Here is a 55177-nt window from a genome sequence, read left to right as displayed (position 1 = left end):
CCGGCCGCACCGAGCGCGCGCGCGATGCCCTTGCCTGCGCCGCGCGACGCGCCCGTCACGACGGCGACCGGCGCCTCGTGGTTCTGTGTCATGTTCGATGTCTCCTGGGGGAATGTTCTCGACCGGCGCGGGGAGCGCGCGTCGTTTCGTTATGCGGCAGGCGGCTGCGCGCCGGCGAACAGCACGCCCGGCGCATCGCCGTCGTAGCGGGCCGACAGCGTCGACGTGACGACGCAGCGCGTGGCCGCGATCTTCCATTCGCCGTCGACCTTCCGGTATTCGTCGTCGTAGGTCGCGCCGAGCTGCGTGAGCGTGCGCGCATCGGTGTCGAGCATCTGGTAATGCAGCCCCCAGGTGCCTCGCGCATGCGTGTCGTCAAGCACGGTGATGTCGGGATTCACGCCGTGGTGCATCTCGACGATGTGCGGGTGGCAGCCGAGCCGCTCGAATACGTCGACGAGGGCGTCGCGATGCTCGAACGTGCCGATCCGGCCATAGTCGATGTGCACGGTGCCGGGCGCGAAGCAGTCGCGCATCCCTTGCGGATCCTTCCGGTCGCAGCACGTGAAGTAGCGGGCCTTCAGCTGGCGGATTGCGTCGGCGTCCTCGAGCCTGCGCACGCGCACTTCCATTCGTTCGATCGGGGTCATGCCGTCTCCTTGGTCTCGTGTGCGCGGATCGAAGCCGCGTCGACGCCACGTTACAGCCGCACGAACGGCCGGCCATCACCTGTTTGGATGAAACCGAGGGTTCGTATCGACGGCGGTGAATGCGGCGGTCGCGGCCGTCGCGGCGTTCGTCCGAACAGACGATGTGACGCAGGCGGCTTCGTTCCTACCATCGGACGACACCACCACGGAGACACGGCGATGGACGAGACGACCCGCACGCTCTACGAATACGAGCAGATCCGCCAGCTGAAGTACCGGTATTTCCGCGCGATCGACACGCACGACTGGGCGTTGCTCGAACAATGCGTGACCGAGGATTGCGAGGTGCTGCTGCAAGGCGGCCGCTATGCGTACGACGGCCGCGACGCATTCGTGTCGAGCCTGCGTGCGCTGATCGGCAAGCCGACCTTCCTGACGATGCATCACGGCCATCACCCCGAGCTCACGCTGGTGTCCGCCGATCACGCGTGCGGCGTGTGGTTTCTCGAGGATCACGCGATCAATCTCGAGGAAAACTACCTGATGCACGGCGCCGCGTTCTACGACGACCAGTACGTGAAGCGCGACGGCGCGTGGCGCATTCACGCGACACGCCACGAGCGCCTGTTCGAAACCGTCACGTCGCCGATTCCGCCGTCGTTCACGCTGACCGCGAACCGCTTCGCGCCGCACGCGCACGACGCAACGCGCCCGGCCGATTCGGCCGCCAGCGCTTCCTGAAACCCGGCGGCAGCGCCGCCGATCCCGTCATTCCCCCCCTGGAGCCGGAGCAATGGAGAAAGTCATTTACGTGTTGTGGCGCGACGCGCAGGCCACGCCCGAGCCGTGGAGCCGCAGCGTGCGCGCGCAGCTCGCCGACAAGCTGCTGTCGCTCGGCGCGCACGGCGTGCAGGTGAACGTCGCCGACGCCGACGTCGCGCCGGCCGCCGGCCTCAAGCAGACCAACACGCACCCGGGCATCGACGGCATCGTCGCGGTATGGATCGACAGTGCGAACCCGATGTTCCGCCAGCCGTTCGACGACGCGGTGCGCGCGGCCGTCCCGCACATGGCCGCGTATCTCGTCACCGAATCGCAGCCGATTCCGAACACGCGCTTTCCCGCGCGGCCCGGCGAGCGCACGAGCGGCTTCTCGCAGCTCGCCTTCCTGAAGCGCCCGCCGCGCCTCACGCACGAAGCGTGGCTCGATGTGTGGCACGGCCATCATACGCGCGTCGCGATCGATACTCAGGACACCTTCCTGTATGTGCAGAACGTGGTCGTGCGCGCGCTCACGCATGCGGCGCCCGGCTACGACGCGATCGTCGAGGAGTGCTTCCCGGCCGCGGCGATGACCGATCCGTACGCGTTCTTCGATGCGGTCGGCGACGAGGAGAAATTCCAGCGCAACGTGGCGGAGATGATGGACAGCTGCGGACGCTTCATCGATTTCGACAAGATCGACGTGGTGCCGACGAGCCAGTACGTCGTGAAGGCGGTGCGCGGATAAAACGCGGATAAAAAAAACGCCAACCCGTCATGAACGGGTTGGCGTCGTGCCACGGGTATGACGATTACGAGAACTGGTTCATCGTGTTGTCCTTGCCCGCCGCCTTCAGCGCTGCTTCGCCGCTGAAGTATTCCTTGTGGTCGTCGCCGATATCCGAGCCGGACATGTTCTGGTGCTTGACGCACGCGATGCCCTGGCGGATTTCCTTGCGCTGCACGCCGGCCACGTAACCGAGCATGCCCTGGTCGCCGAAGTATTCCTTCGCGAGGTTGTCGGTCGACAGCGCGGCCGTGTGGTACGTCGGCAGCGTGATCAGGTGATGGAAGATGCCGGCTTCGCGCGATGCATCGGCCTGGAACGTGCGGATCTTCTCGTCGGCGAGCTTGGCCAGTTCGGTCTCGTCGTACTCGACGCTCATCAGCTGCGCGCGGTCGTAGGCCGACACGTCCTTGCCCGCGGCCTTCAGCGCGTCATATGCCTGCTGACGGAAGTTCAGCGTCCAGTTGAACGACGGGCTGTTGTTGTACACCAGCTTCGCGTTCGGGATGACCTTGCGGATTTCGCTGACCATGCCGCCGATCTGCGCGATGTGCGGCTTTTCGGTTTCGATCCACAGCAGGTCGGCGCCGTTCTGCAGCGACGTGATGCAGTCGAGCACGCAGCGTGCTTCGCCCGTGCCGGCGCGGAACTGGAACAGGTTGCTCGGCAGGCGCTTCGGACGCAGCAGCTTGCCGTCGCGCTTGATGACGACGTCACCGTTGCCCAGCTGGTCGGCCGACAGTTCCTCGCAGTCGAGGAACGCGTTGTACTGGTCGCCCAGGTCGCCCGGCGCGTTGGTCACGGCGATCTGCTTGGTCAGGCCGGCGCCGAGCGAGTCGGTACGGGCGACGATGATGCCGTCGTCCACGCCCAGCTCCAGGAACGCGTAGCGGATCGCGCGGATCTTCGCGAGGAAGTCCTCGTGCGGCACCGTGACCTTGCCGTCCTGGTGGCCGCACTGCTTCTCGTCGGACACCTGGTTCTCGATCTGGATGCAGCACGCGCCCGCTTCGATGAACTGCTTGGCCAGCAGGTAGGTCGCTTCCGCGTTGCCGAAACCGGCGTCGATGTCGGCGATGATCGGCACGACGTGCGTCACGTGGTTGTCGATCTTTTCCTGGATCGCGGCCTTGGCAGCGGCGTCCTTCGCAGCATCGAGCTCGCGGAACAGGCCGCCGAGTTCACGCGCATCGGCCTGGCGCAGGAACGTGTACAGCTCGCGGATCAGCGCGCTGACCGAGGTCTTTTCGTGCATCGACTGGTCCGGCAGCGGGCCGAACTCCGAGCGCAGCGCGGCGACCATCCAGCCCGACAGGTACAGGTACCGGCGTTCGGTGCTGTTGAAGTGCTTCTTGATGGAGATCATCTTCTGCTGGCCGATGAAGCCGTGCCAGCAACCCAGCGACTGCGTGTACTTGGCCGGGTCGGCATCGTACGCGGCCATGTCGGCGCGCATGATCTTCGCGGTGTACTTCGCGATGTCGAGCCCCGTCTTGAACTTGTTCTGGGCACGCATGCGGGCCGCATACTCGGGGCTGATGGCATTCCACGCGCTGCCGTGGTTTTCCTTCAAGCCAGCCACTGCCTTGATGTCGTCTTGATATTGGGACATGTCAATCTCCTGGGAACGAAGCGCATTTGAGTAAAGGGTTCAGCGTGCCCGCTCCGTGTGACGAAGCGAACTGCATGGACTCAATGGTAACGCCGCGCGACGCACTGTCGAGCAACTCTTATATAAGACATAAGATATAAATTCTGCTTGTTTTTCAATGAGATAAGCAACGCGTTTTGCGATGCAAAACAGGTTTTCAAGCGGCGGGAAGATGACGCGGCCGGAATTCGGCGCACATTCCGCGATATGAAACGGCCTTTCGGCAGTTGGTGGGAGGACAGGCACGGCGATTCATGTTTCGCGCTTTTGCCACCGACATGACAAAACGTCTATACTTGGACAATCCATCGACGGCGACCCGACAGGCGCCGTCCCCGCGTACCGCGATGCGCGCCCTCCTGCCCGGAACCTCATGAGCGACTACCCCGTCTTCGACGCGCTGTGCGAACTGCTGAACACCTCGGGCGCGCGGTTCCGCGTGCTCGATCACCCGGCCGAAGGCAAATCCGACGTGATCGCCGCGCTTCGCGGCACGCGTCCCGAACAGGGCGCGAAGGCGATGCTCTGCACGTTCAAGGACGGCGGCGACGCCACCGCGCTCGCGGTAATCCCCGGCCACCTGAAAATCGACTTCCGCAAGGTCGCCGACGCGGTCGGCCGCCGCAAGGCGACGCTCGCTCCGCCCGAACTCGCCGCCGCGGTCACGCGCTGCGTGATGGGCGCCGTGCCGCCGTTCGTGTTCGACGCGAACGTGGCGCTCGTCGTCGACCCTGCCCTGATCGAACTCAACGACGAAATCGCGTTCAACGCGGGCCGCCTCGACCGCTCGGTCGTGCTCGACGCGTCCGACTACGTGCGGATCGCCCGCCCGCTGCTGGCCGACATCACGCGGCCGGAAACGACCGGCGCGCCCGCGCTCGAGGCCGGCGCATGACCACGCCCCGCCCCAGGCCGCAGTCGGAACAGGCATCGCTGATCGAGCAGGTGCTGCGCATCGCCGAAGGGCTCGGCGCGATGTTCGCGCCGTTCACCGAAGTCGTCGTGCACGACCTGCGCACGCCGGAGCACGCGATCCTCGCGATCCACAACAACCTGTCGGGCCGCGCGATCGGCGATCCGGCGACCGAACTCGGGCTCGCCCGCATCGCGGACGATGACTTCCCGCAGGTGCTCGCGAACTACGCGAACCGCTTCGCCGACGGCCGCACCGCGAAAAGCACGTCGATCGGCATCAAGGATTCGGGCGGCCGCTATGTGGCCGCGCTGTGCCTGAACGCGGACGTCACGCTGTTCCGCGGCTTCCAGGGGATGCTGAACCAGTTCTGCAGCACCGAAGGCGCGCCCGTCGCCGAAACGCTCGACCCGGCCGGCGCGGACGCGATCCGGCAGCGCATCGATGCGTTCGCGACGCGCCTCGCGACCACGCCGCGCGAGCTGAAGACCGACCAGCGCCGCGAGCTGATGCAGGCGCTGAAGGCGGACGGCTTCCTCGAGGTTCGCCGCGCGATGGAAATCGTCGCGCAGCACCTCGGCGTGTCGCGCGCCACTGTATACAACGATGCGAAATGACGCGTGCCCGCGGCGCGCCCCGCTTACCTGTTGACTGACTCTTCCGACGAGCGACTCATGAACACTCCGACCCTCCCCACCTACGACGATGTCGCGGCCGCCGCGGCACGGCTCGATGGCCACGCGCACCGCACGCCCGTGATGACGTCGCGCACGATCGACGAAGCGCTCGGCGCGCAGGTGTTCTTCAAGTGCGAGAACCTGCAGCGCATGGGCGCGTTCAAGTTCCGCGGCGCGTTCAACGCGTTGTCGCGCTTCGACGCGACGCAGCGGCGCCACGGCGTCGTCGCGTTCTCGTCCGGCAACCATGCGCAGGCGATCGCGCTGTCGGCGCGCATCCTCGGCATCCCCGCGACGATCGTGATGCCGCAGGACGCGCCGGCCGCGAAGATGGCCGCGACGCGCGGCTACGGCGGCAACGTCGTCACCTACGACCGCTATACCGAGGACCGCGAGCAGATCGGCCGCGAACTCGCGGAAAAGCACGGGCTCACGCTGGTGCCGCCCTACGACCACGCGGACGTGATCGCCGGCCAGGGCACGGCGGCGAAGGAGCTGTTCGACGAAGTCGGGCCGCTCGACGCGGTGTTCACGCCGCTCGGCGGCGGCGGCCTGCTGTCGGGCACGGCGCTCGCGACGCGCGCGCTGTCGCCGCACGCGAAGTTGTACGGCGTCGAGCCGGAAGCCGGCAACGACGGCCAGCAATCGTTCCGGTCCGGGTCGGTCGTCCATATCGACACGCCGCGCACGATCGCCGACGGCGCGCAGACGCAGCACCTCGGCAACCTGACGTTCCCGATCCTGCGGCGCGACGTCGACGACATCCTGACCGCGACCGACGCGGAGCTGGTCGACTGCATGCGCTTCTTCGCGACCCGTATGAAGATTGTCGTCGAGCCGACCGGCTGCCTGTCGTTCGCGGCCGCGCGCCGGATGAAGGACGAACTGCAAGGCAAGCGCGTCGGCATCGTGATCAGCGGCGGCAACGTCGATCTCGAAAATTTCTGCGCGCTGGTGTCCGCCTCCGCGTAATGCGTCGCGGCGCGCGGATGACCGCATGAACATCCTGTCATCCGCGCGCCGCCGCTCCTTCACGCCGCGTTAAGTTTCGCGCCCTAGACTGAATGCGTTGTCCCGCAGTCAGTCGTGAAGAAGGAGTCACCATGAACACGCACGCGATCGTCGCCGCCGCCCTCGCGGCAGCATCCCTTTCGGCGTTCGCTCAACCGGGCGTGACGTCATCCGGTTTTCCCGCCACGTTGCTGCACGCACCGCACGCCTCGGTCGCGCAGGCAGCCCACCGTTCGCCCGCCGCGCTGGCGCATGCCGGCTTCGTGCTCGCGAAGATCGATCAGAACAATACGCCGCCCGATCGCGGCGGCGACCCGAGCGGCCGCACGCACGGCGGCATGCATATGTAACGCGGGTCACGCTGCGTGAGCCGGCCGCGTCGGTCGGCCGGCCCGCGTCACGCCATCACAACGACGGCAGCGACGGATCGCGCGCGGCGAGGATGTCCGCGGTGCGCCGCTGCAGCGCGCCGTCGAGCGTCTCCGGCTGCGGAATCAGCCAGTAGCGCCCGTCGCGAATGCCGTCGAACGCGCGCGCCGCGAACACGTCGGGCGTGAGCCCGTGCGCGTTCAGCATCGCGCGCATCGTATCGACGAAGCCCTGTACTTCGGGCCGGTCGTGCGCGGCGCCGAACGGGTCGTTGAAGATGCCCGTCTGCACCGGGCCCGGCGCGAGCAGCGACACGCCGACCGGCGCGCCGAGCATCTTCAGTTCGCCGTACAGCGATTCGGTCAGCGCGACCACCGCGAATTTCGTCGCCGAGTAAGGCGACATCAGCGGGCTCGGCAGGAACCCGCCGACCGACGCGGTATTGACGACGCGCGCCGGCACGTTGCGCTCGAGCATGCGCGGCACGAAGCTGCGGATCCCGTTCATCACGCCGTGCACGTTGATCGCGACACTGCGCTCGAACCGTTCCGGCGTGATTTCCCAGCTGAAGCCGGTCGCCATCACGCCCGCGTTGTTGAACAGCAGGTCGACGCCGCCGAAGCGCCGCCAGGCGGCGTCGGCCAGCGCGTCGACGGCTTCCGGGCGGCTGACGTCGGTCGGCACGCACAGCACGTCGGTGTCGAGCGTCGCGGCGAATGCGTCGAGCTTCGCCGGGTCGAGGTCGGCCAGCACCACGCGCATCCCGAGCGCGGCCGCGTGGCGCGCGAGCCCGCTGCCGATGCCGCTGGCCGCGCCGGTGATCACGGCGGTGCCGCCGTCGAAGCGAATCGGGTTCGTCATGTCACAGTCCTGCCGGGTCGATATGGGGATGCGCGTACGCCGGAATCTCGGGCAGCGGCAACGGCGTGCGGCCGTCGAGCGAGCGCACCGCGAGCCCCTGCGACAGCGGGAAATGCAGGCTGTGCGTGACGAGGCCCGTGCGCTCGCGCGCCGGCAGGCTGCACAGCGCGAGTGCAGTTTCCGCCAGATACGCGACGTCCTCGGTCGGATAGCCTTCGGGGATATAGCGGGCCGCGCCCGGCGTGCGAATCGCGGTGCTCGGCGCGACCAGGTTCACCGCGATGCCGTCGGCTTCGAGTTCGGCCGCGAGCCCCTGCGTGAAACGCGACAGCGCGGCCTTGACCGCCGCATAGACGGTCGCGCCGCCCGCGCGCGCGAAGTCGTCGAACGGCCGCAGCGGCGCGAGCGCGGTGACCGAGCCGACGTTCACGATCCAGCCGGCGCCGCGCGCGCGCATCAGCGGAATCGCGGCCTGGCTCAGTGCGAACGGGATGCGCAGGTAGTGTTCGATCGTCGCGTCGAACATCGTCATCGGCATCGCGTCGACGCACGCATAGTCGGCCACGCCCGCGTTGTTCACGAGGATGTCGAGGCCGCCGGCCGCCTCGGCCGCGCGCGCGACGAGCGCATCGCGCTCGGCCGGCTTCGACAGGTCGGCCGCGAGTGCGATCGCGCGGCCGCCGGCCTGCTCGATCAGCGCGACCGTTTCGGCGAGCGTGCCGGCGGTCGTCGCCGAGTGCGTGAGGCTGCGCGCCGTCACGACGACGGTCGCGCCTTCGGCTGCGAGGCGCTGCGCGATCGCGCGGCCGATGCCGCGGCTCGCGCCCGTCACGAGCGCGCATTTGCCCGCGAGCGTCGCGGTTCGGTGGTCGGTCATGATGTCTCCGGTGTAGATGATGGTGTGTCGGGGTCGTTATGCGTCAGCCCGCGATATCCGCAACGTGCAGCACGAACTTGGTTTTCGCGTCGCCCGTTTGAACGAGGTCGAGCGCGCGCGCCGCCTGTTCGAGCGGAAAACTGTCGAAGCGCGGCACGCGCAGCGTGCGCGTGCCGAGCCGCTCGGCGATCGATGAAAGCGTGGCGCCGCTCGGCATCCGGCTGTAGGTCATCGCGGTGCGCAGCCCGCGCCGCGCGGCCTCCGCGCCCGTCGCGGCCAGCCGCTGCGCATCGCCGGGCGCGAGCGTCATGATGGTCACGAGCGTGCCGCCCGGCGCCAGCAGGTCGAGCGCGGCGGGCAGCGTATCGCCGCCGACCGCATCGAGCACGAGATCGACGCCGCCGGGCGCCCACGCCCGCACGGCCGTCGCGATGTCCTGCGCGCGATAGTCGATGCTCGCCGCGGCGCCGAGCGCTTCGACGCTCGCGCGGTTGCGTGCCGAGCACGTCGCCGCGACGCGTGCGCCGGCCTGGGCGGCAAGCTGGATCGCGAAGGTGCCGACCGCGCCCGCGCCGCCGTGCACCAGCACGGTCTGCCCGGCCCGCAGCCCGCCGTCGTCGAACAGGCCGGCCCATGCGGCCAGCGCGGGCGTCGGCGTGGCGGCCGCTTCCGCGAAGCCGACCGCGTCGGGCAGGCGCACGACCGAGTCGTGCCGCACCGCGACGTATTCCGCATACGCGCCCCAGCGCCCCGCGCCGACGTCGGTCTGCGCGAACACGCGCATCCCGGGCGCGACACCTTCGACGCCGTCGCCGACTGCCTCCACCACACCGGCCGCGTCGAACCCGATCACGAATGGAAACGTCATTTGCATGAACGCGCCGAGATAGCCTTCGCGGCATTTCCAGTCGGCGGGATTGACGCCCGCGTACGCGACGCGGATCAGCACGTCGCCGGGGCCCGGCTTCGGGGCGGGAACGTCGGCCAGTCGCAGCGCGTCGGAATGGCCGACGCGGTCGATCAGCAAGGCTCGCATGGTGGTGTCTCCGGTGTTGTCGTTTGCATTGCGGCGGGTCGCGTGCGCGTCGCGCGTCACGCCGCCGTGTCGGCCAGCAGGCTCGACGCGAGCGGACAGAACGCGTGCGAGATCGCCTCGACCGTCCAGTCGGGGCTTTCGGCATCGAAGCGACGGTCGACCCAGCCCCAGTGATACGGATGCAACAGGTATTCGCCGAGCAGATCGCCGACGTGCGCGAATTCCTGTTGCCAGACGTGGGTCCACATGCCCGGCGTCACGATCCGGCTCAGTCGCCAGTTGCGGATGCCGGGCATGAATGCCGGCATGCGCAGCAGTTCGCGCTCGAGATCGCGCACCTGCGCTTCCGCGGCCTGCGGCCGCACGCGCAGCATCAGCGTGCGCCATATGCCGTCGTGCAGCGCCGGTTCGCGCAGGCCGCCGCCGATCGCATGACACGCCGCGCCGTCGATCCGCACGACGCCCGGCAGGCCGGCCAGCGCGGCGAAATCCGGCGCGTGGCCGGTCGCCCGTTCGTCGCGCAGCACGTCGAGCGTGTAGTCGCCCGCGCCCCAGCAGCCGTCGAGATTGCGCGCGAGCGCCACGCGGGTCGCGCCCGGCAACGCCTGCGCGGCTTCGCGCAACGCGTGCTCGAATGCGCCGGCATCGCCGGTCGCCGAAACGAAAATCTGAGCCGTGTCATGCCGCATGGTCGACCTCCGTCAGGGCCGGCAGCGGCGCATCGGCATCCGTCATCACGTGGCGGCGGCGGGCGTCGCACAGTGCGTCGACGGCCATCCAGAACGCGACCACGTCGCCGTCGGTCAACGCGCGCATCCGGTAGTACGACGGCGCATCGGCGACCTGCCACGTCAGCCACAGCGTGCTCGGCTGCCCCGGCACCGCGACGGGCGGCGACACCCAGCGGCCGGCCGCCGTCAGTCCGCGTGCCGCGTGGCCCGGCAAATAGCGGTCGCGCAGCAGCGCCAGCACGTCGGGAATGCGCTCGGGCGCGAGGGTGATTTCGTCTACGATCTGAATCATTCGCGGGTCGTCTCGGGTGGTTCGTGGCGGGATGCGATGCCGGCCGCCTACGCCGTTCCGGCGAGGCCGGAAGCGGCCGGCGTGGATAGCATTCTTGCGTGACGACGGTCGGCGAACCCCTACCGGCACGCTCACCGGCCCCTGTCGCAACGCTCAGATCGGGAGACATATGAAACAGCGTGCATTGCCGGCACGCGGCCGCGTGCTGCCGGGCTTCGGTGCCCGTCTGCTCGACGAACTGGCGCGCAGCGGCGTGCCGCCGGCGCAACGGCCTGCGCCGACGGCCGTTGCTGCTGCGTCGACGACGACACCCGGCGGCTTCGTCGCGCTGTACCGCGACGCGATCGAGCGGCTCGAGGCGCAGGTCGCGCGCGGCGACGGCCATCCGCCGATGCGCAAGCAGGAAGTCGACCTGATGTGCCGGTGCCTCCTCAGTTGCGCGACGCTCGCCGACGCGATCCGCTGCGCCGCCGAGTTCTGCGAGATGCTGACGCCGCGCGCCGGCGCGCTGTCGCTCGCGGTGCGCGACGGACGCGCGACGTTCCGGATGGATTCGCTGCGCCGCACGCGCAGCCCCGCCGCGTGCCTCGTCGACCTGACGGGACTGTTCTGCTATCTGCAACTGTTCGGCTGGCTGATCGGGCAGCCGCTGCGGCCGGACGAAGTCTGGCTCGGCCATCCGCGCCGCGAAGACGCGATGCCGCTGCTCGGGCTGTTCAACGCGCCGGTCGACGTCGGCCGCAAGACCTACGGCTTCGCGTTCGACGCGGTGCGGCTCGATGCGCGCGTGATCCGCCAGCCGGGCGAGCTGGCCGCGTTTCTCGTCGATTTTCCGTTTCGGCTGATCGATGCCGCGCCGGCCGTCGTGTCATGGGCGCAGCAGGTGCGCGGCTTTCTCGATGCGGCGCTCGCGCGCGAACAGGCGCTGCCCGCGCTCGCGGCGCTGGCGACATGGCTCGGCGTCAGCGAAGCGACGCTGCGGCGGCGGCTAGCGGCCGAAGGCAGCAGCTATCACGCGTTGCGCGAACAGTGCCTCGCCGACGTCGCACGGCGCTGCCTGCGCGAGTCGGACTGGCCGGTCGCGCGGATCGCCGCGCATCTCGGGTTCGGCGGCGAGGAAGCGTTTCGGCGGGCGTTCGTGCGATGGACGGGCATCGCGCCGAGCCGGTTCCGGCGCGATTGCAGCGTCGCTGGCGGTGCGTTTCGTCAGACATGAAACGCGGTGCGAAGGCTCGGATTGAAATGATTTCGAAAGCATCCCGCGAGCACTGACGTTTTTTCGCATCCCTGCGCACTTCGATAATTGACGCGCCGGCGCGCTCGCCATTACGCTTGCGCGCTGATGGTTCCCGGGAACGGGATCAAAAGGGAACGCAGGAGAGGCCACGCCTCGAATCTGCGGCTGCCCCCGCAACTGTGAGCGGCGAATCCGCACCACCCCATGCCACTGGGAAACCGGGAAGGCCGGTGCGAATCGCGACCCGCGAGCCAGGAGACCTGCCATCGACCCGAGGTCCAAGCAGCCGCACCGGGCGGGGTGTCCCGATGCGCCAGCACCGCCTTTGGCGGTCGCCCCGTTGCATGGACGGCCCGACCTCAGGACCCTTCAGATGTCCGATCTTTCCGCCCTCGCTTCCACGCCGGAAGCGTCGTGCCGTTGCGCGGCCAGTCCGCACGGCGTGTCCGCACGCGTGTGCCGTGCCAAGTCGTCCGGCACGTGTCATGACGACACGCGTGAATGCCGCCCATACTGCCCGGTCTCGCGATAGACCGACGATAACCAGGCGGTACTCGCCGCCCCCCGCTTACGCTCGCCGTACCTGCAACACGATCACGCTCGCTGCCTCATGAATCTTCGCCACCTTCTCGCCACGTCCGCCGCCACGGCGCTGCTCTCCCCGATCGCCCACGCCGCCGGCGACATGCCGCCCGCGCAGCCGCCCCAACCCGCCGAAGGCGCCGACCTGCCGACGATCAGCGTGACCGACACGCGGCATCTGCCCGAGTCGTTCGACCAGCGCTATGCGACGACGCAGGTGCTCACGCGCGCCGATCTCGACCGGCTGTCGCCGAGCGACCCGAGCATCACGCAGGCGCTCGCGACGCTGCCGGGCGTGACCGTCTCGCAGAACGGCGGCCCGGGCTCGTCGGCGTCGGTCAGCATCCGCGGCTCGTCGGCCAGCCAGGTCGCGGTGTTCATCGACGGCATCCGGATCGGCTCGCCGACCACCGGCATCGCGCCGTGGGCCGACCTGCCGACCGAAGCGTTCGAGCGCGTCGAGGTGATCTCGGGGCCGGCCGCCGCGTCGTTCGGCGCGAACGCGATGGGAGGCGTCGTGCAGCTGTTCACGCGCCGCGCCGCCGGCCAGCCGAACCAGACCACCGTGTCGTTCGGCGGCGGCTCGAACAAGACCTTCGACACGCAGTTGCGCACGTCGGGCACCGTGCCGTCGACGGGGCCGCTCGCCGCGCTGGGTGGCCTCACCTACACGCTCGGCCTGCACGACTACAACACGGCGGGCATCGACGCAACGCGGCCCGTGTTGCCCTACCACGAAGACGGCCGCAATCCGTATCACGCGCAGGACCGCGATGCGCGCCTCGGCTATGCGCGCGACAACTGGTCGATCTCGACGTTCGCGCTGTACCACCGCTCCGACCTGTCCTATGACAACTCCGGCTTTGCGAACCGCGAGCTCGATCATCAGCTGACGACCGGCCTCGCGTTCCATCTCGACGTCACGCCCGACACGCAGTTCGACCAGTCGTTCGGTTATGCGAACGATCGCCAGTTCCTGTACGCGAGCGACCCGGCCATCCCGACCGATCAGATCAACTCGCAGCGCATCAGCTCGTCGACGTCGCTGACCCATCAGGCGCACGGCTTCCACCTGTTCGGCCTGCCGCTGTCGGGCGAGACGAAGGTGGCGTACGACTTCACGCGCGAACAGGCGTTCCTGCCGGTCGACGTGCCGGACGGCGTGCCGACGCGCAACGATTCCGCGTTCTCGCTGCATCAGTCGGCGACGCTCGGCAGCGTGACGATGTTCGTCGCGGGCCGCCACGAGATCATCGCCGGGAAGGCCGTGAACACCGGCAACGCCGCGCTGTCGTGGGCCATTACGCCGGTCTATACGGCGCGCGTTTCGTACGGCAATGCGTTCCGCCTGCCGTCGTTCAACGACCTGTACTACCCGGGCTACGGCAATCCGGACCTGAGCCCGGAACGCAGCGATTCGGTCGAGGCCGCGCTCGACGCGAACACCGCATACGGCACGTTCAGCGCCGCGATCTACGACACGCGCGTCAGCAACCTGATCGCGTACAACCCCGCGACGTTCTCGCCGGTCAACATCGGCCGTGCGCATATCCGCGGCATCGACCTGTCGTACAAGGGCACGATCGGCCGCTATACGCCGGTCAGCGTCGCGATCGGGATCCTGAATCCGCAGGACGAGACCAACGACAGCTGGCTCAACCGCCGGCCGCGCCAGACCGTCAGCGTGAACGTCGACCACACGTGGGACGAATTCCATCTGCACGCACTGAGCACGGGCGCGTCGCTGAGCTACGGCGGCACGACGTTCGACGACCCGGCCAACAGGACGTACCTGCCGTCGTACCTGAGCGTGAACCTGCGCGCGTCGTACAGGATCAACGCGCACCTGACGGTGTCCGCCACGCTGTCGAACCTGTTCGACCGTCAGTACATGACCGCGTACGGCTACAACACGCTCGGCCGCACGGCGTTCGGCAAGGTCAGCTATACGTTCTGAGCGAGGTGGCCGGTGCATCGGCGCCCAGGTTCGCGGGTGTCGATGCCGACGGGTGTACGGGTGCCGGATCTCGTCGGCCGCGATCGCGCGATCGCGTTCGCTCGCACCGCGCTACGCGTCAGGCCCCTACGACGCCCCGCACGCCCGCGATCAACTGGATCGCGCCGAACGCCGCGATCACGACGGCCGACATGCGCGACAGCCGGTGCATGAACGTCAGCGACATCTTCGTGCGCAACGCGGCGGTCGCGCCGCTCAGGCACAGCCACCACGTCGCGGAACCCAGGAACACGCCGGCGACCATCAGCGCCACGGTCGCCCCCATCGCGCCTTCGTGCGTGCCCGCCAGCGGGCCGAGCGCCGCGAAGATCCCGACGAACGACAGGATCGTCATCGGGTTCGACAGCGTGAGGCCGAAGGTCGTCAGGAAATCGCGCAGCACGGTCGTGCGCGGCACGTCTCGCACCGCCGCCGATGCGGTCGACGCAGCCGGCGCCTGCCGCGCGATCGACCACGCCAGCCACACGAGGAACGCGCCGCCGCCGATTTTCAGCGCGACGGTCAGCATCGGGAACGCGATGACGATGCCGGCGACGCCCAGCGCGCCGAGCAGCCCGTAGATCGCATCGGCGCACGCGGCGCCGATACCCGTCGCGAACCCCGCGTGAAAGCCGCGGCTCAGGCTGCGCTGGATGCACAGCATGCCGATCGGGCCGACCGGCACCGCGATCGACAATCCCATTACGACGGACTTGATGAACAGCATGGCCGGTTCCTCGCGACATGCAATGTGTTGAACCGTCATCGTAGGGAAACTCCGGTCGCCGCTGAAGGCGGTTTTTAAGGAAAAATAGCCGCTTCACCTTAAAAACTCCGCCGCGATGGACGAACTCGATTGGAAAATACTCGCGCTGCTGCAGGCCAACGGCCGCATCAGCTACACGGAGCTGGCACGCCAGGTTCACCTGTCGGTGCCGGCGGTCACGGAACGCGTGAAGCGCCTCGAATCGGCCGGCGTGATCGACGGCTACACGGCGCGGGTCAATCCGGCCGCGGCCGGCTACCCGGTGAGCGCGCTGATCGGCATCACGGTGCCGCAGCCGGCGAAGGCGAAATTCCTGAAGCTGCTGGAGACCATTCCCGAAGTGGTCGAGTGCCATCACGTGACCGGCGCGGATTCCTACGTGATGCGGTTCGTCGCCGTCAGCATGGCGCATCTCGAACAGCTGATCGAGCGCATCAACCTGTATGGCGAAACGCGCACGTCGATCGTGATGTCGACGCCGTTGCCGGCGCGCGGGCTCGCGCGTCCGGCCGCGGCGGTCAAAGGCGTTCGGGGGTGACAGGATGCCCCGCGCTGCGCGATGCTGTGCCATGCGCCGCTTGCGCGAACCGGACAACCTGCCATGCCAGTCATCGGATTCGATCATTACAACCTCCGCGCGGATCGGGCCACGCTCGATACGCTGCGCGACTTCTACATGAACGTCGTGGGCCTCGAACCCGGGTATCGACCGCCGTTCCAGAGCAGCGGCTACTGGCTCTACGCGGGGGCGCAGGCGATCCTCCACCTGTCGGAAGCGCGGCCCGGCGAGGCGCGGCCGGCGCATGTCGTCAATACGTTCGACCATGTGGCGTTTTCGTGCGCGAATGCCGACGACATGGAGCGGCGTCTTGCCGACGCGCAGGTTCGGTACGCGCGCCGGTACGTGCCGGTCACGAGCCAGCTGCAGATCTTTTTCACCGATCCGGCCGGGAATGGCGTCGAGTTGAATTTTGCGGAAGCCGGCGGAGATTCCGGTGACAAACGGTATTAGTGCTCAGCACATCGATCGACGCTGCGGCTTTCCTGAACATCGTCACGCATGCGGTTTCCGCGTACCTCGCGGCGGAAACTGGCGCTTTCGCGACCATTCCATCGACGTCAGACACATCGGCCCTTACTTGAGATGAATCGATCCAACGCGAAACTGATCACCCTCGTTCTGCGATTTCTATTCGCAAGCCTCTACTTGCCGGCCGCCAATTCGCAAGCCAGCCCTTTTACAGTCCAGAGCAGCCAGTTGAGTGCCTCCATGTCCGACCTGCCCCGTTACGAGAAACTGCCGTTATTCAGCCCTCATCGCAAATCCTTCGCGTGCGTGTATCAGGCCCAACACGTACCGCCTGTCGACCCCCAGGCTGAATTGTGGTTTCAGCAGGCGCTGGCGCTTGATAATCCGAACATTGACTACGATAAGCGCGATTACCCGAAGATTTACCAACTCTACTCGCAGGCTGCCGAGCGCAATCACTGGAAGGCCATGCTGAATATCGCCTCACTGATATTGAGCGATCGTCAGGGCGTACCAACCCATGATCCCGAAACGGCTATCCGCTGGGTAGAAAAAGCGATGAAACTGGGCGTGCCTGACGCCTACGACATGATGGGGATCTACCATCAGAACGGGCTGATTAAAGGTGGTGATGCCACCAGTGCCTATGCCTTCTTCCAGCGCGCTGCCGATATGGGTAGTCCATCCGCGCAAACTTTCATTGGAACAAAGACAGATGCTGCACATGACGATCCAGGCGGCGAATTCTGGGCAAATTTGCCGGTTGCGACACAAATGCTGGAATGTGCCTTCGCACAGGGATATGGAGATGCGGCAGATGAATTAGGGCTTGTCTACGCGAGAGATAACACCGCCGAAGGTAAGGCACGCGCCCTAAAAATTTTGCACGAGGGTGTAAAGCTCGGAAGTGCCAAATGCGCACATAGCCTCGCACCGGAGTTCCGAGGCCTAGACCTTACCGATGGAACCAATCTGGTCGGGCATATCGACAAAGCACGTGCGGAACGTTACAGCAAGCTCGGGGATGCGCTCGAGTTCTATCAGGGTCGCCTGAAGCTGCCGAATCTCGACAAGGTGCTCCCGCTGCCACCCGCCCCGTTGCCGAAATGGGATGGTAAAGCACAGACGCTGATCGACGGCGCAAAGGCCGTGACACCGCCCCCCAAGCCGCAGAAGAGTGTGGCGCAGCAAGTCCGGGAATTCATTCCGGACGGGTATGCCGTGGCGGCACGAGAACATAGCACGATGGTTGTCACAGGCGACAATCCAGTACCACGCGATGGCTATTGGCTCGCGCTGTATGGCCCACCCTCTGCCTCCAAAGCCGAGCTGATCCCCGTCCGCCGTAACATTGCGGAGCGCTATCAAATCGGGGCACGCTTCGGCACACCGTCATTCGACTGGCTGGCCGCTGAGCAGGTGCAGTGGCACGACCTTGGCGAAGCCTATGCCCTGCCCCCGCAACGCCATGATTGACAGGACTACCGTTCCCCGGAATGCTCGCCGGACGCGCCCCCTCACGCGCCGTACCTGCGATCGTTCCCGGGCACGATGTGCCGCATGCAGATCGAAGCGTTCGGGTTTGGCCCGTCTCGCCTGCCATCACGCGCGGCAAACTTCACCGCTGCTTCTCGAGCTTCACGATCGTCAGCGCACCGTTCACGCGCTCGACCCGGACCTTGACCTTGTCGCCCACGTGCAGCGACGCGATCATCGCCGGGTCGCCGGCCTTGAATGCCATCGTCATCGGCGCCATCCCGACGTTCTGGAGCGCGCCGTGCTTCAGCGTCACCACGCCGTGCTCGGCATCGATCCGTTTCACTTCGGCGTCGGTCAGCGCGGCATCCGGCGCCGACGTCTTCGAGTCGCCCATGTCCATGTTCATGTCGGACATGCTGCCGGCTGAATACGCCGGTGTCGCGACGACGTTCATCGCGCAGAGGACGGCGACGGCAATATTTCCAATCTTCATCAACCGACTCCCGGCTGCAGCGGGTAACGCATGGAACGCACCCGCTACACCAGCAACGTCGCGACCGCCCACCCGATCAGCACGACACCCAGCGCGCGGCCGACCCGCTCGCCGCCCGGCAGCACCTTTTCGACCAGCACGAACAGCGACAACGCGACGATCCACACGACGTTCATCACGCCGCCGACGAACAGCAGCGCCATCAGCAGCCAGCAGCAGCCCACGCAATACGCGCCGTGGCGCGCGCCGAGCAGGAAGCTGCCCGTGATTCCCGGGCGCCAGTATGTCGCGAGAAACCGCACCGGCGACCGGCATTGCCGCAGGCATGCCTGTTTCAGCGGCGAGAACTGATAGACGCCGGCCAGCGCGAGGACGATCGCGGACAGCACGGCGCTCTTCGACCACAGCATCATCCCGGAGATCAGGCCGGCAGGCTGCAGCAGCAACTGCAGCACGGCCGCACAGACCGAGAACGCGAGCCATACGGCCAGATAGCCGGCCAACAGGCACGTCGACGTGAATGCCGACCCGGCATCGCCCCGATCGTGATGCCGCAGCACGCGCCGGTACAGCAGCACGACCGGCGCCGCGCCGGGCGTCATCATCGCGATCATCATCACCCACCACATCAAGATCACGGTCGCCAGCGACGGATCCATGGCGCCCATGCCGTCGGCCAGCCGATGCGGGAACAGCGCGACCGCCGTCATGTCCAGCGCCGACATGCCGGTGCCGGCCCCCGTCCACAGGTAGGCCCAGCACGCGCCGACGAGCGCGGTCATGCCGAGCAGCGTGACGACGCGCTCGCGTCCGAGAAGCTCGCCGACGGGGATCATGCCGCGACGCGATGCCGGATCAGCCCGTGGTTGTTCAGGTGCAGCCGTGCGAACTGCGCGTAGCTCCGCTCGAGATCCAGCTGGATGTGGCCGTGCGACCGGCCGGTGCCGGATCCGATCTCGGCCAGCTCGTATTCGAAGCCGTGCGGCAGGTCGATCCGCACGCGATGTTCGGCGCCCGTCACCGGATTGCGGATCGGCTCGCCGACGATGTCGAGCACGCCGTCGATGCTGATCCGGCCGCGCCGCGCATCCACGTCGACGTCGAAATCGATCTTCGCGAAGATCGGCTCGTAGGCCTGCTCGAGCGTCGATGCGAACACGGAAAACATCGTCGCGAACGGATCGGTATCCTGACCGGTCATGATCTTCAGCACGGCTTCGCACTGCGCGGGACTCGCACGTTCGTCGACGATCGGCTGGCACCGGCCGTGGCCTTCGTGAATCGGTCCGGGCCACTGGAACACGACCGCGATCCGGACGCCGTCGAGCACCACGTCGCCGTAGTGGCCGCTGTCGATCGAAATCGCACCCATCGCTTCGCAGTTGCCGTGCGTCGGCAACGAATTGAACTGGCAGGGGCAACCGTATGAGCAATTGCAGTTCATCAGTTCGGTTCCCTGGATCTCCCACGGCGTCATGGCTTCACCTCGCGCAGTCGCTGGCACGTAATGTTTCGAATCTAGTGCAGCGGACAGGGGAAATCAAAGTGCGCGCGGGTGCCTCGTGCGTCGAAAAAAACCAGGCGCCGCGCGACGCGCAACGATGCCGGCCCGACGCATTCGACCTCGTCGTGCAGCCTCGCCGATGCAGGCGTTTCGATGCGCAACGGCGCGCTCGGACGAGCGTGTTCGAGCCATGTCGGACAAAAGCCGACGGCACGCACACAGCATCACGAATGCGGGCATCCCGCATCGGTCCTGGTTCATACTGTCTCGCAATCGACGATTCACCCCGACCGTCGCCGTCGCCCCGGATCGCTGTCATGCGCGTTCAAAGTGCGTTGCTGTTTCTCGTCGGCACCCTGCTCACCGCCGGCGGCTACGGTGCAACCTTCCTGCTGTCGATGCGCTTTCGCGCGATCGGCGGCAGCGATCTCGATACCGGCGCGGCACTGGCCGCGGCGACGGTCGGCACGTTCGCCGGCTTGTCGTTCGTCGGCTGGTTCTCGCAGCAGATCGGCACCGCGCGGATCGCCGCGCTGTCGTCACTGTGCATCGGCGCCGGCATCGTCGGCTTCGCGCTCGTCGGGCGCGCGGCCTATGCGGACCTGCCGTCCGGCTTCCTGGTCGGCTTCGGCTGGGGCGCGTTTCACCTGGCCGCGCCGATGTCGCTGGCCGAGCGTACCAGCGGTGCGGAGCGCGGCACCTGGTTCTTTCGATCGGCGACGTTCCAGATGACCGGAATCGGCGCATCCCCGGCGTTTGCCGCCTATGCGATGCGCATGCTCCACTGGTCGATCGACGACACGCTTTACGCGGTCGGCGGGCTGTGCGCGCTCGCGTCGCTGATGCTGGAAGCATTCGGCCGCCTGAGCCCGCGTCCGTCCGCCCCCATCGCCGGCGGCCGGTGGGTGCGCGAGCTGCGCACGATCTCGCGTACGCGGGCGGCCGCGCCGATCGCGATGATCGCGCTCGGCACCTGCGTGTTCTCCGGCCTGATGACGTTCCAGATGTCGCTCATGCAGGGCACGCAGGCGCGGCCCGGCACATTCTTCAGCGTTTATACGATGACGGTGGTGAGCGCGCGCTGGCTGCTCGGGAGATGGGTCAGGATGGCGCGCCCCGAAACGGCGACCAAGGGCCTGCTCATGTTGATGCTGCTCGGCGCGCTCGCGATGTTCGGCGCTGCCGCGCACGCATCGCTGCAGTCCGTCGCGGCCGTCCTGCTGGGCGCCGGCTACGGCCTCATGTATCCGGTGATCCAGGCACAGGCGGTCAACGACTGCCCGGACGCGCAACGGCATGGCGTGCTGACCTGGTTCGTCGCGTCGTATTTCATCGGCGCGTTCGGGTTTCCATCGATCGGCGGCTGGGTGATGGTGCATGCCGGCAAGGGCGCGTTGCTGATGCTCATCGCCAGCTGCGGGCTGGCGGCGCTGTCGCTCGCGATCCTGCGCGACCGGCCGGAGCCGGTGCGCACGCAATGACGCAGTGGCGGGACGAACCGCCGCGCAGCCTGCCGGTCAGAACCGCCCGACGTCGACCACCGCCTGGGCGAATGCCTGCGGCGCCTCCTGCGGCAGATTGTGGCCGATACCGCCGGTGATCGTGCGATGCTCGTACTTGCCGGTGAACTTCGCCCGATAGACGGCCGGCGGCACGTGAAACGCCCCGTTCGCGTCGCCTTCCATCGTGATGCTCGGAACCGTGATCGGCGGCGCGGATGCAAGCCGCTGCTCGTATTCGTCGTACTTCGCCTCGCCCACCGCAAGCCCCTGCCGCCACCGGTAATTGTGGATCGTAATGGCGACGTGATCCGGGTTTCGGAAAGCCGGCGCGCTTCGCGCGAAGGTCGCGTCGTCGAAGTTCCATTTCGGCGACGCCTGCTTCCAGATGAACTTGACGAAATCTTCGGTGTACTTCTCGTAGCCGTCGCGGCCGCGGTCGGTCGCGAAATAGAACTGATACCACCACTGGAACTCGCCGGCGGGCGGCAGCGGCATTTTTCCCGCGCTCTGACTGCCGATCAGATAGCCGCTCACCGATACCAGCCCCTTGCAACGCTCCGGCCACAGCACGGCAATGATATCGGCGGTCCGCGCGCCCCAGTCGAATGCACCGAACAGGGCCGTCCGGATGTCCAGCGCATCCATCAGCGCGATGATGTCGAGTGCAACGGCCGTCGGCTGCGCGTTACGCATCGTCTGGTCCGACAGGAAGGCGGTCGAGCCGTAGCCCCGCAGGTACGGGACGATCACCCGATACCCCTGCGCGCCAAGCGCCGGGGCGACGTCGACGAAGCTGTGGATGTCGTATGGCCAGCCGTGCAGCAGCATGACCGGCGGGCCATCGGCCGGGCCCGCTTCCGCATAGCCGACATTGAGCAACCCGGCCTTGATCTGCTTGATCGTCGTGAACGACGGATGGCTTCCAGGCTTGATCGGTGGAAGCTGCGGGGTTGCCGACGGCGCATTTTGTGCGTGAGCGGATTGCAGCATCTCGAGCTGCGCTGCAACAAGCGCACCGGCTGCCATGCGCGCAAAGCCACGCCGGCGCGGGTCGATTTCTTCTGGCATTTTTATCTCCCGTTTCAGTGGGACTGACCGACAAACCGACAAACAGGCGCTACCGGAAAATGTTAGTCGATAGGAAACGGCTTGCAAGGCGGATTGAAAGACGGCAATAGGACGCATTGCCTGAATCCGTCTGTATGCGCCTGGGTCGCGCGTGCCGCCATCGGCTGGTCGGCTGAGTCTCCGCACTCGCAGCGTCGAATGGTGTCACGCCTGCGCAAATCGTCATCGCGTGAACGTGGAGCCGCAACATGGTGCCCATTCCGGGTACCCGGCGTATCGCATATCTTGAGGAACACGTTGTCGCATCGGACATCGATCTCTCGCCCGGCGAACTGGCAGCGCTGGACGAGCCCGCACCGGTCGGTGCGGCGACAGGCGAACGCTATTCGACGCGAATGATGGCAGCCGTCGGGCATTGACGGCGGAAAACGCGTCGCCGCACGCGGCGCATCCGCAGCCCTCGGCGGTGTCCTCCTGACGTCAACCCGCTTTCTTCGATGACCGCGCGACCGCGAACCACGCCATCATCGCGCCCGCGACCCACGCGCAGGTCAGCAGCAGGTCGAAGTCCATCATGCCTTCGAAATTTTCACTGTTCTCGAAGCTGCAATGCCGGCTGCCGCGAAATTCGATGCAACCGCTGGCGACCCACTGAACGTGCATGAATATGTGATAGACGGCGAAGGCCGAAGCGATAATGGCGACGCGCAGGCGTAGGGTCGTTTTCATTCGGCGCCGAAGGCGGTGGGATGGTGTGACGCCGATCTTAAGACAACGGCGCCGCATCAGGCAATCGATCCCGCGCGAACGTCGCGACCGGCATGCACGACGGCGAATCGCCATCCGCACAAACCCCGATAAAACCGTGGCATCGCGCTTTCGGCGCGCACGGATTTGCGGTATTCACGCTGATGCACGATGATCTTGCCGCCGGCAAGCCTCCGCCGCCCGAACGACAACGCGCATCGCTTACGCGTCGTCGATCTGCCGGAGCGTCCTCAGGCAATCCACCGCCAGCTGCTGATAGATCCGCGTGCCGTTCGCCTTCGCGTCGATCTCCGCGTCGCTCAGCCGCCGGACCACACGACCCGGCACGCCCGCGAGCAGCACGCCGCGCGGCACGTCGTAACCGGCCTTCACGAACGCGCAGGCCGCGACGATCGTGGTCGCGCCGATCGTCGCGCCGTCCATCACGACCGCGTTCATCCCGATCATCGTGTCCGGCTCGAGCGTCGCGCCGTGCACGATCGCGCCGTGGCCGATGTGGCTGTTCGCGCCGAGCCGGCACGTCTCGCGGATGCCGACGTGCAGTACGCAGCCGTCCTGCACGTTGCTGCCGTCGCCGACGACGATCGCGCCGAAGTCGCCGCGCAGGCTCGCATGCGGGCCGATGTAGCAGCCCGCGCCGATCGTCACGTCGCCGATCACGACCGCGCTCGGATGAACGTACGCGGACGGATCGACGCGCGGGCGCATGCCGTTGAATTCGAACAGCGGCATCGCTCAAAGCACCGCGGCCGCTTCGGGCACGAGCGTGAACAGATCGCCGACGAGTCCGTAATCGGCCACACCGAAGATCGGCGCTTCCGGATCCTTGTTGATCGCGACGATCACCTTCGAATCCTTCATGCCGGCCAGATGCTGGATCGCGCCGGAAATACCGACGGCGATGTACAGCTGCGGCGCGACGATCTTGCCGGTCTGGCCGACCTGGTAGTCGTTCGGCACGTAGCCGGCGTCCACTGCCGCGCGCGACGCGCCGAGTGCGGCGCCCAGCTTGTCGGCCAGCGGCTCGAGAACCTTCGTGTAGTTCTCGCCGCTGCCCAGGCCGCGGCCGCCCGACACGACGATGTTCGCGCTGGTGAGTTCGGGGCGATCGAGTTTCGTCACCTCCCGGCCGATGAACTGCGACACACCCGCGTCTGCTGCCGCTTCGATCTTCTCGACCGCTGCGCTGCCGCCTTCGGCCGCCACCGGATCGAAGCCCGTCGTCCGCACCGTGATCACCTTGATCGGGTCGCCCGACTGCACCGTCGCGATCGCGTTGCCCGCATAGATCGGACGCTCGAACGTGTCGGCCGATACAACCGCCGTGATGTCGGATATCTGCGCAACGTCCAGCTTCGCGGCGATGCGCGGCGCGATGTTCTTGCCGTAGGCGGTGGCCGGCGCGAGGATGTGCGAGTAGTTCGACGCGACGGTCAGCACCGTCGCTTCGACGTTCTCGGCGAGACCGTCCGCGAGTTGCGGCGCGTCGGCGAGCAGCACTTTCGAAACGCCTGCGATTTTTGCTGCCGCATCGGCCGCCGCTTGCGCGTGGTGGCCTGCAACCAGCACGTGAATGTCGCCGCCAATGTCCTGCGCGGCCGCCACCGCATTCAACGTCGCTGCCTTGATCGGCGACGCGCCGCCAGCCGATGCCGCATCGTGCTCGGCGATTACCAGAATCGTCATGTCCGTCCGCTCCCTGTTACAGCACCTTGGCTTCGGTCTTCAGCTTGTCGACCAGCGTCTGCACGTCCGGCACCTTCACGCCGGCCGCACGCTTCGGTGGCTCGGCCACCTTCAGCGTCTTCAGACGCGGCGTGACATCCACGCCGAGGTCTTCCGGCTTCACCGTTTCCAGCGGCTTCTTCTTCGCCTTCATGATGTTCGGCAGCGTCACGTAGCGCGGCTCGTTCAGGCGCAGGTCCGTGGTAACAACTGCAGGCAGTTGAAGCGACAGCGTTTCCGCGCCGCCGTCGACTTCACGTGCCACGGTTGCCTTACCGCCGGCGATCGTCACCTTCGACGCGAACGTCGCTTGCGGCAGGCCTGCCAGCGCGGCCAGCATCTGGCCCGTCTGGTTCGAATCGTCGTCGATCGCCTGCTTGCCGAGGATCACCAGTTGCGGCTGTTCCTTGTCGACCAGCGCCTTCAGGATCTTCGCGACACCGAGCGGCTCGACCGCGTCGCCAGCTTCGACGAGGATCGCGCGATCCGCGCCGATCGCGAGCGCCGTGCGCAGCGTTTCCTGCGCCTGCGCGACACCGACCGACACGGCCACCACCTCTGTCACGACGCCGGCCTCCTTCAGCCGCACGGCCTCTTCCACCGCGATTTCGTCGAACGGGTTCATCGACATCTTCACGTTCGCGATGTCGACGCCGGTGCGGTCGGACTTCACGCCGACCTTCACGTTCGCGTCGACCACGCGCTTCACTGCCACGAGCGCTTTCAACTGCCTGCCTCCTCTCTTGTTTCGACCGCCGCGGCGCGTCAGCGCGCGGTGTATCCGCCGTCGATCACCAGCTCCGCGCCTGTCACATAGCGCCCGGCCGGCGACACGAGATACAGGATGCCGGCCGCGATGTCGCGCGGGCTGCCGATCTTCGCCATCGGCACGTGGGTCTGCAGATAGCCGAACACGTTGTCGGGATCCTGGCCCATCTGGCGGAACGCGTCCTCGAGCATCGGTGTGCGGATGTAGCCCGGATGCACGGAGTTCGCACGAATGTTCTTCGCCGCGTACAGCATCGCATCGACCTTCGCCATCATCCGCACCGCGGCCTTCGATGCGTGATACGCGGGCACGTCGGGGCCGCCGACGATCCCGTACATCGACGACAGGTTCACGATCGAGCCGCCGCCGGCCGCTTCCAAGCGCGGAATCGCCGCGCGCGTGCACAGGAACACGCCGTTGACGTTCACGTCCTGCACGCGCTGCCACTGTGCGAGCGTGAGTTCGTGGGTCGGCACGTTGTGCCCTTCGATGCCCGCGTTGTTCACGAGCACGTCGAGGCGCCCGAAGCGCGCGACGATCTCGCCGAACACGCGCTCGACGTCGGCCTCCTGCGTGACGTCGAGCGACCAGAACGCGGCCTGGCCGCCCTGCGCGCGAATCTCCTCGACGAGCGCTTCGGCGGGCTGCGACAGCACGTCGAGGATCGCGACGCTCGCGCCGGCCGCGGCCAGCGTGCGCGCCGTTTCCGCGCCGATGCCGCGCGCGCCGCCAGTGATCGCGGCCACCTTGCCGCGCAGGTCGAACAGGTCTTCGATGAGTTTCATTGTGTCTCCTTGTATTTAGGCGAACCGGCCACGAGCGGGCCGGCCATCAAAACCATCGCGCATCATCGCGCCGTCGGCGCAGCCAGGAAATCGAGGCATTCCCGATTGAAATAGGCCGCATGCTCCACCATGACCCAGTGGCCGCAGCGGTTCAGCAGCACGAAGCGCGCGTCGCGGCAACGCTCGAGGAACGTCAGCGCGCCGCCGACCGGATTGAAGCGGTCGTCCGTGCCCCAGAAACCGAGCACCGGGCAGCGCAGGTCGCCGAGCGCGCCCGTCAGGTTCGGCACGCTCATCGTCGACAGCACTTCGGTCGGCTGCTCGACGCACACCTTCATCCGCTCGGCGACGAGCGCGTCGGTGACGATCGCCGGATCGTGCACCAGCAGCGTCAGCAACTCGCGCATCGTGTCGTCATTCATCTGGCGATTGGTGAAGAGCTGCACCATCCGCTGGATCCCTTCCATCCGGAAATAGGTGTCGCGATCCTCGACGCCGCCCGGCGCCATCATGATCAGCCCGTCGACTTCGTCCGGGTAATCGAGCGCGTATTTCAGCGCGATCGCGCCGCCGAGCGAGTTGCCGAGCAGCACGGCCGGCCCGATGCCGAGCGCGGACAGCTGCGCGTGCAGCGCGCCGACGAAGAAATCGAGCGTGTAGGCGACGTCGGACGGCTTCGACGACTGCCCGTAGCCCGGCAGGTCGACGACGATCGCGCGGTGGCCGGCCGCCGCGAACGCGGGGTAGTTGTGCTTGAAGTTGCTGAAACCGCTCGCGCCCGGGCCGCTGCCGTGGATGAACACCACCGGGCGGCCTGCGCCCGCCTCGAAATGATGCAGGCGCAAGCCGCCCGGAACGTCGGTGAAGATGCCGGCCGGCGGCGTCGTGGGGGTCGTCATCGCGGGTTGTCTCCTTCGTCGGTCGATGGATGCCTGCCACGATGATTGCGCCGCCGGCGCCGGCCGGCATCATCCTTTCAGACTACGAAGCCGCGCGCGCTTGTTCCTATCATCGGGCCACCGAAACGGAGGCAGACGATGAACGGATTCGACTACAGCGGCAAGACGGTGCTCGTGACGGGCGGCACCAAGGGCATCGGGCGGCGCATCGCCGAGCGGTTTCTCGCGGCGGGCGCGCGCGTGTTCGTGTGCGGGCGCAGCGCGCCCGACACGCCGCCGTCCGCCGGCGGACGCACGGCCACCTTCATCGCGGCCGACCTGCGCGACATCGAGCAGGTCGACGCGATGCTCGCGACGGTCCGCGCCTCGACGGGCGGCCTCGACGTGCTCGTCAACAACGCGGGCGGCTCGCCGTTCGTGCTCGCGGCCGACGCATCGCCGCGCTTCACCGAATCGATCGTGCGGCTGAACCTGATCGCGCCGCTGCAACTCGCGCAGCGCGTGAACGCGATCATGCAGCCGCAACCGCACGGCGGCGTGATGCTGTTCATCGCGAGCGTCAGCGCGTCGCGGCCGTCGCCCGGCACCGCGGCCTACGGCGCCGCGAAGGCGGGGCTCGTCAACGCGGTCACGTCGCTCGCGGTCGAGTGGGCGCCGCGCGTGCGCGTGTGCGCGATCAGCCCGAGCCTCGTGCAAACCGAATCCGCGACCGAAGGCCACTACGGTGACGATGCGGCGCTCGATGCGATCCGCGCGACGATTCCGGCCGCACGGCTCGCGACACCCGACGACGTCGCGTCGGCGTGCCTGTTCCTCGCGTCGCCCGACGCGTCGTACACGTCGGGCGCGAACCTGCGGCTCGACGGCGGGGGCGAACGGCCCGCGTTCCTGGCCGCGGCGCAGATGCAAGCGCGCTGACGCACGCGCCGCCAGATGCGTGCGCCGATCGTTTCCAGTCCTAGGGAAGTCATCTAGTTCATTTTGACGATTCCCTGCTATCGCGATCTCCCTACTCTGCCTCTCACGACAACCACAGTCGACCGTCGTCGATACCCCCAGAGGAGACACCATGCATCAACGGATTTCGCGCCGTACCGACAAGCGGGCCACCGCCGCGCTGTCGACGCTGGCCGCCGCGCTGCTGACTTGCGTCGTTCCCGACGCGCACGCCGGCAGCACGATCGAGCTTGGCGCCGACACGACGCTGGACTACACGTTCACGCTGAGTTACGGCCTTGGCATGCGCACGCGTGCGCCGAGCGGCAATCTGCTGACGCCGGCGAACATCAACGGCGACGACGGCGACCGCAACTTCGCGAAGAACAAGTTGATCGAGAACCAGGTCAGCCTGCTCGGCGAAGTGAACCTGAAGCACGACGACTGGGGCGTGTTCGTCCGCGCGAGCACGTTCTACGATCAGGCGTACCGCCACCCGAACTACAACGACGCGCCCGGCACGGTCAACCACACGGGCCAGTACAACAACTTCACCGGCGATGCCCGCTACTGGTCGGGCGGCCACACGACGCTGCTCGCCGCCTACGCCTACAACACCTTCAAGATCGGCCCGACGAGCCTGAACGTGAAGGTCGGCGACCAGGTGGTCGCGTGGGGCGAAAGCCTGTTCTTCCCGAACATCGCGGGCGCGCAAGGCCCGGCCGATGCCACCAAGTCCTATGTCGCGGGCGCTCAGGTGAAGGACATCCTGCTGCCGGTGCCGCAGATCTCGACGCAGTGGCAGATCACGCCGAACTTCAGCCTGCTCGGCTACTACCAGTTCTCGTTCCAGCAGAACCGCCTGACCGCGCCCGGCACGTACTGGAGCTATTCGGACGTGGTCGGCCCGGGCGCGCAGTTCATCATCGGCCCGGGCGGAATGATCATTCCGCGCGGGGCCGACGACAAGCCGAGCGCCCGCAATCAGTGGGGTATCGGCGCACGCGTGCGCGTGCTGGGCGACACCGAGCTCGGCGTGTACCACCTGCATTACAACGACATGAACCCGAGCGTCGTCACGACGTACTTCCCGACGCTCCAGTACCAGCAGAAATATTTCAGCAACATCAAGCTGACCGGCGCGAGCTTCTCGACGCAGGTCGGCCCGGTGAACGTCGCGGGCGAAGTGTCGTATCGCCAGGGCGCGGCCGTGCTCGTCAACACGCCGACCGGCGCGCAGTCGACGCGCGCGAACGTGCTGCAGACCAACCTGTCGGGCATCTACTCGATCGGGCCGAGCTTCCTCGCGAACTCGCAGTCGCTGATCGGCGAACTGACGTACGTGCATGCCGGCGGCATCTCCGCGCTCGACGGCTCGACCACGCTCGTCAACTCGCGCAACGCGCTCGCGATGGAGATCGCGTGGACGCTCAGCTACAAGAACGTGTTCAACGGCTGGGATCTCGACGTGCCGCTGACCTACACGCACGACCTGACCGGCACGTCGCCGCTCGCCGGCGCGCTCGGCTCGCTGACGGGCCAGGGCGATCACCGCGTGACGGCCGGCGTGACGTTCACGCGCCTGAGCAACCTGCAGCTGGCGCTCGTCTACGCCAAGTTCCTCGGCTCGCCCAACCCGGTCACGCGTCCGCTGGCGGATCGCGACTACGTGCTCGCCACGGCGACCTACCACTTCTGAGCGGCCCGGCCGCTCGTCACCCAGCAAGAAGAGGATTTGTCATGAAACGAACTCGTCTCCCCCTCCTGCGCGCATCGGTGATGGCCGCGTGCGCGCTCGTCGCGACGGCCTCGTTCCCGAAGGTCACGCCGGACGACCTGAAGGCGCTCGACGGCCCGCTCACGCCGATGGGCGCGGTGCGCGCCGCGAGCAAGGACGACAGCGTGCCGGAGTGGTCGGGCAAGTGGCTCGGCACGCCGCCCGACGTGCAGTACAAGCGCGGCAGCCGCTACCCCGATCCGTTCGCGAACGAGAAGCCGGTCGCGACGATCACCGCCGAGAACATGGCGCAGTACGCGGAGCACCTGACCGACGGCCAGAAGGCGATGTTCAAGCGCTATCCGGCCACGTTCAAGATCAACGTCTACCCGAGCCACCGCGACTTCCGCTACGCGGATTCCGTCTACAAGGACATCCGCACGTATGCGCCCGATTCGACGATGACGTCCGACGCGAACGGGCTGACCAACGCGCCGCCGCAGGTGCCGTACCCGATCCCGAAGACGGCCGCCGAGCTGCTGTGGAACCAGCGCTTCTCGTCGGCGATCGGCACCGAGCAGGCGACCTACGACCAGGCGGTCGTGTACTCCGACGGCAACATCGCGTGGGGCAAGGTGCGCTACGACATCTACTCGCCACGCAACGTCGGCAAGTACGACGTGAAGAGCGACCTGAACAACCGCACGTTCTATCGCAACGCGACGGAGCTGCCGCTGTCCGACCGCGGCTCGCTGATCGTCGGCTTCACGAACTGGGACAAGGCCGGCGCGGACAACTCGTCGCGCACGTGGATGTACAACCCGGGCACGCGGCGCGTGCGCCAGGCGCCCGAATACGGCTATGACCAGCCGCAGGGCCCGGGCGGCTTCCGCACCGTCGACGACGACCGCCTGTACAACGGCCCCGGCGACCGCTACGACTGGAAGATCGTCGGCAAGCGCGAAGTCTACGTGCCGTACGACAACTACAAGGCGATGGACAGCTCGGTCAAGTATGCGGACCTGCTGACCAAGGGACATGAAAACCCTTCGTACATCCGCTACGAGCTGCATCGCGTGTGGGTGCTGCAAGCGACGCTGAAGAGCGGCTATCGTCACCAGTACGCGAAGCGCGTGCTGTACATCGACGAGGATTCGTGGATGACGCTGCTCGCCGACAACTACGACGCACGCGGCCAGCTGTGGCGCACCAACGTCGCGACGACGCTGTACGCATATGACGCGAAGACGTTCTACCCGGGTGTCGTGTTCTTCCACGACCTGATCTCCGGCGCCTACATGGCCGACCGCCTGACCAACGAAGGGCCGATGCCGAAGCTCGACAGCAGCCCGCAGTTCAGCGAAGCGTACTTCTCGCCGGACGCGATCCGCAGTTCGGGTAACTAAGCAAATCGCCGCCTGCGCCGGAGCCTCGCTCCGGCGCCCGACGCCGCCCGGGACGGCGGCCTTTTCCATTCGAGGGCCCTACCATGTCCAACCGCTTGCATGCGACGCTCGGCGACGAGCTGTATGCCGCGTGGCACTCCCGCGCGCCGGTCCCGCCGCTGTCGGGGCGGCCGCGCCGGCTGTCCCTCGACGATGCGTACCGGATCCAGCAACGCTTCATCGAACGCCGCGTCGAATGCGGCGAATCGGTGGTCGGCAAGAAGATCGGCGTGACGAGCCAGGCCGTGCAGGACATGCTGAACGTGCGCCAGCCCGATTTCGGCATCCTGCTGTCCGGCATGCACTACGCGGCCGGCGAGGCGATCGCAACCGAGTCGCTGATCGCGCCGCGCGCCGAAGGCGAGATCGCGTTCATCCTCGCGCGCGACCTGCGCGGCCCCGGCATCGACCGCACCGACGTGATCGCCGCGACGGCCGCGGTTGCGCCCTGCTTCGAGATCGTCGATTCGCGCATTCGCGACTGGGCGATCCGCATCGAGGACACCGTCGCCGACAACGCGTCGTGCGGCGTGTACGTACTCGGCGATGCGCGCGTCGATCCGCGCACGCTCGATCTCGCCGCGTGCGAGATGACCATCGAGAAGAACGGCGAAACCGTCGCGCAAGGCCGCGGCGATGCGGCGCTCGGCCATCCCGCCGACGCGGTCGCGTGGCTCGCGAACACGCTCGCCGAATACGACGTGCCGCTGCTCGCCGGCGAGATCGTGCTGTCCGGCTCGCTCGCGAAACTGATTCCGGTCACGGCCGGCGACGCGCTGTCGATGCACATCTCGGGCATCGGCGGTTGCGACGTCCGCTTTATCTAAAGGAAGAGGAAGAATCCTGATGAAGAAAATCAAATGCGCACTGATCGGGCCCGGCAACATCGGCACCGACCTGCTTTACAAGCTGCGCCGCTCGCCGGTGCTCGAACCGGTGTGGATGGTCGGCGTCGACCCTGCGTCCGACGGCCTCGCGCGGGCCCGCGAATTCGGGCTGAAGACCACCGACAAAGGTGTCGACGGGCTGCTGCCGCACGTCGCCGACGACGAGATCCGCATTGCGTTCGACGCGACGTCGGCCTACGTGCACCGCGACAACTCCGACAAGCTCACCGCGCTTGGCGTGAAGATGATCGACCTGACACCCGCCGCGATCGGGCCGTACTGCGTGCCGCCGGTCAACCTCGACGCGCATCTCGGCAGCGCGCAGATGAACGTGAACATGGTGACCTGCGGCGGCCAGGCGACGATCCCGATGGTGTACGCGGTGTCGCGCGTGCAGCCGGTCGCGTACGGCGAGATCGTCGCGACGGTGTCGTCGCGCTCGGTCGGCCCCGGCACGCGCAAGAACATCGACGAATTCACGCGCACGACGTCCGGCGCGATCGAACAGGTCGGCGGCGCCCGCAAGGGCAAGGCGATCATCGTGATCAACCCGGCCGAGCCGCCGCTGATCATGCGCGACACGATCCACTGCCTCACCGACGGCCCGCCCGACGTCGACGCGATCACCGCGTCGGTGCATGCGATGGTCAAGGAAGTGCAGCGCTACGTGCCCGGCTACACGCTGAAGAACGGCCCGGTGTTCGACGGCAACCGCGTGTCGGTGTTCATGGAAGTCGAGGGGCTCGGCGATTACCTGCCGAAATACGCGGGCAATCTCGACATCATGACCGCCGCCGCGGCCGCCACGGCCGAGCGTTTCGCCGAACAGATGCTGGCCGCGACGGCCGCCACCGCTTGAGTCGAGGAGTCACACGATGTCACTTGCAGGCAAGAAGATCACCGTCCACGACATGTCGTTGCGCGACGGGATGCACCCGAAGCGTCACCAGATCACGCTCGACCAGATGCGCAGCATCGCGCGCGGGCTCGATGCGGCCGGCGTGCCGCTGATCGAAGTTACGCACGGCGACGGGCTCGGCGGCGCTTCGGTCAACTACGGTTTTCCCGCGCATACCGACGAGGCGTACCTGAGCGCCGTGATTCCGGAGCTGAAGCAGGCGAAGGTGTCGGCGCTGCTGCTGCCCGGCATCGGCACCGTCGAGCACCTGCGCATGGCGCACGAGCTCGGCGTCGGCACGATCCGCGTCGCGACGCACTGCACCGAAGCCGACGTGTCGGAACAGCATATCGGCCTCGCACGCACGCTCGGCCTCGATACCGTCGGATTCCTGATGATGGCGCACATGTCGTCGCCCGAGCAGCTCGTCGTGCAGGCGAAGCTGATGGAGTCGTACGGCGCGAACTGCATCTACATCACCGATTCGGCCGGCCACATGCTGCCCGACGACGTGACCGCGCGGATTGGCCAGGTGCGCGCCGCGCTGAAGCCGGAGACGGAACTCGGCTTCCACGGCCACCACAACCTCGCGATGGGCGTCGCGAACTCGGTCGCGGCGGTCGCCGCCGGCGCGAACCGGATCGACGCGGCTGCCGCCGGCCTCGGCGCGGGCGCCGGCAATACGCCGATGGAAGTGTTCGTCGCGGTGTGTGACCGGATGGGAATCGAGACCGGCGTCGACGTGTTCGCGATTTCCGACGTCGCCGAGGATCTCGTCGTGCCGATCATGGACGCGCCGATCCGCCTTGACCGCGATGCGCTGACGCTCGGTTACGCGGGCGTCTACTCGTCGTTCCTGCTGTTCGCGAAGCGCGCGGAAGCGAAGTACGGGATTCCGGCGCGGGACATCCTCGTCGAACTCGGCCGGCAGCGGCTCGTCGGCGGGCAGGAGGACATGATCGAGGATGCGGCGCTGACGATGGTGCGGGCACGGGCGGTGGCGGCATAACGGGGATCTGCGCTGCCTTCCATGTCATGGACGCATCGCAGGTCAGTCTCCGGCCGGAGCCGCGGCGGTCGCGGCTCCGTCTTCCGCCCGGATGCCTGCCGTCAACGAGCAGGATAAGCGTCGCCACCGACGGCGGCAAAAAACGAAACCGTACTGGCCATCCTGGCCGCGCGCAGGCGAATCATCTCCAGCCGCGTCAGATCGTACGCATACTCGGCACGTAGCACGCGAAGCCGATCCGAGCTGCCGTTCTCGAACTGACGCCGCGTCATCTCGAGAACGGTCTGCTGGCGGCGAGCGACGGCGCCACGGGCCTGCAGCGCCGTCGTATCGCGATCGATTTCGGTCATCGCATCGGCAACGCTCTGCAATCCGCTGAGCACGACCTTCCGGTAGTCTTCAAACGTCGCATCGTATGCGGCATACGCCGCATCCCGCGACGCACGCAATTCTCCACCGTGAAAAATCGGTGCGCTTAGCTGGGCACCGATATTCCAGATCGTCGTGCCGCCCGCGAACAACTGGCCGAGCACCAGCGGCGACGACCCGATGCTCGCGCCCAGTTCGATCCGCGGGTAAAGATTGGCCGTGGCGACGCCGGCCAGTTCACCGGCAATGTGCAGGCTCGCCTCCGCTGCGAGGATGTCGGGACGTTGACGCACGAACTCCGACGGAACCGCCGACGGCAGGTCCCGTGGCAACTGCAAATCGTCCAGACGAAACCGCGGCAGCGATTCGGGCGATGGAACACCCGCATAGACCGCGAGTTGAAACCGGACCTGCTGCAGTTGCGCGCGCAAGATCGCCAGTTCCGCCTCGATTCGATCGACGTCCGAATCGCCGTCGATCGTTTCCCGATAAGCCACGCTGCCGATTGCATAGCGATCGTGCTGCGTCTGCCGGACGGCCTGCCGGTTCTGCAACACGCCTTCGTTCAATTCGATTTCGTCGCGCAGCCGCCCTTCCCGGACCGCCGCGGCCGCGATATTGCCGGCCAGCGTCAGGCGTGCCGCGTCTGCCTGATGCTTTCTCAGCGCCGCTTCGTATCGTTTCGCGGCGATCCGATGGCGCTGCGCACCGAAGAAGTCGAAGTCGTATCGAACGCTCACGTTCGTGTTGTACAACATGAATGGCGACGGGTTCGGAATCATCGGCAGGCCGGCCGCAGCGGTATTCAACTGCTCCTTTTTTGCCGACGCGCCGAAATCGACCTGCGGATAGCGACTTGCTCCGCGCTGGCCCTCGAGATACTTCGTGGCTTCGACCAGCCGCGACTCCGCACTCCGCACGGACGGACTATCCTGCATCGCCTGCTCGACGAGTGTATCGAGCGCCGGCGAGCCAAAGCGCCGCCACCAGCGCGGATCGCGTGCGGCCGGCGCGGAAGCGCCGTCGCGTTCGGCCGATCCGGCGCTCATTCCCATGAAGGTGGAAGGCAATGCCAGATCGCTCGCGGAACGAGAGACGAACGCGGGATGACGGCACCCTTGCCCCAGGACGATGGCGACCGCGATCGGCAGGAGCGCAATTGCGCGGCAAGCGCGGCGGCCGGGATGTGTTCGTTGTGCCATCGTCGTTCAATCGAGCGTGGTTCTGTACGCGAGCAGGCCGACGGTCATTGCAACCAGTGTGAAAGCGACCATCGTCGCGGCATCGGGCCAAACTTCATTCCATCCGCTGCCCTTCAGGAGGACGCCGCGAATGGCCCTGTTGAAATAGGTCAGCGGCAATCCGTTGCCGATCATCCGTGCCCAGCCCGGCATGCCGGCAAACGGGAACATGAATCCGGAGAGCAGGACGCTTGGCAGAAAATAGAAGAAAGTCATCTGCATCGCCTGCAACTGATTTCGCGCGACCGACGAGATGGCGATGCCGACCATCAGGTTCGCGAGGATCAACAACGACGCGAGGCAGTAGACCGTCACCGGATTGCCTTCGAACGGCACGCTGAATACGAACCGCGCCGCCAGCAGGATGATCGTGCACTGCAGGATGCCGATCACGATGTACGGAACGATCTTTCCGCAGATCACCTCGATGGACGTTGCCGGTGACGCGAGGATGTTCTCGATCGTTCCGCGCTCACGTTCACGCGTGATGGCGAGACTCGTCATCATGACCATCGTCATCGACAGGATGACGCCCATCAGGCCCGGAATGATGTTGTACTGCGTAATGCCGGCCGGATTGTAGATCTTGTGCACACGGGCAGAGAATGCTTGCGGCGGCGCGGCTGGCGCCAGCGCTCCCGTCAGATCCTTGTTCAGCACCGTACGCGTCATCGTGTTGAACGCGGCGATCGCATTTCCCGTTGCCGCGGGATCCGTCGCATCCGCCTCGACCAGAATTTCCGGCTGCTCGTCGCGCACCAGCCGCCGCGAGAAGTCGTGCGGCACGCTGACCACAAACTGCACGGTTCCCTTTTGCAGTGCGTCACGTGCCGCGCGCTCGGAAAACAGGCCCCCCTGGATATCGAAATAGCCTGTATTGCGCATGCCGGCGACGAGTGATCGCGAGAATTCGCTTGCGTCGTCGGCAAGCACGATCGTCGGAAGATGCCTAGGATCGCTGTTGATCGCGAAACCGAACAGCGCCAGCTGCACGATCGGCAACACGGCGATCATCCCGAGCGTCACGCGATCGCGGCGGATCTGCAGGAATTCCTTCGTCACCATGCTCCACCAGCGGGAAACCGAAAATCCGGTCATGTCAGCCTGGCTCCCCGGATCCGTCCTTCATCAAGTGCAGGAAAACGTGTTCCAGATTCGTTGCGACTCTCTGGATCTCGACGCCATCGCCCCCGACCATTTCGAGCGTCGCGCCAAGCACGGCCTCGTCACGCCCCGAAACGTGCAGCGCACGCCCGAACGCAATCACCTGCTCGACGCCCGGCCGCCCCTTCAGCCGGTCGTTCAATCGCACGAGATCTCCCCCGGACAGCGACCAGGTATGGAACGCATGCCGCCGTACGAGCTCGCCGGCCTCGCCGTGCGCCAGCAGCGTCCCGTACGAGATGTAGGCGAGCTTGTGGCAACGCTCGGCCTCGTCCATATAGTGCGTGCTGACGAGCACCGAAATGCCGCGGGCCGCCAGACGGTGCAGTTCCTCCCAGAATTCCCTGCGCACGCCCGGGTCGACGCCGGCTGTCGGCTCGTCGAGCAGCAACAGCTCAGGCGACTGCAACAGCGCAGCCGCAAGCGCCACGCGCTGCTTCCAGCCGCCCGACAATGAACCGGCCAGTTGGTTCGCTCGCGATTCCAGTCCCATTTCGGCGAGGATCCGTGCGACACGTTCCTTTCGCGCGTCGATCGCATACAGTCGCGCGACGAAGTCGAGGTTCTCCCGCACCGTCAGGTCCTCCCAGTACGAAAAGCGCTGCGTCATGTAGCCGACCCGCCGCTTGATCTCCTGGCGCTGCGTCAGGATGTCGAATCCGAGGCAGGTCCCGCTGCCGGAGTCCGGCGTCAGCAGTCCGCACATCATGCGCAACGAGGTCGTCTTGCCGCTCCCGTTCGGACCGAGAAAGCCGAATATCTCGCCACGGCCGACCTGCAGGCTCAGGTTCTTGACGACGTGCCGCGCGCCGAAATGCTTGTTCAGCCGATGCACCTCGATCAACGGCGCTGCGTGGTTCATCGCGTCACCTCGACCGGCAAGCCCGGATGCAGTCCGCGCGCATCGGCGGTGTCGGGTCGCGCCTCGACGAGAAACACCAGTTTCGAACGCGCGTCGTTGCTGTAGATGACGGGCGGCGTATATTCCGCGTCCGATGCGATATGTGTGATCGTTGCCGAATAGCCGCGTGCGCACCCGTCGCATGCGAGCTTCACGACATGACCGACGCGCAGATGAGGCAGCGCGACCTCGGGCACGAAGAAGCGCACCTTCGTATTGCGATCGACGAGAATCTTGACCACCGGTTTGCCCGCGACGACCCACTCGCCCGGCGTGAAGAACGTATCGACGACGACACCCTTTCCAGGTGCCTGCACGGACAGTTGCCGGTACTGCGTCCGCAGCCGTTCGTATTCGGCCTGAAGCGCGTCGGTGCTCTGTCGTTGCGAACGCAGCTGACCGTCTCGTGCCGGCAACCGCGCCGTCTTCAGCTGACTGGCAAGTTCGCGTACTCGTGCGTGGTCCACCCGCGCCGCCGCGCGCTCGCTTTCGAGTTGATCGAGTGAAATCGCGCGTATTTCGTAGTCGGCTTCGGCACGGGCGAGCCTTTGCGTCGAAAAAACCGCGCTCGCCCGCGCCTGTTCGAGCTGTGCCTTCACCGCATCGATTTCCGATGAACGCTTGCCTTGTTCCAGGTCGCCGAGCACGTTCCGCGACGATTGCCACTGGTGATACTGGCGCTTGATCGCCTGTTCCAGGTCGGGCGCATCGATCTCGAAGACGCCCGCGCCCGCGTCGACACGGTCACCACGCGCGGCACGCAATGTCTTCAGGTTCCCCGAGTACGGCGCCGACAAATAGGAAAACTGCCCTTCGATATAGCCGTGATACGTTTCCGGCGACTGGGTGCAACCTGTGGTCAGGAGGCACACGCAAACGAAACCGTACCCGACCCGCCGAGGCGTAAGCGTGATGCGTTCCATAGTGAAGAAACCGAATGTTGCACGGTGGTATGCGACGACCGATTACGCGGTCGGCAAACGACGGTCCGGCTGGCATCGCGCGGCGGTTCGCTGCGTGTAGGCGTCGAGAAACTCGGCGGCAGCCGCACGCCGGATTTCCGTCACGTATTGCGTGCAGCAATGGTCCCCGTCGTCGAATAGCGTCAGCTTGATGCCGTCGGTCAGCCCGAGCCCGTTCAAGGTATCGCGCAGCCATGTCTTGTCCGCGACCGACACAAGCGGGTCGCGTCCGCCATGAACGATATGGACGCGAAGGACCGAAGTAGATATTCGATGCTGTTGCCGCCGGAGACTCTTTTCTTCCATCCATTGGTTTACTTCCATCATTTCAAAGTGTGAACACGACCGATTCATTAAAAATGGATCCAAAAATTCGATCGAATCTTGAAAACCATAAACTCAAATAAGGTTTATCAGACAAATCCACGAAGGCGGAATGATTCGCCATCGTCATTTAAGCCGTTCCACGCAAGAGAATCGCGGTCAGAGACAAGACCTAAACCATCCAGATCGACGAAAAATTCTATTTTTCCAAACTCAACTCGTCAACGCGAAAATAAATGCCTATTATTTTAGTTTTGAGATTAAGGCGATAATTATCACTTTGAAACAAATTGGATGCTAGTACCAGTACTAAATCGAAATCCCCGGCCGAATATAATCCTCCGTAACCCTAAATAGTACGGCGGCGGCCGGATTCGATCATGGAAATCCAGCATTGCAGACAGTGGCCTCATTGTGCCAAGAACGACAAAACGAGCGAATTTCATCGATCGGGTCGCTGATGACCGGCACGACGTTCGGGATCGCGGTGCTCGGCACGCTGTTCGCGGTCGTGCATGGCGGCACGGCGGGCTTGCGCGCGGAGATGTTTGCCCGCGCGGCAATGCAGCTGGCGGTGGCGACCGGGGCGACCGGGGCGACCGGGGCGACAGTCAGCGTACAGCACGCGAGGCAATCGACATGATGCGAGCCGTTCGTCGAAGATTTCCTGCGAGACGCGGCCGCTCGAGCATTGCGCACGCTTGATGCAGTGATTCGGAGCCGGTAGCCGAATCGGCCGCCACCCGATCGGCAGCCCCCGGCTTCCTGGTTGTCACCGCCCCTTGCTCAGAAGCACGACAACCAGGATCGCGACCAGCGCAGCGAGCCACTTCAAGCCGGTGAACACCTTGTCGAGCCTCTCCGTCAGCGCCACGACGGGATTCCCGTCGTCCGTGCGCAGCGGCATCCGCGCTGACCGGCCATCTCCCGGCAGACTGACCTTCGGGAGATCGATGGCGAGATACACGACGTATCCGCTGGCGGTCGGCGCCGCCTTCAATGCGTTGCCGTCCTCACCGGGTCTCAGGAACGCGCGCAATCCCCCCGCCAGCACGGCACCGGGCGGGATCGACGTATAGACGTCCCGCAGGCACAGTCCGGCCTTGACGGCTGTGACCTGTCCCGCCTCGACACCGTCGGCAAGTGCCTGCATGCTGCTCGCCGGCACGTCGCACCATGCCCACCACTGAGCCGGTTCCTGCATCTCGTCATCGGACTCGTTGTAGCCGAGCCGTGCCGTGCCAAGCGGATCGTCCGAATGGGTGATGCCCAGTTCGTCCTGCAATTCGCGAAGGCCGTGCCGTTCAGGCTGGCCGATCTCGCGAGCCGCGAAGGTGATGTGTATCGTGCGCGTGCTGTTCTGCACGTCACCCATGATCGACAGACAGCAGTCGTCCAGACTCGCCGTCCCCTGGACATAGGTCGAAAGCGTCGAGTGCGTTGTCCCGCCGGCGGGCTCCAGTCGCCTGACGACCTGGATGTCCTGCAGGGTGAGCCACAGCGACTTCGCCGGGTAGTACGTCTGCACGTTGCCGTCGGCGCCAAGGTGCTCGATCGTATGGCCGGCGCATTTCCTGATTTCGATGCAATGCCGCGCGTCCTCCTGTAGCCGGTCGTCGCCTGCATGCCGGTGCCGTCCCTCGTGGCCGGCAAGTTGTCCGGCATCGGGGCGCGTCAGCGGTGTCCGGGGCGCAATCCTGACATTGTCGAGAACGTCGTCGTGGGTACGGACTTCCGTGACCGACGCTCCGGCACGGGCGATCGATGCGGCACGGGCTCGTGAACGTATCCCGTATCGCGTGTCGACGACGGGAAGCACATCACGGGCCTCCATGCCGAGCGTGATCCCGGGCACCTGTTCCGCGAGCGGATCGGCGTACTGCGATCGGGACGCGGCCGAGACCTTCACGAGCGAAGGAAGCAGTCGGGTCAGCAGGTCGGCGTACGGGACCAGCAGCGGCAGGAACAGGCCGGCCAGCGACAGGTTGAACAGCGTATGGAAATCGGCCACCACCCGACCATTGTCCGGTTCGATCCTGACCATGACGCAACCGATCGGCGTCAGTGCGACAAGCGCAATCACCACGCCGGCCGACAGAATGAGCAGCATGCCGACCGGCACGCATCGGGAGGCAGGATCGTGTGTCGCGGTCTCCTCCAGCACCGGGCGGATGGCCACGCCCAGGTTGGCACCCAGCACCAGTGCGAAAGCCGTATCGGGGGGAATGACGTTTTGCGCGCACAGCGACATGATCAGGAGCACGATCGCGACGTTCGAATCGGCGGCCCAGGCCAGGCCGGCCGCCAGCAGGACGTCGATCAGCGGTATCGTGGATGCGTCGCTCAGCAGCATCCGAAGATTCGGCGCATCCTCGTAGTCCGTCATCAACTCCTGCAGATGATGCAGTGCGAGCAGCAACAGACCCAGGCCGATGAGCGTGCGCCCCAGTTCATGAGCGCATGTATTCGATACCTTGCGGAACATCAGCACGCCAACGAGGATTAGGGCGGGCGACACGGCGCCGACTTCGAACGAAAGCACCTGCACGAGCAACGTCGTACCCACGTTCGCGCCGAGCACGACGGCCAGTGCCGGGACAAGGCCAACGCGCCCCTGCGCGGCGAGCTCGCTCGTCATGACCGCGGTCGTCGTACTGCTCTGCAACACCGCTGTTACGCCCATGCCGCCGAAGAAGGCAGGGAGTCGCCCGAAAAGCGCCCGTTCCAGCAGCGACCGCAGGCCAGCGCCGAACGCGCGCTGCATGCCGGTCTGAAGCATCTGCGTCCCGAGCAGCACCAGCGCAATCGAGCCGGCGAGATCGACCAGCGTGAACGTGAATGTCATGACTCTGGGCCCCAGACGCCGACCGGTTGTTCTTGTAACGTTTCCCGTCGTGAAGTTCGATCACGCCCGTCGCCGGCCGGCAAGGAAAGGCCAACTCGAATGCGTCTTGTCGCGACGGAGAAACGCACGACCGAACCGTAGATCACGCGACGGGCCTTCCCCCGAAGACGCGGTGCGCCACGTTACGGTCACCCACGGCGGTTTCCGTGAAATCACGCGCCCGCAGCCACATCCCCGCCGCAAGTGGCGTGCCACCAATGCGGGTCGGGTGCGCAAGGCGCGTTGAAACCGAAAAATACGGAGATGGGCCCGTCGGGCGAATGAATGTGTTGCAGCGTTGATACAGGCCTGCGTCTTTCATGCATCGGCCCACGTTGATTGCCGCCATCACGCGCGCCCGGCGACCACGTGGTGGCGTCACCATCACGAGCGGACCGAGCACGCCGCTGTGCCGACGCATCGGCACGTTTCGAAATTGAAACGCGCGGTGCGATACGTGGATGCGTACAACTGGATGGGAGCGGAGCGCGCGCTATGGACCGGCGCTCGTCGAAGATGGCTCGCCGACGTCGAATCCGCGAACCAGACCGGCGAACGGCGCGACCTGCGCCGTCCATCCGGTGTGCCCGGCTGCATGACCGGGCCGGACGGGTTTCGATCGGTACGGCATTGCGCCGCCCGATCGCTACTGCTTAGCGACGCGGTTGCCCGGTGCGCGGCGGACGCGGCGAATTCGCGTCCTTGTGACGGAAGTTGATACGCCCCTTCGTCAGGTCGTACACCGACAGTTCCAGCGTCACACGGTCACCCGCGAGAATGCGGATGTGGTTCTTGCGCATGCGGCCCGACGCATACGCGCCGACCACGACGCCGTTTTCCAGCGTGACACGGTATTTGCTGTCCGGCAGCACTTCGTCGACGATTCCGTCCAGTTCCAGCAGTTCTTCTTTTGCCAAACCAATTCCTCCAGACAAGTGAGTGACCGCGGCCGCGGCGAGCCACCGGCGCCGTGTCCCGCAACGGGACGGCGGCCGGCAGGATGCCGGGTATCAATTCGTTCAGACGGGCGACGGGCCCGCCTTGCAATCGGAGCCCGGCGCGTTGCGGCGGTCGGGCGGTCAGTGGCGGCGATGCGATCGGCACCGCGCAAAGTCGGGACCGCGCCGCGTGCGGCATGGCGACGGTCTACTCGGGTTGCAGCATGGGCCGCTGGCGACACGGCGAACGCGTCGCGAGGGCGTTGGATCGCACGTCGTACGGACGTGCGATGGATGAGGGAAGCACACGACCGATGCATCGTGAATGCCGCGATGCATCGGTCGTGTGCGTCGGAACGCGCTGGACGCCGGCTCGGGCCGGCCTCCGCGCGAGATCCGTCCGGCAGCGGCCGCCGCTTGGCGACCGGTGCCGATACGGCTTACTGCGGCGTGATGTTCGACGCTTGCAGACCCTTCGGGCCACGCTTCACTTCGTAGCTGACCTTCTGGCCTTCGGCCAGGGTCTTGAAACCCGTGCCGCGGATTTCAGAGAAATGGGCGAACAGATCGTCGCCGCCGTTGTCCGGGGAGATGAAACCAAAGCCCTTGGTTTCGTTGAACCACTTGACGGTACCGGTATCCACAAATACTTCCTTAATACGAATGAAATGAACATGCGCCCGTGACGGGCACAGAAAGAATCAAAGAGGGAGAGACCAACGACTGCCGCACGCCGTGCGGCCAATGATGAGCAATCGAGCTTCTTGAAGACTTCGGTCTCGGACACTACGCGGTGCGAGCCGATCCGTCAAGTCCTTTTGATGCGCCGCGTGCGCGCGGCAGCACGCGGCGCCTTGTCCGGCGGGCGTTCGCGGCAATCGGGAGCGCAGCGATACGCCCCCCATTTTTCCCGCCACTCGCCACGCCGCGCCGTGACTGCGCTATTGCGTTACTGCGGTTCGAACACGTGATGCAGCGCCGGCGGTGCCTCGCCGTCGCGGATCTTCATCTCGAACGTCTTGCGTGCGACGCTCGACGGCCGCACGTCGGCCGCGTCCAGGTAGAACTGCGCATACCAGTCGCGCATCTGGTACAGCGGCCCGTCGCCTTCGCACAGCAGCGGGTTGTCGATCCGCGTCTTGCTGTGCCAGATGTCGACGTCCTCGTAGAACGCGCGCTGCGCTTCCTTCACGTACGCATTCGCGATCTCCAGGTTCTGCGCGTCGCTCAGGCCGGCCACCTTCTTCACGATCACGCCGTAGCGCAGCTCGAAACTGTTCATGTCGATCGGCACGTGGCAGTTCAGCAGCACCGAATGGATCGGCTGCCCGCCGCTCTGCCCCGTCATCTGCGTGATGTGCACGGCCGGCCCGAAATACGTCGACAGCGCGGTCAGGCTGTCGCCGCCGAGCTTCTCGCTGCGGCCGACCATCAGCTGCGTCGCCTTGTGATCCTCGAACAGGTTCGCGAAATAGTCGATCGGCGCATGGTGAACGGTCGCGAAGTGCGCGACGTCCGAGATGTTGTCGACCAGTTCGCGGCAGTTCGCGTTGATCACCATCTTGTCGACGACCCAGTCCGACCATTCGTCGGAGAAGCACACGTCGAGCCTCGGAATCGCGACTTCCGGCGGCGGCGCATTGCCTTCCGGGTCGTTCCACACGAACAGCAGGTTGTTCTCCTCGCAGGTCGGCCACGCGCCGATGCGCGCCTTCGGCGGAATCCGCTTGCAGTACGGGATCGACGCGCACTGCCCTGCGCCGTTCCACGCCCAGCCGTGGAACGGGCAGACGAGGTTGTCGCCTTCGACCGTGCCGAGGCTCAGATCGGCGCCCATGTGCGGGCAGTACGCGTCGACCACGTTGATCCTGCCGGTCGAATCGGCGAACGCGGCGAGCTTGCGACCGAAGATGTTCAGCGTGTGCGGCTTGCCGTCCTTGTAGTCGCGGGCGAGGCCGAGGCAGTGCCAGCCGCGCGCATAGCGCTGCGCGAGCGGCTGGGCTTCGATCTTGTAAGGGCGTGCGGACATGTGGGTTGACTCCTCTTTGGGGAACGCGCGGCGGCCCGCCGCGCACCGGGGTAATGGGGGTTCGGGGGTTGCGTCGTTCAGCGCGCCGGATTGCCGGGTTCGAGCGCGCGCGTCGGTTCGCGCGCTGGTGCCGGCGCAGACGGCGCAGACGACGCGGACGGCTGCGTCAGTTGCGCCACGCGGCGCTCGGCACGCTCGACGCCGAGCCACGCGGCCAGCGCGGGCAGCAGGAACACCGCGCCGAACAGGTTCACGAGGAACATGAACGCGAGCAGCACGCCCATGTCGACCTGGAACTTCAGCGCGGAGAACGCCCACGTGCCGACGCCGATGAACATCGTGACGGCCGTGAACAGCGCCGCGGTGCCGCGCTGGCGCATCGCGTCGGCGAATGCGTCGGGCAGCGTCGCGCCGTGGCGCAGGTCGTGCTGCAGGCGTTCGTACAGGTAGATCCCGTAGTCGACGCCGACGCCGACACCGAGCGTGATCACCGGCAGCGTCGCGACCTTCAGCCCGATGCCGAGCCGCGCCATCACCGCGTTGCACAGGATCGACACCAGCGTGAGCGGCACGATGATGCACAGCACCGCGCGCCACGAGCGGAACGTGACCGCGCACAGCAGCGCGATCGCGCCGAAGATCGACAGCAGCATCGCGACCTCCGCGTCGCCGACCGCCTCGTTGGTCGCGGCCATCACGCCGACGTTGCCACCCGCGAGCCGGAACGCGACGTTCGGCGTCGGGTTCTCGGCCGCGTAGCGCTTGATCTCGTCGACGATGTGCGCGATGGTCGTGCCTTCGTGGTTCTTCGTGTAGATCAGCACCTGGATCGCCTTGCAGTTCGCGGTGTTCATCCCGTTGTCGGGGTCGAACGCGTTGGAACCCTGCGTGAGCCCGTCGCTGGAGCGCGGCAGCGCGGCCCAGCGCGGATTGCCTTCGTTGAACGCGGCGATGAACACCTTGCCCTGCGACGCGACGCTCGTCACCGACTGCACGCCGGCCACGCCGCGCATGTTCATCTCGAACTTCTCGATCGCGCTCATCACCGGGTAATGCAGGCACGCGTCGTCGAAGCCGGTCGTCTCGACGATCACCGACAGCACGTCGACGCCGATGTTGTACTGGTGCGTGATCGCCGCGTTGTCGACGTTGTAGCGCGAGTTCGCGCGCAGCTCCGGCGCGCCGGTGCCGATGTCGCCGATCTCGAGCCTGCGCGACTCGAGCGTGCCGTACGCGAGCAGCGCGAGCGCGACGGCGAACACGCCGAGCGCGGGCGCCGGGCGCGCGAACAGCGCGAAGCGCGACCACATCGGGCTTCCGCCGGCCGCCGCGGTGCGCTGCGCCCGCGCGAGCGTGCCGCGTTCGAGGCGCGTATACGACAGCAGGATCGGCAGGAACACCTTGTTGGTGACGATCATCAGCAGCACGCCGAGGCACGCGGTGATGCCGAGCTCGCGCACGATGTCGATCCTGATCCGCATGATCACCATGAAGCCGAGCGCGTTGGTCAGCAGCGCGACCGTGCCCGGCACGAACAGCTTGCGGAACGCGTCGCGCGCGGCCTCCGCCGACGATGCGCCGCGCACCAGCGCCTGCTTCCACGCATTGGTCATCTGCACCGCGTGCGACACGCCGATCGAGAAGATCAGGAACGGCACGAGGATCGACATCGGATCGATGCCGAGCCCGAGCAGCGGCAACGCGCCGAGCAGCCAGACGACCGGCAGCAGCGCGACGACGAGCGCGAGCACGGTCGTCTTCAGCGAGCGCGTATAGGCGAACAGCAGTGCGGCCGTCACGAGGAACGCGAGCGCGAAGAACGCCATCACGCCGGCGATCCCGGCCTCGACGTCGCCGACCAGCTTCGCGAAGCCGATGATGTTCACGTCGATGCCCTGCTTCGCGTACTTCGCGCGGATCTCCTCGAGCTGGCGCGCGACCGCGCTGTAGTCGAGCCGCTTGCCGCTGGCCGGATCGGTCTCGCGCAACTCCGCGCGGATCAGCGCCGACTTCAGGTCGTTGCCGACCAGGCGGCCGATCTGCCCGGAGCGCGCGACGTTGCGGCGCACCTTCGCGAGGTCGTCCGGATTCGCGCTCGAGAACTGGCCGGGCACGACCACGTCGCCGCGAAAACCGGCTTCCGTCACCTCGGTGTAGTGCACGTTCGGCGTGAACAGCGAGAACACGCGCGAGCGGTTCACGCCGGGGATGAAGAACACGTCGTCGGTCGCGTGGCGCAGCGCGTCCATGAACGTCTGGTTGTAGATGTCGCCGTCGCCCTTCCAGCGCAGGCTGACGAGGATCGTGTTCGCACCGGGGAACGCGCCCGCGTAGCGCTCGAACACCTGCATGTACGGGTGCTGCATCGGGATCATCTTGTTGAAGCCCGGATCGAGCTTCAGGCGCGTCGCGGACAGGCCGAGCGCGAGCGTCAGCGCGACGCACAGCAGCATCAGCAGCCGGCGCTGCCGGATGATGGTATCGGCGCAGCGCTCGACGAACGCGGCGAGGCGCGACGCGGGAACGGCTTCGGTGGAGCGTGACAGGTCGTTCATGGATTTCTCGTGTCGGAACGGACGGAACAGGCGATGCGGACGATGCGGGCAGCGCGAAGGCGAGCGCCGCCGCGCATCAGGACGGCGACGCAGCGAGCGGCGCGACGCCGGCCTCGCCCCCGAGCAGCAGCGCGCCGCGGCCCATGTCGAGCACGGCCGCGAGGCTCTGCACGCCGCCGAGCTTGCGCACGTCGAAGGTCAGGCCGCCGTCGCGCGACCCGACGATCGCGCCGCCCTGCCCGACCAGCACGAGTTCGCCATCGGCAAGCTGGGTCGCGCCGAAATACGACACCGGCACGTGGCTGTCGACGTGCGTCCAGGTCGCGCCGCGATCGGTGCTGCGCAACACGTTGCCGCGCATGCCGTACGCGACCCAGTCGCCGTTCGCGAGCATCAGCGCGCCGAACAGCGAGCCTTGGTACGGTGACGGCACCTTGTCCCAGCTCGCGCCGTTGTCGGTCGAACGCAGCAGCGTGCCGCTCTCGCCGGCGATCAGCAGGTCGCCGTGGCCGTCGCCGACGATCGCGTTCAGGTGGCGGTCGCCCGCCGGCGTCTTGAGCGGCTGCCACGTGAGCCCGGCATCGTCCGAGCGCAGCAGCTGGCCGAAACTGCCGGCCGCGAACAGCGGGCCGTTCGCGGTTCCCCACACGGACAGCAGCGGATCGGAATGCGCGTTGTCGCCATGAACTTCGCGCCAGTGCACACCCGCGTCGTCGCTGCGCAGGATCCGGCCGTCGTGACCGACCGCGATGCCGAGCGTCGGCGTGACGAAGCTCACCTGCGTGAGCGTCGACCCCTGGTCCGGCGTGACCGACGCCGGCCGCCAGCGGCCGCCCGCATCGTCGCTCAACAGGATCACGCCGCGCTCGCCGACCGCGACGATGCGCGTGCCGGCGCGGGCGAGCCCGTTGATCTGCAGGCGGTCCGCATGGATCGCGGTGACCGGGAACGCCGGCAGCGGGCGCGGCGAGAACGCGAACAGCGCGGCGCCGAGCACGAGCGCCGACATCGCGAGTCCTGGCAAAGTACGTTTCATCGGTTTGTCTCCTTCTCTGCGAGCGGCCCGGGCCCGCGCCGACGCGCTCGCCCTGCCGCTGCAAGTCTCCGGGCCGTCGGTCGTTGCCGCGGCCTCGAATGGTCCCGAATGGATGGCAGCCGAACCGGGCTGCCGGCTCGGCTGCCGGTGAGCCTTGCTCGAGCGTCGTTACGCGCCGACCTCGAACAGCGCGGCGGCACCCATCCCGCCGCCGATGCACATCGTCACGACCGCATGCCGCACGCCGCGGCGCGCGCCTTCGAGCAGCGCGTGCATCGTCATCCGCGTGCCCGACATCCCGAACGGGTGGCCGAGCGCGATCGCGCCGCCGTCGACGTTCAGCCGCTCGTCGGGGATGCCGAGCGTGTCGCGGCAATACAGCGCCTGGCACGCGAACGCCTCGTTCAGCTCCCACAGCCCGACGTCGCGCACGGTCATCCCGAAACGTTCCAGCAGCTTCGGAATCGCGAACACCGGGCCGATGCCCATCTCGTCCGGCTCGCAGCCGGCCACGGCCAGCCCGCGGAACGTGCCGAGCGGCGTCAGTCCGCGACGCTCCGCCTCGGCCCGCGACATCACGACGACCGCCGCCGCGCCGTCCGACAGCTGCGACGCGTTGCCGGCCGTCACGAACTCGCCGTGCTCGACGACCTTGCCGCCGCTCCACGACGGCTTGAGCCCCGCGAGCCGTTCGGCCGTCGTGTCGGCGCGCACGCCCTCGTCGCGCGCCGCGCGGACGGCTTCGTGGCCGGTCGGGTTGCCTTCCTTGTCGAACAGCGCGCGCCGCACGTCGAGCGGCGCGATTTCCGCGTCGAAGCGGCCGGCCGCCTGCGCGTCGGCCGTGCGCTGGTGGCTCTGCAGCGCGAATTCGTCCTGCGCAGCACGCGAGATGCCGTAACGGCGCGACACGATCTCGGCCGTTTCCATCATCGCCATGTACGCGGCAGGCTGATGGTCGAGCACGGCCTGCGAACGCGCGCGGTAGCCGTTCTTGTGCTTGTTCTGCGTGAGCGAGATCGATTCGACGCCGCCCGCGACGACGATCCGCGCATCGCCCGCGCCGATGCTGCGCGCGGCGCTCGCGATCGACATCAGGCCCGACGAGCACATGCGGTCGATCGACATCCCGGGCACCGACGCCGGCAAGCCGGCCGCCGCGGCCGACAGGCGGCCGATGTTGTAACCCTGCGTGCCCTGCTGCGCGGCGCAGCCGATCAGCACGTCGTCGACGTCGGCCGGCGCGACGCCCGCGCGTTCGAGCGCCGCGCGCACGACGTGGCCGCCCAGCGCGGGCGCCTCGGTGTCGTTGAACATGCCGCGAAACGCCTTGCCGATCGGCGTGCGTGCGACGGAAACGATGACTGCGTCTTCCATGAGCTGGCTCTCTGAATCGAAACTAGAAGTAGTAGCGGCTGATCGTGTCGGCGACGCAGCCGGGCTTGGCCTCGCCTTCGATCTCGACGGTCACGCGGACCCACGCCTGCACGCCGCCATCGAGCGGCTCGACGCGCAGCAGCTCGCCGACGCCGCGCACGCGCGCGCCGACCTTCACCGGCGCCGGGAAGCGGATCTTGTCGCAGCCGTAGTTGACGCCGAGCCGCGCGCCGTCGATGCGCACGATCTGCGGCAGGAAATGATTGACGAGCGACAGCGTCAGGTAGCCGTGCGCGATGCACGCGCCGAACGGGCCGTCCTTCGCGCGCACCGGGTCGACGTGTACCCACTGGTGATCGCCCGTCGCGTCGGCGAAGCCGTCGATGCGGATCTGGTCGATCGCGAGCCAGGCGCTCGCGCCGAGCGTGTCGCCGACGGCCGCCGCGAGTTCGCCGGGATGCGCGAACACGCGGGGCGTCGCGCGCACGGGGTCGAGGGTCGCGCTCATCATGCGTGCTGGCTGCTGACCGACAGCACTTCGCCCGTCATGTACGACGCGTAATCGCTTGCAAGGAACACCATCACGTTCGCGACCTCCCAGACTTCGGCGGCGCGCCCGAAGGCTTCGCGCGACGCCAGTTGATTCAGCAGGTCGGCCGGGGCCGACTTCTTCAGAAAATCGTGCATCGCGATGCTCGGCGCGACCGCGTTGATGCGCACCCCGTAAGGCGACGCCTCGAGCGCCGCGCAGCGCGTGAGCGCCATCACGCCCGCCTTCGCCGCCGCGTAGTGCGCCTGTTCCGCCTGCGCACGCCAGCCGAGCACCGATGCGTTGTTGACGATCGCGCCGCGGCCGCGGGCCTGCATGTGCGGCAGCATCGCGCGCGTCATCCGGAACGTCCCGGTCAGGCTAATGTCGATCACCCGCGACCATTCGGCATCGTCCATTTCGACGATGCGTTTCGCGCCGCCGAGCCCGGCGTTGTTGATCAGTACGTCGACGCCGTCGAGCTTGTCCTGGGCTTCCGCGACGAGCGCCTGCACGTCGTCCTCGACCGCGACGTTGCACAGGCGGCCGTAGATCTGCTGCAGCCCCGTTTCGGCGCGCAGCGTCTCCACGGCCTGTTCGAGGCGTTTCTCGTGGATGTCGGAGATGAACAGCGCGCGACAGCCTTCCTCCGCGCAGCGGCGCGCGGCCGCGAAACCGATGCCGGCGCCGGCGGCGGCCGTGATCAGCACCGATTTGCCGGCGAGCAGCTGGTGGCCCGGCACGTACGCCGGCGCTTTCTGGATCTGGGGTTCGGTCATGCGTTTCCTCGCGGTTCCCTGGGCATGCCGAGCCCGCGCTCGGCCATGATGTTCAGCTGGATTTCGTTGGTGCCGGCGTAGATCGTGTCCGCGCGGGAGAACAGGAATACGCGCTGCAGATGGGTGAGCTTTTCGTCGGCCGGATCGATCACGTTCGCGCGCGGCCCGAGCGCATCCATCGCGAGCTGGCCGAGGTCGCGGTGCCAGTTCGACCAGAAATACTTGTAGATCAGCGCCTCGCGGCGCAGCGGCGCGGTGGCGCCGTTCGCGTCGTCCGCGCCCGACAGCATCCGCAGCGCGTTGTAGCGCATCACGCGCAGCCCGGCCCACGCGCGGCCGATCCGCTGGCGCAGCACCGGGTCGCGATCCGCGCCCGATTCGCGCGCGGCGTCGATCACCCAGTCGAGTTCGCGGACGAATTGCATCTGCTGGCCGAGCGTCGACATGCCGCGCTCGAAGCCGAGCAGCGTCATCGCGATCCGCCAGCCGTCGCCCGGCGCGCCGACGAGATCGCGAGCTTCCGCGCGCGCACCGTCGAAGAACACTTCGTTGAATTCGGCGCCGCCGTTGAGCTGCTTGATCGGGCGGATCTCGATGCCCGGCTGGTCGAGCGGCATCAGCAGGAACGACAGCCCCTTGTTGCCCTTCGACGCCGGATCGGTGCGCGCGAGCACGAAGATCCAGTCGGAGTCGTGCGCGAGCGACGTCCACACCTTCTGGCCGTGCACGCGCCAGGTACCGTCGGCGTCCTGCTCGGCGCGTGTGCGCACGTTCGCGAGGTCCGAACCCGCGCCCGGCTCCGAGTAACCCTGGCACCAGAACTGCGTGCCGGCGAGAATGCCGGGCAGGAAGCGCGCGCGCTGGTCGTCGGTGCCGCACGCGACGAGCGTCGGGCCGAGCAGCCCTTCGCCGATGTGCCCCATCCGCCCGGGGCCACCGGCGCGCGCGTATTCCTCGTGGAAGATCACCTGCTCGGCGACCGAAAAGCCGCGGCCGCCCGCGTCGGTCGGCCAGCCGAGGCCGGTCCAGCCGCCCTGCGCGAGTTCCCGTTCCCACGCCTTGCGCAGTTCGGGAAACGCTTCCTCGTCGCCGGGGCCGCCGCGGTATTTCAGGCACGCGAATTCGCCGGTCAGGTGCGACTGCACCCAGTCGGCGACTTCGTGCCGCAATTGCTGTTCGCGCGTTTCGCTGTTCATTGAAGGGCTCCGGTGCGCGCGGCGGACGGACGCGTGGCGATCGAAGCCGACGGCGACGACGACGCGAGCACCGCGTCGTGCTGCGACGCGCCGCCGTCGATCGCCTGGCGGGCGATCCATTCGAGCAGTTGCGGCGTGCTGCCGAACTGCGCGCCCGACGCCTGCGCGCGCTTGAAATAGAGATGCGGGTCGTATTCCCACGTGAAGCCGACGCCGCCGTGCAGCTGGATCGCCTCCTGTGCGCAGAACGCATACGCATCGTTGGCGGCGGCTTTTGCGGCCGCGACGTCGGCGCGCAGCGCAGCGCCGGGCGTGCCGCTGCCGGCTTCCGCGTCCCACGCGTGGGCGGCGCCGAGCACGGCCGAGCGCGCGGATTCGATCAGCACCATCATCTGCGCGCAGCGGTGCTTGACCGCCTGGAACGACGCGATCGCGCGGCCGAACTGCACGCGCTGGCCGGTGTAGTCGAGCGTGAGATCGAGGCATTGCTGTGCGCCACCGAGTTGTTCGGCGGCCAGCGCGAGCGCTGCGAACCATGCGGTGCGTTCGAGCAACTTCGCGGCAGCGGCGCCGCTCGCGAACAACGCGTCGCGGCTCACCCGGGCCTCGTCGAGCACGACGCGCGCGATCGGCCGCGTCGCGTCGAGCGTGTCGAGCGGCGTGACGCACAGGCCCGACACCTTCGCGACGTCGATCGCGAACACCCCGATCGCCTGCCCTTCGTTCGCGATCCGTGCCGGGATCATCAGCAGGTCGGCGCGCGCACCGTCGATCACCTGCTCGATCGTTCCGGACAGCGCGTAACCCCCCGCCGCTTCTTCCGCGACGACCGGCAGTTGACCCGCGCCGGCCGGAAGCTCGAGCGGCAATGCCAGCGTCGCGCTGCACGCGCCTTCGGCCAGCTTCGCGAGCCAGCCGGTCGCGCCCGGCGTATCGCAGCCGGCCAGCGCGGTGGCCGCCAGGCACGCGGTCGAAAAATACGGCACGCACGCGACGCGCCGCCCAAGCTGCTCCATCAACAGCGTCTGTTCGACCGCGCCGAGCCCCATCCCGCCCGCCGCCTCCGGCAGCGCCAGCGCGTTCCAGCCCAGCTCGCCCGCGAGCGCGGCCCACAGCGCGTCGTCGCGGCCGGCCGCTTGCTCGATCGCGCGGCGCACGTCGGCCGACGCGCTGCGCTCGGCGAGCACGTCGGCTGCCGCGTCGCGGATCATCGCCTGTTCGTCGGTGAGCGCCAGATCCATCGTCAGCTCCCGTACACGCGCTGCGCGGGCCGCGCATCGGCCAGCAGCCGCGCGACCGCCGGGCCGACCTCGGCCGGCGCCCAGCGCGCGCCGCGGTCGACGCTCGGGCCGGTGCGCCAGCCTTCGGCCACCGCGATCATCCCGCCCGCGACCTCGAACACCTGGCCCGTCACGTCGGCCGACAGCGCGCTGCCGAGCCACACGACGAGCGGCGCGACGTTGGCCGGATCGAAATAGTCGAAGCCGCCGTCCTCGGGCTTCTTCATCATGTCGGCGAACACGCCTTCGGTCATCGACGTGCGCGCGGCCGGCGCGAGCGCGTTCACGCGCACGCCGTAGCGCTGCAGTTCGACCGCCTGCATCAGCGTGAGCGCCGCGATGCCGGCCTTCGCCGCGCCGTAGTTCGACTGGCCGATCGAGCCTTGCAACCCGGCGCCGGAGCTCGTGTTGACGATGCGCGCGTCGACCGGATGGCCGGCCTTCGCGGCGTCGCGCCATACACGCGCCAGCACGCTCGACAGGCAGAAGTGGCCGCGCAGGTGTACGCGCATCACGTCGTCCCAGTCGGTTTCGGTCATGCTGGTGAACATCTTGTCGCGGCAGATGCCTGCGTTGTTGACCAGCACGTGCACGTCGCCGAATGCTTCACGTGCGGCGTCGACGATCCGCTGCGCGGTGTCGATCCTGGTGATGTCGTCCGAATTCGCGAGCGCGCGGCCGCCGCGTCGTGCGATCTCGTCGCACACGGCCTGCGCTGCCTCGTGCCGGATGTCGTTGACGACGACCGCCGCGCCCTCGGCCGCGAACGCGAGCGCGTATTCGCGCCCGAGCCCGCCGCCGGCGCCGGTGATGATGACGGTGCGTCCGTTACAGATTCCCATGCTGGTGCCTCCTGGATCGAGAGATCGTGAAAGTGACGCGCTCACAGGCGCTCGATGATCGTGACGTTCGCGAGACCACCGCCTTCACACATCGTCTGCATCCCGTAACGTCCGCCGGTGCGTTCCAGTTCGTGCAGCAGCGTCGTCATCAGCCGCGCGCCGGTCGCGCCGAGCGGATGGCCGAGCGCGATGCCGCCGCCGTTCGGGTTGGTCTTCTCGTGCGGGAAGCGCGTGTCGGCAAGCCAGGCCTGCGCGACCGACGCGAACGCCTCGTTCATCTCGACGACGTCGATCTGCGCCCAGTCGAGCCCGCTCTTCTTCAGCGCGGCCTTGGTCGCCGGGATCGGCGCGGTGAGCATCCACAGCGGATCGTCGCCGAGCACGCTCAGGTGATGAATGCGCGCGCGCGGCGTGAGCCCGTAGCGCTTCAAGGCATCTTCCGACACGATCAAGAGCGCCGCGGCCGCATCGCAGGTCTGGCTCGCGACGGCGGCCGTCAGCGAGCCACCCGGCATCAGCGGTTCGAGCGTCGCCATCTTGTCGAGCGACGTGTCGGGGCGCGGCGTTTCATCGTGCTGCACGCCTTCGAGCGGCACGATTTCCCGCTTGAAATGGCCGGCCTCGATCGCCGCCACCGCACGGCGATGGCTCTCCAGCGCATA

57 protein-coding genes and 1 riboswitch (2 of these 58 running past the window's edge) are annotated in these 55177 nt (G+C 67.0%); of the genes, 20 read left to right on the top strand and 37 right to left on the bottom strand.

The features are described 5' to 3' along the window. Positions 1–92, bottom strand: the 5' end (the start) of a protein-coding gene (locus tag U5A56_RS04110; RefSeq protein ID WP_124570851.1) for an SDR family NAD(P)-dependent oxidoreductase. It extends 775 nt beyond the left edge of the window; the window shows 92 of its 867 coding nt (coding positions 1–92); the start codon lies at positions 90–92; the stop codon falls past the left edge of the window. 57 nt (positions 93–149) lie between these two features. Further along, complete coding sequence (locus U5A56_RS04105; RefSeq protein WP_321921000.1) at positions 150–650, bottom strand: nuclear transport factor 2 family protein; 501 nt, start codon at positions 648–650, stop codon at positions 150–152. A gap of 219 nt (positions 651–869) precedes the next feature. Between U5A56_RS04105 and U5A56_RS04100 the strand changes: the two genes are divergently transcribed. Together U5A56_RS04100 and U5A56_RS04095 are read left to right on the top strand one after the other, a co-directional pair. Beyond that, positions 870–1391, top strand: a complete 522-nt coding sequence (locus tag U5A56_RS04100) for a nuclear transport factor 2 family protein (protein WP_321920999.1) — start codon at positions 870–872, stop codon at positions 1389–1391. Between the two features lie 52 nt (positions 1392–1443). Continuing rightward, positions 1444–2160 (top strand): EthD domain-containing protein, encoded by a 717-nt coding sequence (locus U5A56_RS04095; protein ID WP_321920998.1) that lies wholly within the window; start codon positions 1444–1446, stop codon positions 2158–2160. 64 nt (positions 2161–2224) lie between these two features. Here the strand turns inward: U5A56_RS04095 and U5A56_RS04090 are convergent, their stop codons facing one another. After that, positions 2225–3811: an isocitrate lyase gene (locus tag U5A56_RS04090; RefSeq protein ID WP_044844609.1), complete on the bottom strand. Its 1587-nt coding sequence runs from the start codon at positions 3809–3811 to the stop codon at positions 2225–2227. Positions 3812–4223: 412 nt separating this feature from the next. Between U5A56_RS04090 and U5A56_RS04085 the strand changes: the two genes are divergently transcribed. From U5A56_RS04085 to U5A56_RS04070, 4 genes are all read left to right on the top strand, one after another. Then, on the top strand, positions 4224–4745 hold the full coding sequence (locus U5A56_RS04085; RefSeq protein WP_321920997.1) for a YbaK/prolyl-tRNA synthetase associated domain-containing protein: 522 nt from the start codon (positions 4224–4226) through the stop codon (positions 4743–4745). Continuing rightward, positions 4742–5380 (top strand): transcriptional regulator, encoded by a 639-nt coding sequence (locus tag U5A56_RS04080; protein ID WP_124570854.1) that lies wholly within the window; start codon positions 4742–4744, stop codon positions 5378–5380. Before U5A56_RS04085 ends, U5A56_RS04080 begins: the two co-directional genes overlap by 4 nt. A 57-nt stretch (positions 5381–5437) precedes the next feature. Further along, entirely contained in the window at positions 5438–6412 is a 975-nt protein-coding gene (locus U5A56_RS04075; RefSeq protein ID WP_321920996.1) for a threo-3-hydroxy-L-aspartate ammonia-lyase, read from the top strand. A 131-nt stretch (positions 6413–6543) separates the two neighbouring features. Continuing rightward, the gene (locus U5A56_RS04070; protein WP_321920995.1) at positions 6544–6801 is read left to right on the top strand and encodes a hypothetical protein; all 258 of its coding nucleotides are present in this window, start codon (positions 6544–6546) and stop codon (positions 6799–6801) included. Between the two features lie 55 nt (positions 6802–6856). Here U5A56_RS04070 and U5A56_RS04065 read toward each other — a convergent pair whose 3' ends face one another. Genes U5A56_RS04065 through U5A56_RS04045 form a run of 5 tightly spaced genes read right to left on the bottom strand, consistent with a single transcriptional unit; the run spans position 6857 to position 10617 of the window. Next, complete coding sequence (locus U5A56_RS04065) at positions 6857–7681, bottom strand: SDR family NAD(P)-dependent oxidoreductase (protein WP_124522869.1); 825 nt, start codon at positions 7679–7681, stop codon at positions 6857–6859. Between the two features lies 1 nt (position 7682). Beyond that, complete coding sequence (locus U5A56_RS04060) at positions 7683–8558, bottom strand: SDR family NAD(P)-dependent oxidoreductase (RefSeq protein ID WP_321920994.1); 876 nt, start codon at positions 8556–8558, stop codon at positions 7683–7685. A 43-nt stretch (positions 8559–8601) separates the two neighbouring features. Next, positions 8602–9594, bottom strand: coding sequence for an NADP-dependent oxidoreductase (locus U5A56_RS04055; protein ID WP_321920993.1), 993 nt, complete (start codon positions 9592–9594; stop codon positions 8602–8604). Between the two features lie 56 nt (positions 9595–9650). Then, positions 9651–10283, bottom strand: coding sequence for a Dabb family protein (locus tag U5A56_RS04050; protein WP_321920992.1), 633 nt, complete (start codon positions 10281–10283; stop codon positions 9651–9653). Then, on the bottom strand, positions 10273–10617 hold the full coding sequence (locus U5A56_RS04045) for a hypothetical protein (protein WP_044844617.1): 345 nt from the start codon (positions 10615–10617) through the stop codon (positions 10273–10275). The genes U5A56_RS04050 and U5A56_RS04045 overlap by 11 nt, the downstream gene beginning before the upstream one ends. 169 nt (positions 10618–10786) lie before the next feature. Here U5A56_RS04045 and U5A56_RS04040 point away from each other — a divergent pair, with 169 nt between their 5' ends. Together U5A56_RS04040 and U5A56_RS04035 are read left to right on the top strand one after the other, a co-directional pair. Further along, positions 10787–11833, top strand: coding sequence for a helix-turn-helix transcriptional regulator (locus U5A56_RS04040; RefSeq protein ID WP_321920991.1), 1047 nt, complete (start codon positions 10787–10789; stop codon positions 11831–11833). 110 nt (positions 11834–11943) lie between these two features. Beyond that, positions 11944–12137, top strand: a riboswitch (cobalamin riboswitch). A 327-nt stretch (positions 12138–12464) separates the two neighbouring features. Continuing rightward, positions 12465–14393, top strand: coding sequence for a TonB-dependent receptor domain-containing protein (locus U5A56_RS04035; protein ID WP_321920990.1), 1929 nt, complete (start codon positions 12465–12467; stop codon positions 14391–14393). Between the two features lie 118 nt (positions 14394–14511). Here U5A56_RS04035 and U5A56_RS04030 read toward each other — a convergent pair whose 3' ends face one another. Next, positions 14512–15159, bottom strand: a complete 648-nt coding sequence (locus tag U5A56_RS04030; RefSeq protein ID WP_321920989.1) for a LysE family translocator — start codon at positions 15157–15159, stop codon at positions 14512–14514. A gap of 115 nt (positions 15160–15274) precedes the next feature. Between U5A56_RS04030 and U5A56_RS04025 the strand changes: the two genes are divergently transcribed. From U5A56_RS04025 to U5A56_RS04015, 3 genes are all read left to right on the top strand, one after another. Next, positions 15275–15736, top strand: a complete 462-nt coding sequence (locus tag U5A56_RS04025) for an Lrp/AsnC family transcriptional regulator (RefSeq protein ID WP_044844621.1) — start codon at positions 15275–15277, stop codon at positions 15734–15736. Positions 15737–15799: 63 nt separating this feature from the next. Then, the gene (locus tag U5A56_RS04020; protein WP_321920988.1) at positions 15800–16210 is read left to right on the top strand and encodes a VOC family protein; all 411 of its coding nucleotides are present in this window, start codon (positions 15800–15802) and stop codon (positions 16208–16210) included. 258 nt (positions 16211–16468) lie between these two features. Continuing rightward, the gene (locus U5A56_RS04015) at positions 16469–17704 is read left to right on the top strand and encodes a tetratricopeptide repeat protein (protein WP_321920987.1); all 1236 of its coding nucleotides are present in this window, start codon (positions 16469–16471) and stop codon (positions 17702–17704) included. 142 nt (positions 17705–17846) lie between these two features. Here U5A56_RS04015 and U5A56_RS04010 read toward each other — a convergent pair whose 3' ends face one another. From U5A56_RS04010 to U5A56_RS04000, 3 genes are read right to left on the bottom strand one after another with little or no spacing between them, the layout of a single operon-like run. Continuing rightward, entirely contained in the window at positions 17847–18200 is a 354-nt protein-coding gene (locus U5A56_RS04010) for a copper-binding protein (RefSeq protein ID WP_321920986.1), read from the bottom strand. Between the two features lie 44 nt (positions 18201–18244). Continuing rightward, entirely contained in the window at positions 18245–19036 is a 792-nt protein-coding gene (locus U5A56_RS04005) for a DUF2182 domain-containing protein (protein ID WP_321920985.1), read from the bottom strand. Beyond that, positions 19033–19677, bottom strand: a complete 645-nt coding sequence (locus tag U5A56_RS04000) for a DUF1326 domain-containing protein (RefSeq protein WP_044844625.1) — start codon at positions 19675–19677, stop codon at positions 19033–19035. The genes U5A56_RS04005 and U5A56_RS04000 overlap by 4 nt, the downstream gene beginning before the upstream one ends. 344 nt (positions 19678–20021) lie before the next feature. Between U5A56_RS04000 and U5A56_RS03995 the strand changes: the two genes are divergently transcribed. Next, on the top strand, positions 20022–21185 hold the full coding sequence (locus U5A56_RS03995; protein ID WP_321920984.1) for an MFS transporter: 1164 nt from the start codon (positions 20022–20024) through the stop codon (positions 21183–21185). Positions 21186–21221: 36 nt separating this feature from the next. On the opposite strand, the gene U5A56_RS03990 is transcribed toward U5A56_RS03995, so the two are convergent. Beyond that, on the bottom strand, positions 21222–22274 hold the full coding sequence (locus U5A56_RS03990) for an alpha/beta hydrolase (RefSeq protein ID WP_321921393.1): 1053 nt from the start codon (positions 22272–22274) through the stop codon (positions 21222–21224). A gap of 248 nt (positions 22275–22522) precedes the next feature. Here U5A56_RS03990 and U5A56_RS03985 point away from each other — a divergent pair, with 248 nt between their 5' ends. Next, positions 22523–22693, top strand: coding sequence for a hypothetical protein (locus U5A56_RS03985; protein WP_321920983.1), 171 nt, complete (start codon positions 22523–22525; stop codon positions 22691–22693). Positions 22694–22754: 61 nt separating this feature from the next. Here the strand turns inward: U5A56_RS03985 and U5A56_RS03980 are convergent, their stop codons facing one another. From U5A56_RS03980 to U5A56_RS03955, 6 genes are all read right to left on the bottom strand, one after another. Next, complete coding sequence (locus U5A56_RS03980) at positions 22755–23003, bottom strand: hypothetical protein (protein ID WP_321920982.1); 249 nt, start codon at positions 23001–23003, stop codon at positions 22755–22757. A 240-nt stretch (positions 23004–23243) separates the two neighbouring features. Beyond that, complete coding sequence (locus U5A56_RS03975; protein WP_321920981.1) at positions 23244–23774, bottom strand: transferase hexapeptide repeat family protein; 531 nt, start codon at positions 23772–23774, stop codon at positions 23244–23246. Positions 23775–23777: 3 nt separating this feature from the next. Then, a complete protein-coding gene (locus tag U5A56_RS03970; RefSeq protein WP_321920980.1) occupies positions 23778–24728 on the bottom strand; it encodes an electron transfer flavoprotein subunit alpha/FixB family protein in 951 nt (316 codons plus the stop codon). Positions 24729–24744: 16 nt separating this feature from the next. Continuing rightward, positions 24745–25494 carry an electron transfer flavoprotein subunit beta/FixA family protein gene (locus tag U5A56_RS03965; protein WP_321795746.1) on the bottom strand — a complete coding sequence of 250 codons (750 nt, stop codon included), beginning with the start codon at positions 25492–25494 and terminating at the stop codon, positions 24745–24747. Positions 25495–25532: 38 nt separating this feature from the next. Beyond that, positions 25533–26321 carry an SDR family NAD(P)-dependent oxidoreductase gene (locus U5A56_RS03960; protein ID WP_044844631.1) on the bottom strand — a complete coding sequence of 263 codons (789 nt, stop codon included), beginning with the start codon at positions 26319–26321 and terminating at the stop codon, positions 25533–25535. Positions 26322–26383: 62 nt separating this feature from the next. Continuing rightward, complete coding sequence (locus U5A56_RS03955; protein WP_321920979.1) at positions 26384–27220, bottom strand: alpha/beta fold hydrolase; 837 nt, start codon at positions 27218–27220, stop codon at positions 26384–26386. A gap of 138 nt (positions 27221–27358) precedes the next feature. Here U5A56_RS03955 and U5A56_RS03950 point away from each other — a divergent pair, with 138 nt between their 5' ends. From U5A56_RS03950 to dmpG, 6 genes are all read left to right on the top strand, one after another. Then, a complete protein-coding gene (locus tag U5A56_RS03950; protein ID WP_321920978.1) occupies positions 27359–28138 on the top strand; it encodes an SDR family oxidoreductase in 780 nt (259 codons plus the stop codon). Between the two features lie 151 nt (positions 28139–28289). Continuing rightward, positions 28290–29855 (top strand): DUF1302 domain-containing protein, encoded by a 1566-nt coding sequence (locus U5A56_RS03945; protein WP_044845648.1) that lies wholly within the window; start codon positions 28290–28292, stop codon positions 29853–29855. Between the two features lie 41 nt (positions 29856–29896). After that, positions 29897–31279: a DUF1329 domain-containing protein gene (locus tag U5A56_RS03940; RefSeq protein WP_321920977.1), complete on the top strand. Its 1383-nt coding sequence runs from the start codon at positions 29897–29899 to the stop codon at positions 31277–31279. 83 nt (positions 31280–31362) lie between these two features. Beyond that, positions 31363–32145 carry a 2-oxopent-4-enoate hydratase gene (gene dmpE / locus U5A56_RS03935; RefSeq protein ID WP_321920976.1) on the top strand — a complete coding sequence of 261 codons (783 nt, stop codon included), beginning with the start codon at positions 31363–31365 and terminating at the stop codon, positions 32143–32145. A gap of 19 nt (positions 32146–32164) precedes the next feature. Then, on the top strand, positions 32165–33064 hold the full coding sequence (locus U5A56_RS03930; protein ID WP_044845651.1) for an acetaldehyde dehydrogenase (acetylating): 900 nt from the start codon (positions 32165–32167) through the stop codon (positions 33062–33064). A gap of 16 nt (positions 33065–33080) precedes the next feature. Continuing rightward, positions 33081–34112, top strand: coding sequence for a 4-hydroxy-2-oxovalerate aldolase (dmpG, locus tag U5A56_RS03925; protein WP_321920975.1), 1032 nt, complete (start codon positions 33081–33083; stop codon positions 34110–34112). Between the two features lie 101 nt (positions 34113–34213). On the opposite strand, the gene U5A56_RS03920 is transcribed toward dmpG, so the two are convergent. From U5A56_RS03920 to U5A56_RS03900, 5 genes are all read right to left on the bottom strand, one after another. Next, a complete protein-coding gene (locus U5A56_RS03920) occupies positions 34214–35683 on the bottom strand; it encodes an efflux transporter outer membrane subunit (protein WP_321920974.1) in 1470 nt (489 codons plus the stop codon). 6 nt (positions 35684–35689) lie between these two features. After that, a complete protein-coding gene (locus tag U5A56_RS03915) occupies positions 35690–36787 on the bottom strand; it encodes an ABC transporter permease (RefSeq protein WP_321920973.1) in 1098 nt (365 codons plus the stop codon). 34 nt (positions 36788–36821) lie between these two features. After that, the gene (locus U5A56_RS03910) at positions 36822–37748 is read right to left on the bottom strand and encodes an ABC transporter ATP-binding protein (RefSeq protein ID WP_321920972.1); all 927 of its coding nucleotides are present in this window, start codon (positions 37746–37748) and stop codon (positions 36822–36824) included. Then, entirely contained in the window at positions 37745–38659 is a 915-nt protein-coding gene (locus tag U5A56_RS03905; protein ID WP_321920971.1) for an HlyD family secretion protein, read from the bottom strand. The genes U5A56_RS03910 and U5A56_RS03905 overlap by 4 nt, the downstream gene beginning before the upstream one ends. A 93-nt stretch (positions 38660–38752) precedes the next feature. Next, complete coding sequence (locus tag U5A56_RS03900) at positions 38753–39055, bottom strand: hypothetical protein (RefSeq protein ID WP_321920970.1); 303 nt, start codon at positions 39053–39055, stop codon at positions 38753–38755. Positions 39056–39467: 412 nt separating this feature from the next. Between U5A56_RS03900 and U5A56_RS03895 the strand changes: the two genes are divergently transcribed. Then, entirely contained in the window at positions 39468–39716 is a 249-nt protein-coding gene (locus U5A56_RS03895) for a hypothetical protein (protein WP_415749083.1), read from the top strand. Positions 39717–39845: 129 nt separating this feature from the next. On the opposite strand, the gene U5A56_RS03890 is transcribed toward U5A56_RS03895, so the two are convergent. From U5A56_RS03890 to U5A56_RS03830, 13 genes are all read right to left on the bottom strand, one after another. Continuing rightward, positions 39846–41918 (bottom strand): Na/Pi symporter, encoded by a 2073-nt coding sequence (locus U5A56_RS03890; protein WP_321920969.1) that lies wholly within the window; start codon positions 41916–41918, stop codon positions 39846–39848. Positions 41919–42610: 692 nt separating this feature from the next. Next, entirely contained in the window at positions 42611–42874 is a 264-nt protein-coding gene (infA, locus tag U5A56_RS03885) for a translation initiation factor IF-1 (RefSeq protein ID WP_011355053.1), read from the bottom strand. Between the two features lie 461 nt (positions 42875–43335). After that, positions 43336–43539 (bottom strand): cold-shock protein, encoded by a 204-nt coding sequence (locus tag U5A56_RS03880; RefSeq protein WP_006751843.1) that lies wholly within the window; start codon positions 43537–43539, stop codon positions 43336–43338. A gap of 305 nt (positions 43540–43844) precedes the next feature. Then, entirely contained in the window at positions 43845–44924 is a 1080-nt protein-coding gene (locus U5A56_RS03875; RefSeq protein WP_321920968.1) for a Rieske 2Fe-2S domain-containing protein, read from the bottom strand. 77 nt (positions 44925–45001) lie between these two features. After that, positions 45002–47479, bottom strand: a complete 2478-nt coding sequence (locus tag U5A56_RS03870; protein ID WP_321920967.1) for an efflux RND transporter permease subunit — start codon at positions 47477–47479, stop codon at positions 45002–45004. Positions 47480–47555: 76 nt separating this feature from the next. Continuing rightward, positions 47556–48515, bottom strand: a complete 960-nt coding sequence (locus tag U5A56_RS03865) for a WD40/YVTN/BNR-like repeat-containing protein (RefSeq protein ID WP_044845662.1) — start codon at positions 48513–48515, stop codon at positions 47556–47558. 168 nt (positions 48516–48683) lie between these two features. Then, complete coding sequence (locus U5A56_RS03860; protein WP_321920966.1) at positions 48684–49889, bottom strand: acetyl-CoA C-acyltransferase; 1206 nt, start codon at positions 49887–49889, stop codon at positions 48684–48686. Between the two features lie 22 nt (positions 49890–49911). Next, positions 49912–50397 (bottom strand): MaoC family dehydratase, encoded by a 486-nt coding sequence (locus U5A56_RS03855; protein WP_321921392.1) that lies wholly within the window; start codon positions 50395–50397, stop codon positions 49912–49914. Next, complete coding sequence (locus U5A56_RS03850; RefSeq protein WP_044845664.1) at positions 50397–51197, bottom strand: SDR family oxidoreductase; 801 nt, start codon at positions 51195–51197, stop codon at positions 50397–50399. Before U5A56_RS03850 ends, U5A56_RS03855 begins: the two co-directional genes overlap by 1 nt. Further along, positions 51194–52393, bottom strand: coding sequence for an acyl-CoA dehydrogenase family protein (locus tag U5A56_RS03845; RefSeq protein ID WP_321819039.1), 1200 nt, complete (start codon positions 52391–52393; stop codon positions 51194–51196). Before U5A56_RS03845 ends, U5A56_RS03850 begins: the two co-directional genes overlap by 4 nt. Next, positions 52390–53634 carry an acyl-CoA dehydrogenase family protein gene (locus U5A56_RS03840; RefSeq protein WP_321920965.1) on the bottom strand — a complete coding sequence of 415 codons (1245 nt, stop codon included), beginning with the start codon at positions 53632–53634 and terminating at the stop codon, positions 52390–52392. The genes U5A56_RS03845 and U5A56_RS03840 overlap by 4 nt, the downstream gene beginning before the upstream one ends. 2 nt (positions 53635–53636) lie before the next feature. Further along, on the bottom strand, positions 53637–54515 hold the full coding sequence (locus U5A56_RS03835) for an SDR family oxidoreductase (RefSeq protein ID WP_044845667.1): 879 nt from the start codon (positions 54513–54515) through the stop codon (positions 53637–53639). Positions 54516–54556: 41 nt separating this feature from the next. After that, positions 54557–55177 carry the 3' portion of an acetyl-CoA C-acetyltransferase gene (locus tag U5A56_RS03830; RefSeq protein WP_044845668.1) on the bottom strand. It continues 531 nt past the right edge of the window, so only the last 621 of its 1152 coding nucleotides appear in the window; the start codon falls outside the window, past its right edge; the stop codon is at positions 54557–54559.

Origin of the sequence: Burkholderia sp. BCC1998, from assembly GCF_905339875.1 — a bacterium.
In the GTDB taxonomy this organism is placed as follows: Bacteria; Pseudomonadota; Gammaproteobacteria; order Burkholderiales; family Burkholderiaceae; genus Burkholderia.
The sequence above is the reverse complement of the archived record's forward strand: the minus strand, read 5'-3'. Positions and strand labels throughout refer to the sequence as shown.

Coding starts and splice junctions, on each gene's coding strand:
- U5A56_RS04105 (WP_321921000.1), bottom strand. CDS start 650: ATGACCCCGATCGAACGAATGGAAGTGCGCGTGCGCAGGCTCGAGGAC.
- U5A56_RS04100 (WP_321920999.1), top strand. CDS start 870: ATGGACGAGACGACCCGCACGCTCTACGAATACGAGCAGATCCGCCAG.
- U5A56_RS04095 (WP_321920998.1), top strand. CDS start 1,444: ATGGAGAAAGTCATTTACGTGTTGTGGCGCGACGCGCAGGCCACGCCC.
- U5A56_RS04090 (WP_044844609.1), bottom strand. CDS start 3,811: ATGTCCCAATATCAAGACGACATCAAGGCAGTGGCTGGCTTGAAGGAA.
- U5A56_RS04085 (WP_321920997.1), top strand. CDS start 4,224: ATGAGCGACTACCCCGTCTTCGACGCGCTGTGCGAACTGCTGAACACC.
- U5A56_RS04080 (WP_124570854.1), top strand. CDS start 4,742: ATGACCACGCCCCGCCCCAGGCCGCAGTCGGAACAGGCATCGCTGATC.
- U5A56_RS04075 (WP_321920996.1), top strand. CDS start 5,438: ATGAACACTCCGACCCTCCCCACCTACGACGATGTCGCGGCCGCCGCG.
- U5A56_RS04070 (WP_321920995.1), top strand. CDS start 6,544: ATGAACACGCACGCGATCGTCGCCGCCGCCCTCGCGGCAGCATCCCTT.
- U5A56_RS04065 (WP_124522869.1), bottom strand. CDS start 7,681: ATGACGAACCCGATTCGCTTCGACGGCGGCACCGCCGTGATCACCGGC.
- U5A56_RS04060 (WP_321920994.1), bottom strand. CDS start 8,558: ATGACCGACCACCGAACCGCGACGCTCGCGGGCAAATGCGCGCTCGTG.
- U5A56_RS04055 (WP_321920993.1), bottom strand. CDS start 9,594: ATGCGAGCCTTGCTGATCGACCGCGTCGGCCATTCCGACGCGCTGCGA.
- U5A56_RS04050 (WP_321920992.1), bottom strand. CDS start 10,283: ATGCGGCATGACACGGCTCAGATTTTCGTTTCGGCGACCGGCGATGCC.
- U5A56_RS04045 (WP_044844617.1), bottom strand. CDS start 10,617: ATGATTCAGATCGTAGACGAAATCACCCTCGCGCCCGAGCGCATTCCC.
- U5A56_RS04040 (WP_321920991.1), top strand. CDS start 10,787: ATGAAACAGCGTGCATTGCCGGCACGCGGCCGCGTGCTGCCGGGCTTC.
- U5A56_RS04035 (WP_321920990.1), top strand. CDS start 12,465: ATGAATCTTCGCCACCTTCTCGCCACGTCCGCCGCCACGGCGCTGCTC.
- U5A56_RS04030 (WP_321920989.1), bottom strand. CDS start 15,159: ATGCTGTTCATCAAGTCCGTCGTAATGGGATTGTCGATCGCGGTGCCG.
- U5A56_RS04025 (WP_044844621.1), top strand. CDS start 15,275: ATGGACGAACTCGATTGGAAAATACTCGCGCTGCTGCAGGCCAACGGC.
- U5A56_RS04020 (WP_321920988.1), top strand. CDS start 15,800: ATGCCAGTCATCGGATTCGATCATTACAACCTCCGCGCGGATCGGGCC.
- U5A56_RS04015 (WP_321920987.1), top strand. CDS start 16,469: ATGTCCGACCTGCCCCGTTACGAGAAACTGCCGTTATTCAGCCCTCAT.
- U5A56_RS04010 (WP_321920986.1), bottom strand. CDS start 18,200: ATGAAGATTGGAAATATTGCCGTCGCCGTCCTCTGCGCGATGAACGTC.
- U5A56_RS04005 (WP_321920985.1), bottom strand. CDS start 19,036: ATGATCCCCGTCGGCGAGCTTCTCGGACGCGAGCGCGTCGTCACGCTG.
- U5A56_RS04000 (WP_044844625.1), bottom strand. CDS start 19,677: ATGACGCCGTGGGAGATCCAGGGAACCGAACTGATGAACTGCAATTGC.
- U5A56_RS03995 (WP_321920984.1), top strand. CDS start 20,022: ATGCGCGTTCAAAGTGCGTTGCTGTTTCTCGTCGGCACCCTGCTCACC.
- U5A56_RS03990 (WP_321921393.1), bottom strand. CDS start 22,274: ATGCCAGAAGAAATCGACCCGCGCCGGCGTGGCTTTGCGCGCATGGCA.
- U5A56_RS03985 (WP_321920983.1), top strand. CDS start 22,523: ATGGTGCCCATTCCGGGTACCCGGCGTATCGCATATCTTGAGGAACAC.
- U5A56_RS03980 (WP_321920982.1), bottom strand. CDS start 23,003: ATGAAAACGACCCTACGCCTGCGCGTCGCCATTATCGCTTCGGCCTTC.
- U5A56_RS03975 (WP_321920981.1), bottom strand. CDS start 23,774: ATGCCGCTGTTCGAATTCAACGGCATGCGCCCGCGCGTCGATCCGTCC.
- U5A56_RS03970 (WP_321920980.1), bottom strand. CDS start 24,728: ATGACGATTCTGGTAATCGCCGAGCACGATGCGGCATCGGCTGGCGGC.
- U5A56_RS03960 (WP_044844631.1), bottom strand. CDS start 26,321: ATGAAACTCATCGAAGACCTGTTCGACCTGCGCGGCAAGGTGGCCGCG.
- U5A56_RS03955 (WP_321920979.1), bottom strand. CDS start 27,220: ATGACGACCCCCACGACGCCGCCGGCCGGCATCTTCACCGACGTTCCG.
- U5A56_RS03950 (WP_321920978.1), top strand. CDS start 27,359: ATGAACGGATTCGACTACAGCGGCAAGACGGTGCTCGTGACGGGCGGC.
- U5A56_RS03945 (WP_044845648.1), top strand. CDS start 28,290: ATGCATCAACGGATTTCGCGCCGTACCGACAAGCGGGCCACCGCCGCG.
- U5A56_RS03940 (WP_321920977.1), top strand. CDS start 29,897: ATGAAACGAACTCGTCTCCCCCTCCTGCGCGCATCGGTGATGGCCGCG.
- dmpE (WP_321920976.1), top strand. CDS start 31,363: ATGTCCAACCGCTTGCATGCGACGCTCGGCGACGAGCTGTATGCCGCG.
- U5A56_RS03930 (WP_044845651.1), top strand. CDS start 32,165: ATGAAGAAAATCAAATGCGCACTGATCGGGCCCGGCAACATCGGCACC.
- dmpG (WP_321920975.1), top strand. CDS start 33,081: ATGTCACTTGCAGGCAAGAAGATCACCGTCCACGACATGTCGTTGCGC.
- U5A56_RS03920 (WP_321920974.1), bottom strand. CDS start 35,683: ATGGCACAACGAACACATCCCGGCCGCCGCGCTTGCCGCGCAATTGCG.
- U5A56_RS03915 (WP_321920973.1), bottom strand. CDS start 36,787: ATGGTGACGAAGGAATTCCTGCAGATCCGCCGCGATCGCGTGACGCTC.
- U5A56_RS03910 (WP_321920972.1), bottom strand. CDS start 37,748: ATGAACCACGCAGCGCCGTTGATCGAGGTGCATCGGCTGAACAAGCAT.
- U5A56_RS03900 (WP_321920970.1), bottom strand. CDS start 39,055: ATGGAAGAAAAGAGTCTCCGGCGGCAACAGCATCGAATATCTACTTCG.
- U5A56_RS03890 (WP_321920969.1), bottom strand. CDS start 41,918: ATGACATTCACGTTCACGCTGGTCGATCTCGCCGGCTCGATTGCGCTG.
- U5A56_RS03875 (WP_321920968.1), bottom strand. CDS start 44,924: ATGTCCGCACGCCCTTACAAGATCGAAGCCCAGCCGCTCGCGCAGCGC.
- U5A56_RS03870 (WP_321920967.1), bottom strand. CDS start 47,479: ATGAACGACCTGTCACGCTCCACCGAAGCCGTTCCCGCGTCGCGCCTC.
- U5A56_RS03865 (WP_044845662.1), bottom strand. CDS start 48,515: ATGAAACGTACTTTGCCAGGACTCGCGATGTCGGCGCTCGTGCTCGGC.
- U5A56_RS03860 (WP_321920966.1), bottom strand. CDS start 49,889: ATGGAAGACGCAGTCATCGTTTCCGTCGCACGCACGCCGATCGGCAAG.
- U5A56_RS03855 (WP_321921392.1), bottom strand. CDS start 50,397: ATGAGCGCGACCCTCGACCCCGTGCGCGCGACGCCCCGCGTGTTCGCG.
- U5A56_RS03850 (WP_044845664.1), bottom strand. CDS start 51,197: ATGACCGAACCCCAGATCCAGAAAGCGCCGGCGTACGTGCCGGGCCAC.
- U5A56_RS03845 (WP_321819039.1), bottom strand. CDS start 52,393: ATGAACAGCGAAACGCGCGAACAGCAATTGCGGCACGAAGTCGCCGAC.
- U5A56_RS03840 (WP_321920965.1), bottom strand. CDS start 53,634: ATGGATCTGGCGCTCACCGACGAACAGGCGATGATCCGCGACGCGGCA.
- U5A56_RS03835 (WP_044845667.1), bottom strand. CDS start 54,515: ATGGGAATCTGTAACGGACGCACCGTCATCATCACCGGCGCCGGCGGC.